The sequence below is a fragment of the Salipiger pentaromativorans genome, from assembly GCF_024721115.1.
GTDB classification, from domain to species: domain Bacteria; phylum Pseudomonadota; class Alphaproteobacteria; order Rhodobacterales; family Rhodobacteraceae; genus Salipiger; species Salipiger pentaromativorans.
Genome location: NZ_JAMDHK010000011.1, coordinates 112,361 through 169,305 on the forward strand (window position 1 = coordinate 112,361; position 56,945 = coordinate 169,305).

Here is a 56,945-nt window from a genome sequence, read left to right on the forward strand (position 1 = left end):
GGGGCAGTTCCACCGTTTTACCCGTGCCTTCGGCGAGGTGGCGCTGGGGTCGTTTGTGGCGAATCTGCTGGCGGTTTCGGTCGCGCTGTTTTCGCTTCAGGTCTATGACCGGGTGATCCCGCATCAGTCGGAAAGCACGCTTTGGGTGCTGGCCGCCGGCGCCTTCATGGCGCTGCTGCTCGAGGCTTTCCTGAAAGTCGCGCGGTCGCAACTGCTCGACGGGGCGGGGCGGCAGATCGAGATGACCGTGCAGGAGCTGCTGATGGCGCGGCTGCTGGGGATGCGCTCGGACACGCCGGGCCGCTCGCCCGCGCAGCTTTTCTCGTCGATGCGCGAATTCGGTTCGGTGCGCGAGTTCTTTACCGCCTCCACCGTGGGGGCGCTGGCGGATATTCCCTTCATCTTTGTCTTCCTGCTGCTGGTCTGGTCCATCGCCGGGCCCGTCGTCGGGGTACTGATCCTCGGCGGCGTGCTGATGGTGCTGCCGGGGGTCTTCATGCAGAAGCGCATGATCCGCCTGACGCGGGAGATGCAGGGCGCCTCGGCCAAGCAATCGCGGCTGTTGCAGGAAACCGTGGTCGAGCTGGACACGATCAAGTCGCAGCGCGCCGAAGACCGGTTCCGCCGGCTCTGGGAAGAGCTGACGGCGGTGCAGGCGCTGAAATCCTCCGAACAGCGCCGCCTTTCGGCGATCCTCACCTTCTGGAGCCAGGGCATCCAGCAGGCCACCTATGTCACTGCGGTGATCTCCGGCACCTATCTGGTCTTCGCGGGGGAATTCACCGTGGGCTCGATCATCGCCACCGGCATCCTGACCTCGCGCACGCTGGCTCCGCTGACGCAGCTTTCCGGCATCATGGCGCGCTGGGGCAATGTCAAAGGCGCGCTCGACGGGCTCGACGGCATCGCCCATGCGGCGCAGGACCGCTCGGCCAGTCGCAGCTATCTGCGCCGAGACCACCTGCGCGGCCAGTACGAGCTGCGCGACGTGACGTTCCGCTACGATCCCGAGGGGGCCTCGGTGGTCGATCTGCAAACGCTCGCGATCCAGCCGGGGCAGACGCTTGCCATCCTCGGGGCGAACGGGTCGGGAAAATCGACCCTGCTCAAGATGCTCACCGGGCTTTATGCGCCGGCATCGGGCAAGCTGCTCATCGACGGCACCGAAATGGCGCAGATCGAGCCGCGCGACCTGCGCCGCTGCATCGGCTATCTGGGGCAGGACGTGCGGCTGTTTCACGGCACGCTGCGCGACAACCTGAACCTCTCGCTGCTCGAGCGCGACGACGCGCGGCTTTACGAGGCGCTGGATTTCGCGGGGCTCGGGCAATATGTGAAGGCGCATCCCAAGGGGCTCGATCTCGACATCCGCGACGGCGGCGAGGGGTTGTCGGTGGGGCAGCGGCAAAGCATCGGCTGGGCGCGGCTCTGGTTGCAGGATCCCGACATCTGCCTGCTGGACGAGCCCACCGCCGCGCTTGACCAGACGTTGGAAAAGACACTGATCTCGCGGCTCGAGGGCTGGCTGAAGGGGCGCACCGCCGTCATCGCCACCCATCGCGTGCCGATCCTGGCGCTGGCCGACCGGACCATGGTGCTGGCCCATGGCCGCCTGGCCATCGACGGGCCGCGCGACCAGGTGCTCGGCCATCTGCGCAAGGGGGCCTGACGACCATGGCGACCAGTTCCACCACTCTGTCCGCCCAGCTCTTTCGCGATCTTCGCGGGCCCTCCCTGACGGTCTGGCTCTGTGCCATTTCGGTCTGGGCCTTCATCCTCTGGGCCGCCTATGCCTGGGTCGACGAGATCGTGCGCGCCGAGGGGCAGATCATCTCGTCCTCGCGGCCGCAGATCATCCAGAACCTCGAAGGCGGCATTCTGTCCGAGCTTCTGGTCAAGGAAGGCGACGAGGTGTTGCGCGGCGACGTGCTGGCGCGGCTGCACGGCACCAAGTTCCAGTCTTCCGTGGACGATCTTCAGGACCAGATCACCGCTCTCGAGATTCGCCGACTGCGGCTCGAGGCGGAACTGGCGGGGGTCTCGGCATTCGACGTTCCCGCAGCTTTGGCACGGCGCAGCCCGGACATGGTACAGTCGGAAGGCGCGCTTCTGGCGGCGCGGCAGGACGATTTCTCGACCCGGGCCACCGGTGCGAAACGGGTGCTGGACCAGGCGTTCAACGAGCTGAAGCTGCTTGAGGATCTGCTCGACAAGAAGGTCGTGGCGCTGATCGAGGTGACCCGCGCTCGCAAGGCCTATGCCGATGCCAAGATCCGCTACGAAGAGATCGTCACGCAGACCGAGCTGACGCGGGCGACGGAGTATTCCGACACGCTGAAGGAGCTGGCAACGCTGCGCCAGAACCTCAAGGCGTCGCAGGATCAGTTGACGCGGACGGTTCTGGTCTCGCCCATGCATGGCGTGGTGAACGGGCTGAACGTCACCACCATCGGCGGCGTGGTGCGTCCGGGCGAAGAGATCATGCAGATCATTCCGATGGACGAAGAGCTTTTCGTCGAGGCGCAGGTGGCGCCCGAGAACATCGCCAATATCCGCCGCGGGCAGGAGGCGACGATCAAGCTCACCGCCTATGATTACACGATCTACGGCACGCTCAAGGGCCGGGTCGATGTGATCTCGGCGGACACGTTCAAGGACGAGCGCCGCCCCGAGGCCGAGGCGCATTACAAGGTGACGGTGCGGGTCGACCGTGCCGCGCTGACCGACCGGCAGGCGGGGATCGAGATCCGCCCCGGGATGCAGGCGCAGGTCGAGCTGCACACCGGGGAAAAGACCGTGCTGCAATATCTTCTCAAGCCGCTCTACAAATCCCGCGAGGCGTTCCGCGAGCCCTGAGGGGTGCGCGGCTGCCCTTGCCAATCCGGGTATGAAGGCGCACATCGCGGCCATGGATGTCCGGCCCAACCCGCCTCTCGCCGCCGCGCTGACGCTGCTGGCCTCCGCCTTCGTGGCGGGGACGACGTTGCTGGCCAAGATGCTCGGCACCGAGACGCTGGGCCCGCCGCTGCACCCGTTGCAGGTCAGTCAGGGGCGGTTTCTCTTCGCGCTGATGGCGTTCTCGAGCGCGGCGCTGATCCTGCGGCCGCGCCTGACCCGGCCCGCCTGGGCGACCCACACGCTGCGGGTGGTGTTCGGCTGGGGCGGGGTAAGTTTCATGTTCGCCGCCGCCGCTTTCATTCCGCTGTCCGATGCCACCGCCATCAGCTTTCTGAACCCGGTCGTGGCGATGTTGCTGGCGATCCCGCTGCTTGGCGAAAAGGTCGGGCGCTGGCGCGTCTCGGCTGCCGTGATCGCGGTGGTGGGCGCAATGGTGCTGCTGCGCCCGACCCCGGAGGCCTTTCAGCCGGCGGCGCTTCTGGCGCTGGGCGCGGCGCTGTCTCTGGGCTGCGAACTGGTGGTCATCAAGCGGCTGACGCAGCGCGAGGGGGCGTTCCAGATCCTGCTGATCAACAATCTGATCGGGGCGCTCATCGCCAGTGCCGCCGCCCTGGCGGTCTGGCAGGCGCCGACGCCGGGGCAATGGGCGGCGCTGGCCGGGCTCGGCCTGCTCATGGCCGCGGCGCAGGTCTGTTTCGTCAACGCGATCCGCCGCGCCGACGCCAGCTTCGTCTCGCCCTTCTGGTATGCCACGCTGGTCTTTGCCGCGCTCTACGACTACCTGATCTTCGCCGAGGCGCCGGACGCGGTGTCGGGCCTGGGCGCGGCGATCATCGTCGCGGGGGCGGCGCTGCTGGCCTGGCGCGAGGCGCGGCTCAGGCCTTCAGGCGCCAGCCCGTCCGGAACAGGCCCCATGCCGCTAGCAGCACCGCCGCCGTCGCCGCCAGAGCCACCAGAAAGCCAAAGCCCGGGGCCGCGTCGCTGACCCCCAGCATGCCGTAGCGGGCGCCGTCGATCAGGTAGAAGACCGGATTGAAGTGGGTGATCTCGTACAGCACCGGCGGCAGCGCCTCGACCGAATAGAAGGTCCCCGAGAGGAAGGCGAGCGGCGTCACGAGGAAATTCGTGATCGCGGCCATCTGGTCGAACTTCATCGCCCAGAGCCCGGCCAGCATTCCCAGCGCCGACAGGAAGGCCGCGCCCAGCGTCACGAAGACCAGCAGGGTCAGGGGATGCGCCGGGGTCAGCCCGGTGGCGGCCCAGAGTCCCAGGGTGATCGCCAGCGCCACCAGCAGCCCGCGCGCCACGCCGCCGGCAAGATAGCCCAGCACCAGCTCGAACGGCGCCAGCGGCGGCATCAGCGTATCGACGATATTGCCCTGCACCTTCGAGATCACGATGGAGGAGGAGGTGTTGGCAAAGGCGTTCTGGATCACCGTCATCATCAGGATGCCCGGCGCGATGAAGCTGGTGAAGGGCACGCCCATCACATCGCCGCGCCGCGGCCCGATGGCGATGGTGAAGATCAGCAGAAACAGCCCGGCGGTCACCAGCGGCGCCAGCAGCGTCTGCGTCCAGACCGAGGTGAAGCGCAGCACCTCGCGCCGGCAGAGCGTGTAGAGCCCCAGCCAGTTGACGCGGCCAAAGCGGCGTTCGCCGGGTGTGGGGTGGGGAATATCGGTCATGCGGATGCCTTTCCTCTGCGGGCTTGGCTTGTAACTCGGATGGCGATGACTACAATAGGGCCACCCGCGGAATTTCCAGGCGGCCCCGCCGTGGGCCGCTTTTTCAATAAGGAACAGCCATGTCCTGGACCGATGAGCGCGTCGAGCTGCTGAAGAAGATGTGGGCGGAAGGCCAGTCCGCCAGCCAGATCGCCAAAGAGCTGGGCGGTGTCACGCGCAACGCCGTGATCGGCAAGGTCCATCGTCTGGGCCTGTCGAACCGCACCGGAGCGGCCGGTGGCGCCGCAGCGGCGGCCCCGGCGAAAGAGGTGAAGGCCCCGAAAGAGGCCAAGGCCAAGCCGGCTCCGAAGCCGGCCGAACCCGAGGTTGCCGCCAAGCCGCGCGAGCCCGCAGCGCCCGTGGCCGAAACGCGCCCGGCGACGCTGCCCGCGCGCAAGCAGATCATCCCGGCGGGCCAACCGCTGCCGCCGCAGCCCTCGGCCAACGAGATCAGCCCCGAGGCCTTGGCCAAGGTCAGCGAGATCGAGAAGAAGGCCAAGAAGCTGACGCTGATGGAGCTGACCGAGCGCACCTGCAAATGGCCGGTGGGCGACCCGGCGACCGAGGATTTCTGGTTCTGCGGGCTGCCGGTGCAGCAGGGCAAACCCTATTGCGAGGCGCATGTGGGCGTGGCCTTCCAGCCGATGTCCTCGCGCCGCGACCGGCGGCGGTGACGCAATCGCCCCTTGGGGAACGACGACAGCGGGGCGCCGGCGATGGCAGCCCCGCTTTGTTTTCCTGGGATCGGAGCAATGCAGCTTCGTGCTTACCAGCCCTGCATGTTGTGCCGTGGCAGGGGGGCTTGATCCGTGTGCTGCGGAAGCGCCATGTCGTGGCGCTCGGTCTCGGTGAGACGTGCCATCCTGCGCGTTTCGCGCCAGGCGCAATCACGCTGGATCAGCCAAGCCAGACCGCGCAGAGCGATGGCGACAGGGCCCGGTGACCACCGGGTGTTGGGGGGCGTGACGCTGGAAACGGTCTGGCGGGGCATCGTAAAGTCCTTTCGGGCTGAGGGGTGATCTGCCTTCCAGACTGACGTTCGAGCGCAAGAGATCCGCAAAATTCGGCGTCAAAGTCTCGGCAGGTTTCGCAAAACCTGCGCAATACTGCTAAGCTTTCTCCGTAAATTCTGGTTTGTCATTGTGAATGCACTGAAATCCGATGGTCATTTCCAACCGCGACCCATGCTGACGATCCATCTCACAGGCCCTTTCCGGCTCACAGGTGCCGGAGCTCCGGACCAGATTTCGCGCCGGGCACAGGCGATGCTGGCCTTTCTGGCGCAGCAGCCCGGCATGCGGGCCGAACGTGGGGTGCTGGCCGATCTGCTCTGGTCGGAGCGGGCGGAAGAGCAGGCACGGGCGTCGCTGCGGCAAGAGCTTTCGGTGTTGCGCAAGATGCTGCCCGAAGGTGTGTTGGATGCTGATCGCCAGCTTGTCCGGCTCGACCCCTCGCGAGTTGCGGTCGATCGTTCCGGTTTCGGAGACTTCCTGGAAGGGTTCGACCTTGCTTCGGAACGGTTTGAGGACTGGTTGCGCCAGGAGCGTTCCGCGCAAGGGGAGCAGGCGCGCGAACGGTCCATACCGGAGCTCCCGGCACGGGAAACCCGGCCCGGTCTGGCCGTGCTGCCGTTCGAGGCATTTGGAGCGGACGACAGAGATATGTTCGCCGACGGTGTCGTCGAGGACATCACCTCCGCGCTTTCCCGTGTTCGAGGGTTTCATGTCATCGCGCGCCAGTCAGCCTTTGCGCTGAAAGGCGAACGGCTTGATATTCCCGCCGCCGGCGCGCGGCTCGGGGTGAACTATGTCGTGGAGGGATCGGTGCGCCGGTCGGGCGACAGGGTGCGCATTGCGGTACAGCTTGTTGCGGCGCGTGATGGTCGAACGCTCTGGGCTGAACGGTTTGACGACCGTCTGGACGATCTTTTCGATCTACAGGATCGGATCGCGGCAAAGGTCGCCGGGCAGGTTGCCCCACATTTGCGGGCCGCCGAGATTGCGCGCGCCAACCGCCGGGTGCCCGAAGAACGCAGCGCCTACGAGATGACACTGACCGCGCTGCCGCATTTCTGGTCTCACCGGCGGGAAGAAACGCTCAAGGCCATCGGCTATCTGGATCAGGCGCTTGCGCATTCTCCCGACTATCTTCCCGCGCTGGCCTATAAGTCTTGGTGTCATGCGCATCAGTGCTGCTATCTCTGGAGTGCCGACGGACATTCCGACCGCGACACGGCGCTTTCGCTGCTGGCCCGTGCGCGTCCACTTGTGCAGGACGATGCCGCCGTTCTGGTCGCCCTTGGCGCGGTTTGCTCCATTGCAGGGAACGATTTCGAACAAGCCGAAGCCTTTGTGAACCGCGCCCTTCAGCTCGATCCGAACAATGCCTGGGGCTGGCTTCGCAAGGGTTGGAATGGGCTCTATCGCGGCAGGTTTCAGGAGGCGCTGGATGCGTTCGATCGCTGCGAACAGCTCAGCCCGCTTGACCCGTTTCACTTCAATGTCCTGTTCGGTCGCTCTGCCGTCATGCGCTCGCTGAACCGGTTCGATGAATCGATCGCCCTTGTCTATGAAGGGCTCCGGGCGGGGCCGGGAGTGACCTGGGCCTACCGCATGCTCTTCGCTACGCTCTGGATGGCTGGCCGCAAGGACGAGGCGTTGGAGGCGGGGCGGCTTTGGCGAAGCACCAATCCGGGGCTAACGCCCGAGCTAATGTCTACGCTCCTGCCCAAATGGACGCACGACCCGGAATATCTCGTTGCGCTCAAGCAGCTTTGGGAGCTCGAGGATTAGGGCGGGGCTTTTCCGGCGCCACGATCCCGCTTATATGCCGCCCATGCAGAATCCCCCCGACCTGCGCCCGGATCTCGCGCGCGCCCGTATCTCCGAGACGAAACGCGACGGCCAGCCGACCATCGGCATGGTCTCTCTCGGCTGTCCCAAGGCGCTGGTCGACAGCGAGCGCATCCTCACAAGGCTGCGCGCCGAGGGCTATGGCATCTCGCCCGATTACAGCGGCGCCGATGCGGTGATCGTCAATACCTGCGGCTTTCTCGACAGCGCCAAGGCGGAAAGCCTCGAGGCCATCGGCGAGGCGCTGAGCGAGAACGGCAAGGTGATCGTCACCGGCTGTCTGGGCGCCGAGCCCGAATATATCACCGGGGTGCATCCCAAGGTGCTGGCCGTCACCGGCCCGCATCAATACGAGCAGGTTCTGGACGCGGTGCATGGCGCCGTGCCGCCCTCGCCCGATCCCTTCGTGGATCTGCTGCCGGCGAGCGGGGTGAGCCTCACGCCGCGGCATTACAGCTATCTGAAGATCTCCGAGGGCTGCAACCACGCCTGCAAGTTCTGCATCATCCCCGACATGCGCGGCAAGCTCGTCTCGCGGCCCGCGAAGGCGGTGCTGCGCGAGGCGGAAAAGCTGGTCGAGGCGGGGGTGAAGGAGCTGCTGGTGATCAGCCAGGACACCAGCGCCTATGGCACCGACTGGAGGGACCGTGAGGAGAAATTCCCGATCCTGCCGCTGGTGCGCGATCTGGGCGGGCTCGGCGCCTGGGTGCGGCTGCATTACGTCTACCCCTATCCGCATGTGCGCGATCTGGTGCCGATGATGATCGGCGCGGCCGAGGCCGGCGCGGGCAAGGTGCTGCCCTATCTCGACATCCCGTTCCAGCACGCCCATCCCGACACGCTGCGGCGCATGGCGCGGCCTGCGGCGGCGGCCAGAACGCTGGACGAGATCGCCGCCTGGCGGGACATCTGCCCCGACATCGTGCTGCGTTCGACCTTCATCGTCGGCTACCCGGGCGAGACCGAGGCGGAGTTCCAGACCCTGCTCGACTGGATGGACGAGGCGCAGCTCGACCGGGTGGGCTGCTTTCAATACGAGGATGTGGCGGGGGCGCGGTCGAACGCGCTGCCCGATCATGTGGCGCCCGAGATCAAGCAGGAGCGCTGGGAGCGCTTCATGGAAAAGGCGCAGGAGATTTCGGAGGCCAAGCTGGCCGCCAAGGTCGGCAGGCGGATCGAGGTCATCGTCGATCTGGTCGAGGAGGATGCCGCCACCTGCCGGACCATGGCCGATGCGCCCGAGATCGACGGCAACCTCTTCATCGACGAGGGCCACGAGCGGCTGAGCGCCGGCGACATCGTCACCGTCGAGGTGGACGAGGCCGGGGAATACGACCTTTGGGGGCGGCTGGTCTGACGGACGCTCACGAAAGAGCGATTCGCCGGGAGGATTCTTTACCGTAAGGTAAAAATCGCCCATTTTTTTGGCGTCACCCCTGTCGATTCTGACAGTTTTTGATCCAGATCAAGTGAAAAAGCTGACGTTGCGTCGCTTTCGCAAAAGTTTGCCTTGGGACAAAATCCGCCGATTTGTGCTATGATCGGGATGTTCGGTCGGGTCAGCAGGGATGGACCAATCCGGTCTATTTGATCCGATCGCGTGGAGGGGACAGGGCCATTTCAGGCGTTGGTGTCACAGCCGCCTTTCCCACCATGCGTCCGTGATTGATCCTTTCGGGGGCAAGTGGTTTTGTATTTCTTTTCAGAGCGCTAGGAATGCTCCCGCATGTCGGGAGCATTCTTTTTGGGGGGGCGCTCCGATGGGGCGCAGCCATTGGCGGACGGGCGCGGCTACAGCACCACCGTGGGGCGCAGCACGGCGCCGCCTTCGTCCATCTCGACCAGGATCTGTGCCTCGGCGTCTCCGGGGCGGTTCAGCGGATCGGGCAGCACCCCCAGCGACATGGCCAGGGCCGCGAGCTCGGCGCGCGAGGTCATTCCGGTGTTCTGCGACAGGGCGCTCAGCCGCTGGCGCACCGCCGAGACCGAGACCCGCAGCCGGTCGGCGATCTGCTTGTCCTGTAGCCCCGCGCCGATCAGTTCGAGCAGTTCGAGCTGCTTGGGGGTGATGCGGTTGCGTTCGGGGAATTCGCGGCCGAAGTGATACATGTAGCGCTGAAAGCCGGTCAGCGCGGCGGTGGTCAGCGTCCAGCCATGGGCGTTGATGATGGTCAGCATGTCGCGGCGCGAGTGATCGCCGCCGAAGGTGATCAGTGCGGCCTGCGGCGGGGCGTTGTAGCGCAGCGGTACGGAATAGCCAGCCCGCATCCCGCGCCGCGCCGCATCCCGCAGCACCTCGACCCGGGCCTCGGGCAGCGGCTTGTATTCGTCGAGAAACTCGAGCCCCACCGCGATGGGGGTGAGGTGATCCATCGCGTGGCTGCGGAAATAGGACCAGCGCGCCAGCTCGGGGTCGCTGTTATGCGCGCTGAGCCAGGAGGCATCGTAGGAGGTGCGGATGAAGCGGGTCTTCTTCCAGTCGCGCCAGGAGCTTGCGGAAATGAGATCGACGAAGGGAAGCTGCAATTCGCGCCCGAGGGCCACGATCAGACGCCATACCTCGAGTGAGCTCTCCGCCGTTTCCAGCCTGAGCAGGAAGCGCTGGAGGAGGTCGGGAACGTGACGCTCTGCCGCGCAGGTTTCGCGGCTCGGAGGCGTGGCATCAGGCAGTTTCATCCTCCAGATGCAGTTTCATGTCGATCAGCACTTTCTGAATGGCGAGGGTTTCCTTCAGCAGACGCCGGGCCTCGTTGGCCGAAATCACGCCATCCTCGATCGACTGGTGATATTCCGCCATCAGCATGGCAAAACGCTGGCTAAGCACGACCACATCGCTGTTGATGCCGCCGCCTTCGCGCGGCGCGTTCCGGCGCTCGCTGTCGTAATGCAGCGCGATCCCCTTCAGCTCGGCCAGGGCCGAGGTGACATGCGGATAGGAGGCGGCCTCTTCGAGCGCGGCAACGGCGTCGATCGGCATGAAGCGGTCCTCATGCTCGGGGTAGTCGGAGTAATACCGCCCCAGCGTCGCCTTGGACTTCCCTGTGAGTTTGCACGCCGGTTCGATGCCGACATCCTTCACAAGGGCTTCGGTGTGTTTCTTGAGATAACGTCCGACACTCGACATCTGCAAAGCTCTCAGCCCCTTCTGCCCCACCGTAACCGTTGGGGAACTCTCAATATCATTTCCCATTAAACGAGCCGGAAGGAAATGTCATTCCGATACCTGCCGGTTCGCCGGCTGTACGAGTGGCCGATGCCCAACATCGGTGCAAGGGTAAGATGGCGGCGCCCGTTCCGTGAGGCCGGGGCGGTCTGCCGTCAGGAAAAGAACTGGCGCGGTGGAGGCCGGAGACCCCCGGGGGCATGCCCCCACGGCCTGCCCATCGCGCCGCTTTTTCCGTTGGCGAAAGGACGCAGCCTTTCCCGCTTGCGCGGCGGCGTGGGCTGCGGCATGGCTCTGCCCCATGGCCAAGCTCTATTTCAACTATTCCACCATGAACGCCGGCAAATCGACCCTGCTCTTGCAGGCGGCGCACAACTATGGCGAACGCGGGATGGAGGTCTATCTGCTGACCGCCCGGCTCGACACACGGGCAGGCGAGGGGCGGATCGGATCGCGCATCGGGCTGGGGCGCCCGGCGGATACCTTCACCCCGACGGACGATCTCTTTGCGCGGCTTGCGGCGCGTCAGGCCGAGGGGCCGGTCGCCTGCGTCTTCGTGGACGAGGCGCAGTTTCTGACCGAGGCACAGGTCTGGCAACTGGCGCGGGTGGCCGACGATCTGGGGATTCCGGTGATGGCCTACGGGCTGCGGGTGGATTTCCGCGGGCAGCTTTTTCCGGGCTCGGCGGTGCTGCTGGCGCTGGCCGACACGCTGCGCGAGGTGCGCACGATCTGCCATTGCGGGCGCAAGGCGACCATGGTGATCCGCCAGGATGCCGAGGGGACGCCGGTGATCGACGGCGATCAGGTGCAGATCGGCGGCAACGAGACCTATGTCTCGCTCTGCCGCAGGCATTGGCGCGAGGCGGTGGGCGACCGGGTGCCGGAGTAGGCGCGGGGCGGGCGGTGGGCAAGATTGCCCACCCTACGGTCAGGCGCGCCTTGGCAGGATCTGCTGCGCGATGCCGGCGAAGATCAGATAGAGCGAAGTGGCGACCAGCCCCCAATGCGCCCAGCTTTCGGGGTGGAAATCCACCCAGGCGGCCCAGCCGGCAAAGAAGGTCCAGGCCAGGGCCACCGGCAGCGACAGGCGCCGCCAGCGCTCTGTCCGGACGGGATGGATGAACTTCAGCGGCAGGAACATGGCCACGGCCAGCAGCGTGACCAGCGACAGGATCACCCAGAAATTCGGCTGGATCGCGAAGAGCACCAGCACAAGCATGTTCCAGCAGCCGGGGAAGCCGTGAAAGGAATTGTCCTCGGTCTTCATCCGGCTGTCGGCGAAATACAGCGCGCTGGCGAAGGTGATGACGATGATCGCCAGCCAGCCGGTCCAGCCCGGCAGCAGCCCGGAGTGGAACAGCGCGAAGGCCGGGATGAAAACGTAGGTCAGGTAGTCGATGATCAGATCCAGCAAGACGCCGTCGAAGCGCGGCGCGTTGGTCTTGACGTCGTATCTGCGCGCCAGCGGCCCGTCGAGCCCATCGACGAAGAACGCCACCACCAGCCACAGAAACATGACCGACCAGCGTTCCTGAGCGGCGGCCAGCAGGGCAAGCATCGCGAAGACGGCGCCGGTCGCGGTGAAGAGATGGACGAGCAGGGCCTGTGAGGTGCGTGACATGCGCGTGTCATGAAGCATCCGGGCCGCAATCGCAAACCAAGTTTGCGCGGGGAAGGCCCTTCCCGGCACCGATCCGGAGGGTTTTCCACCGTGCCCGGAGAGGCGCTCAGCTTTCCGGCGGGGTGCGCATGAGCTGCGCCAGCGCGGCGAGTTCCTGGCCGATACCGCCCTCGACCGCTTCGGCCGCGGCAAGGCGCCCGGGTTCGGGCTTGTTCTGGCCGAGCTTCCAGGTGCTATCGACCGTCTCGATCTCGAGCCGGAAGGGCAGGATCATGCGCAGCAGCTTGCGCTTGGCCTCGTCCGACATCTTGTCGAGCGTCCAGGGCGTCTTGGGCAGGCGGGTCTCGAAGCCGGCGGATTGCGCGGCGAGCATCGGCTCCAGCGTTTCGGTTGGCAGCGGGATCAGCCGCCCGGTCAGATGCACCGCCACATAATTCCAGGTCGGCACCTGCTCGGGGCCCAGGGCGTACCAGTCGGGTGAGACATAGCCGTCGGGGCCGTTGACGGCGAGTCGCGCGGGCAGCGCGTCCCCCATGGCGCGGCAGATGGGGTTGGAGCGCACGAGGTGAAGATCGGCATGCGTGCCATCGGCGGAGAGCAGGAAGGGCACATGGCTGAGCAGCGGCGCGCCCTGCGTCGACACCGCCAGCGTTCCGAAGGCCCGGTCGCGGACGAAGCTCAGGCTCTGCGCTTCGGGTGTGCCGCGGAAGGTCGGGTTGGGGTGCATCGGGGAAACCTCCTGAGGTCAGCCGGTGAAAAAGGCCGAACGGGCCGCGCAGGGCTCAGCCAGCGCGCCCAGCACATGGCGGGCATTCGTCTCGGGCGCTGCGGTGCCGTCCAGCGTGAGATCGTAGCGCAGGCCGGCATGGATGCGCGCCGCGTCCTCGGCGGCGCTGCCGATACGGCGGTCGCCACGCGCCCGCTCGCGGCGGGCCAGGAGATCGGTCGGGGTGAAAAGCCCGACAAACAGCACCTGGTGCGCGCAAAGCAGGGTTTGCAACCGCCGGCGCCAGCCGGGCGTGTCGAGGATATGTTCGACGATCAGATTGCAGCCGCTGTCGGCAAAGCCCGCAAGGCTGCGATGCAGCCCCTCGAAGACCGCGGCGCGGATTTGTGGCCAGTCGCGGCGGTCGGGCGGCGGCAGGGCGCCGCCATCGCGGTAGGTGTCGAAGGAGAGCCGCAGGAACGGCGCGGGGGCTTGGGCCTGGAGCGCTTTGGCGAGGGTGGTCTTCCCGCTGCTCGACGCGCCGTGCAGGAGGACGATCACGCTCATGCCACCAGCCGGTGGCCGTCCTGACCGGTGATCGTTGCGGTGACGATGGCCCCCTCGCTTTGCGGGCGGGTCAGCGTGACCTCGGTGAATTGCTCGGTGCGGCCCATGTCGGGGGCTTCCATCAGGATGCGATGGGTCCGGCCCTGTTGCGCGGCGAGATGCCGCGCGACCGCCGCGGCGCCCGCCGTGCGGAGCCGGGCCGCGCGTTCCTTGATCACCCGCCCGTCCACCTGCGGCATCCGGGCCGCCGGCGTGCCGGGGCGCGGCGAATAGGGGAAGACATGCAGCCAGGTCAGCGCGCAATCCTCGACCAGCTTCAGCGAGTTCTCGAAATGCGCGTCGGTCTCGGTCGGGAAGCCTGCGATGATGTCGGCGCCAAAGGTCATGTCCGGCCGCAGCTTGCGGGCCTCTTCGCTGAAGCGAATCGCGTCGTCGCGCAGATGCCGGCGCTTCATCCGCTTGAGGATCAGATCGTCGCCATGCTGTAGCGACAGGTGCAGATGCGGCATGAGGCGCGGTTCGCTGGCGATCGCCAGCATCAGGTTTTCGTCCGCCTCGATGCTGTCGATCGACGAGATGCGCAGCCGGGGCAGATCGGGCACCAGGCGCAGGATGCGCATCACGAGATCGCCCAGACGCGGTGTGCCCGGCAGATCGGCGCCCCAGCTCGTCAGATCGACGCCGGTCAGCACCACCTCGTTATAGCCAGATTGCACCAGCCGCTTGATCTGGTCCACCACGACGCCTGCGGGCACCGAGCGGGAATTGCCCCGGCCATAGGGGATGATGCAGAAGGTGCAGCGGTGGTCGCAGCCGTTCTGCACCTGAACATAGGCGCGGCTGCGGGTGCCGAACCCGTCGATCAGATGGCCGGCGGTTTCGGTCACCGACATGATGTCGTTGACCTGCACCTTCTCGGTGTCGCCGATGAAACTGCTGCTCAGGCCGGTCCAGGTCTCCGGCGCCATTTTTTCGGTGTTGCCGATGACCGCATCGACCTCGTCCATCCGGGCAAAGCTCTCGGGGTCGATCTGTGCCGCGCAGCCGGTGACGATGACCCGCGCCTGGGGATTCTCGCGCCGCAGGCGGCGAATCTCCTGACGGGCCTTGCGCACGGCCTCGGCGGTCACCGCGCAGGTGTTGATCACCACCGCGTCGCCCAGTCCGGCCTCTTCGGCCAGCGCCTTCATCGCCTCGGTCTCGTAGGCGTTCAGCCGGCAGCCCAGCGTGGTGAATTTCGGCGCGCTCATTGCGCCGCCTCCAGCCAGGCGCGGGTGAATTGCCCGTCGAAGACATGCGCTGTCGCGCCGGTCATCCAGACGCCATCCTCGCGCCAGTCGATCTCAAGCGGGCCGCCGTCCAGTTCGATGGTCACGCGGCGCCCCGTCAGCCCGCGCCGCGCGGCGGCCACAGCAGTGGCACAGGAGGACGAGCCCGAGGCCAGGGTGATGCCGACGCCACGTTCCCAGACGCGCATCCGCAGGCGGTCGGGGCCGATCAGGCTGGCCACCTGCACATTGGTGCGCTGGGGGTAGAGCGGGTGATGTTCATGCACCGGGCCGAAACGGTCGAGATCGACAGCTTCGGCATCGGCGACGAAGAAGGTGCAATGCGGGTTGCCCATGCCGGTGGCGGTGGGGCTGCCCTCGATGGGCAGCTCCAGCGTGTCCATTTCATGCGCAAGCGGGATCTCGTGCCAGTCGAGCTGCGGCGCCCCCATGTTCACCGAGGTCAGCCCGTTGCCGGCATCCTCGGCCAGCAGCGTGCCGCGTTCGGTGATCAGACGCAGCCGGGTCGCGCCGCTTTCGTCCATCAGGAACCGCGCGATGCAGCGCGTGGCGTTGCCGCAGGCGCCGGCGGTGGAGCCGTCGGCGTTGTAGAAGGTGAGTCGCGTATCGTCCTGTCCGGCCTCGATCAGCGCAAGCTGGTCGAAGCCGACGCCGCGATGGCGGTCGGCCACGGCGCGGGCGAGGGCCGGGGTGATCTCGATCTTTTGCGCACGCCCGTCGAGCACGACAAAGTCGTTTCCAAGCCCATGCATCTTCATGAAGGGTAGCGTATCGGGGGCGTGTTTCATGCGGGGGCATATACGCGCGTTGGGGGGGCCTTTCCAGAGGTCGCGCAACTTGATGCAAGAAAAGCGCGATTCAGGGGTTGACCCCGCTTCGTGCTCTTTCTAGATAGCCCGCCAGTGGGCCGTTAGCTCAGTTGGTAGAGCAACTGACTTTTAATCAGTGGGTCGCAGGTTCGAATCCTGCACGGCTCACCACTGAATCTCCAAAAAGATCAAAAAGATAAACTCCGCCGTATGCGGTGGAGGCTGGCACGCCGCCGGCGTTCGGCGCCGGTCTGGCCGGGCTACGGCTTCTGACGGCAGGCAGGCCATTTGCCGGGCGGGAGTATTTTCCCAGCGGGAGGCCTTCAACCTGATCGCGTCGGCAAAGCGCATCGCCTCCTTGCCTGAGTCGACGGTATGTCCGGGCGGCCATGACGATAGGTCGGAAAGGGCGGTCCGGCCCCTGTCGCGCGACAGCGCACACGCCGGGGTCGGACCGGGGCCGGCGCCCAACCGGGGGGAGCTGGATGGTCGGGGCCAGCCTCGCAGCGGTCGCTCCGGGATGGGGATGACCGACCGCGTCATCCGTGCCGAGCGCCTTTCGGGCGCGCGCAGGGCGGATTCAGAGCCGTCTGCGTCGGCGATTAGGCGGGAAGAGGCCCGCAAGGCGGTGCCGCCATCCCGTCGAAACCTGCGGGGGTCGCCGGAAGGCGTGTGACCGGCGTCACGCCGGTCCCGGACATCGGCTGGCCGTGATGGTCCGGCGGCGCGGCCTGGGCCCGGGCAGGCCCGCTGCCCAGCCCGAGGATGAGCGCACCTGCGGCGATGGTCACACCCGCGCCGAGAAACGCGCCGGCGATGGTCATGCCGATTGCGAGGACGCGATGTTTCAAAGTCATAATGGATCTCCTTCCCGTCGCCACGCAGGCGGGTTTCAAAGCGTTTTCCGTTGGCGGTTGGCCGTCTGTCCCGCACATCGCGCCGCTCGCCTGTGAATGGAGAGGGGATAGGATGGCGGGGATTTCGAGGTATTGATCGGGCCCGTCAGAATCTTGACGCCGCATGCCAAGGCAGAGATCACTGCTCGCGGCGGTGCGATCTGGCCTGACATGGCCGGTCCCGCAGGGGAGCGTGTGACCGGCATTTCGGCGATATTCGCGCGCAAGCTGGGGATGCGGCGCATCGCCTGCCGGACAGGGCCGCGCTTTGCGCCTCGGTCGCGCCGGTTTCTGCCGAGGACGATTCTTCCCTGCTCGAGACCATCGCGGCAAGCGCATGGCCGAACCCGCGCCTGCAAGCGATGGGAGGGGCCGCCCTCCGGCGCCTTCCGGCAGAGCGGCGCTCATCGGTCCGCGCCGGCTGAGGAGTCGCCACGGGCCGCCAGCGCAGCCTCCAGCGCCGCGATGCGGGCGTCGCGCTCGGCCAGAAGCGTTGCAACCCTGTCCAGACCGACGCGGCGGGGAATGTGCTGGGGGCAATTCACGTCCCAGGCGTCGATGTCGAACAGGATCGCGCGTTCCGGACGGCCCGTCGTCGTGTCGCCGGCAAGCCGGGCCAGCAGCGCGGGATCGTCTTCGATCACCCGGGCCCGGCCCCAGATCTTGATCCGGCGCGCGGCTTCGTAGTCGATCAGGAACAGGAACGCGCGGGTGTTCTCCGACAGGTTCCCGAGCGTCACATATTGCCGGTTGCCGGCGAAATCGGCAAAGCCGAGCCGCCGCGCGCCCAGCACCTTCAGAAAACCCTCGGGACCACCGCGATGCTGGATATAGGGGCGGCCCGCCGCGCTGGCGGTACCGAGGAAAAGGCTCGTCTGCCGGCTGGCGAAGGCCGCCAGCTCGGGGGTGACCCGGTCCGGCCAGGGACGCTGTGCCTCGAGCCGCGCATAGCCCTCGCGCGAACCCTTGGCGCTCTGGATCCCGCGCACCGCAGGGGTAAAGGCCACGTCCATCGTGCTGTGCCCGGCCATGGTCAGAGCCCCATGTCGCTGAGCGAAGGGTGATCGTCCGGGCGCCGGCCCTGGGGCCAGTGAAACAGACGCTCCGCCGCCGCGATGGGCTGGTCGTTGATGCTTGCATGGCGCAGGGCCATCAGCCCGGCATCGTCGAATTCCCAGTTCTCGTTGCCATGGGCGCGGAACCACTGCCCGTTTGTGTCGCACCATTCATAGGCGAAGCGGACGGCGATGCGGTTGCCGGCGCAGGCCCAGAGCTCCTTGACGAGCCGGTACTCGGTCTCCTTGCGCCATTTCTCCGTCAGGAAGGCCACGATCTCTGCGCGGCCGGTCAGGAATGTATCGCGATTGCGCCAGCGGCTGTCGGGGGTGTAGGCGCGCGAGACGGCCTCGGGGTCGCGGCTGTTCCAGGCGTCTTCGGCCAGCCGCACCTTATGCGCGGCGGTGTCCGGGGTGAACGGGGGAAGCGGGGGGCGGGTCATGTCGGGGTCTCCATCGGAAGGGCTGGCGACGGCCGCCGGGGCCGTCGCCAGGGCGGGGCGTCAGGCGGCGACGCCCTCGGCGACGGGGAAGTCGATCTCGGTCTTGGCGACCTCGTTGAGATAGTTGGTCCAGATGTTCAGCGCGACATGCTGCACGATCTCCACGATCTGGGCGTCGTCGTAGCCGGCGGCGCGCACGGCAGCGAGATCGGCGTCGGCCACATGCCCGCGCTGCTCGGCGACCTTGACCGCGAACACCACCGCTGCATCCGCCTTGGCGTCGGTCGAGCGGCCCTTGCGGTTGGCGGCGATTTCCTCGGGCGAGAGCTTGGCGAGATTCGCGCCCAGATAGCTATGCGCCGACAGGCAGTAGCCGCAGCCGTTGAACTGCGCGATGGCCAGCGCGATGCGCTCGCGGGTGGCGGCGGGCAGGCGGCCCTTGCCGAGCGCGCCGAAGAGCCCGAGATAGCCTTCCAGCGCGGCGGGGCTTTGGGCGGCGAGCCGGAACAGGTTCGGCGCGCTGCCGAGCTGTTTGCTCACCTGCTCGAGCAGCGGGCGCGAAGCCTCGGGCGCGGCGTCGATGGTGGCGGGAATGTCGATGCGGGACATGAGTGTCTCCTTTGCGGTTGCTGTTGCAGCGCCAACATAAGACTTCCGATTTTGATGGGGATTGCGTAAAATCTGGAAGTATCCTTCCAAAATTTGGAAGCCTTTCGGAGTATGCCGGCATGACCGACCGCCTCGAATCCATGACGATCCTCGTTGCCGCGGTGGAGGCGGGCAGCCTGTCGGCGGGCGCGCGCCGCCTCGGCCTGCCGCTGGCCACGGTCAGCCGGCGGGTGGCGGAGCTCGAGGAGCTTCTGGGCACGCAGCTTGTCCAGCGCTCGCCGCGCGGGCTGACGCCGACCGAACCGGGAGAGGCTTATCTCGCGGCCTGCCGCAGCATTCTGGAGCAGGTGGGAGAGGCCGAGCGCATGGCCGCGGGCGAGTTCCGCGAGCCGAAAGGGCTCTTGAGCCTGTCGGCGCCCATCGTGTTCGGGCGCCTGCATGTCCTGCCCGTGGTCGGGGATTTTCTCGAGCGTCACCCCGAGGTCGATGTCCGGCTGGAGCAGACCGACCGCCCGGTGAGTCTGACTGAGGAGCATTTCGACGCCGTCATCCGCATCGGCGATCTGGCCGACAGCGCCCTGCGCGCGCGCCGCATCGGCGAGGTGCGCAGGCTGATCTGCGCCAGCCCGGCCTACCTCGCGGCGCGGGGCCGTCCGCAAACGCCCGAGGATCTTGCCGGGCACGATTGCATCTCGTTCGACCGCCTGCTGCCCGCCGGCCGCTGGAGCTTTGGCGAGGGGACGGCAGAGCGTCAGGTCCGCAGCCGGGCGCGCATGTCGGTCAACACGGCGGAAGCCGCCATCGCCGCGGCGGAGGCGGGGCTCGGGATCACGCGGGTCCTGTCCTATCAGGTGGCGGAGTCGGTTGCGCAGGGGCGGTTGCGGATCGTGCTGGCAGAGGAAGAACCGGCCCCCTGGCCGGTTCACATCCTCTTTCGTGCGGGAATCGTCCCGCGCAAGCTGCGGGCCTTCGTGGATTTCGCGAGCCCCCGGCTGGCTGCGGCGTTGTCGGCGCACGGGGCGCGGCTCGCGGAGGCCCCGGTGTCCGGCACATAGCGGGGGCGGTGCTCGCTTTGCGCTGGCCGGGATCAGGCCATCGAAGGTGGGTCGCCCCTGCCGGATAGTGACAGGGCAGAGGCGCGTTTTTCCGCCACGCCAATGGGGGCCGTCCGGGGGCGGGCACCCGGTGTGACGGGGACGGGGTGGCGCTCAGCCCGCCGGTCTGGGCGCGGGCTCCGGCGTTTCTGGGCGTGTCCGCAGCCCGAGATCCATCAGCACGGCGATGACCGCCGGGGTCACGAAGAGCGCAAGGAAGGTGGCGGCGGAGAGACCGAAGGCAAGGCTTGCCACGATCGGGCGCAGGAACTGCGCCTGTGTGCTGGGTTCGAACAGCAGCGGGCCGAGACCGACCACGGTGGTGAGCGAGGTCAGGAAAATCGCCCGGAACCGGTCGCGGACGGCTTCGCGCCCGGCGTCGAGCACGTCCATCCCCTGTTTCAGCCGGTCGTCGATGAAATTCACCAGCAGGATCGAGTCGTTCACCACCACCCCGGCCAGGGTCGCGAGCCCGACAAGGCTGGGCAGCGAAATCTGTAGCCCCAGCAACATATGCCCCCACATCACCCCCACGAGGCTGAGCGGGATCGCCGCCAGCACGGCGACGGTGCGCACGAAACTCTGGAGGTAGAAGGCCAGCAGCAAAAACACGCCGCCTGCCCCCAGCACCATGTTGCGCGCCAGCGAACCGCCGGTGGTCGAGGTGTCTTCGGCCTCGCCCAGAATCTGCACCGAGATGTCCGGGCGTTTCGCCGCCAGTTCGGGCAGGTAATCGGCTTTCAGCGCGGCCATCAGCTCGCGGGCGTTGGCGATGGCGGGGTTGATGGTGCCCTGCACCCGGACGCTGCGCTGCCCGTCCACCCGGTTGATCGTGGCAAAGCCGCGCGATTGCGCCACCGTCGCCACCGCCGACAGCGGCACCAGCGCGCCGCCGGAGCTGCGGATGCGCAGGTCGAGGATGTTGGACAGCGCGACCCGGTCCGTTTCGGCAAAGCGCGCCACGACATCGAGCTCGCCCAGCTCGTCGGCGTAGCGCAGGGCGCTGTCGCCGCGGAAGGCGGCGCGCAGCTCGTTGGCGATGGTCTGCGGGGTTACCCCCAGAGTGTTGGCGGCGGCGGTATCGAGCCGGACCAGATATTCCGGCTTGCCCGGCATCAGGTCGAAGGTCACGTCGCGCACGCCGGCGAAATCGCGGAAGAAGCGGCGTAGTTCCCGCGCGGTCGTGGCGAGATCGTCGAGGTCGGGGCCTTGCACCAGAAGGTCGATGGGTTTGCCGCCGGCGCCGCGTTCCTTGTCGGTGATGCGGAAGGCGGCCATGTCGGGCAGCCGCCCGGTCAGCGACTTCCAGCGGTCGAGCACCTCGGTCACGTCGGTGCTGCGTACACCGGCGGGCAGCAGCTTGGCGCTGACCGTGGCCATATGGGGGCCGGTCCCGGAGGCGTCGGGATTGCTGCCGTAGGTGATGGTATAGCTTTGCACCAGCGGCTGGCCGTCGGGCTGCGCGGGCGTCAGCTCGTCGTTCATCGTCTCGAGCGCCGACACCACCTTGGTCACGCGCTTTTCCGTCAGGGCGAGCGGTGCACCCTCGGCCAGCAGCAGCCGTGCCTCGACCGTGTCGCTTTCGAGCTGCGGAAAGCTCTGGTACTTGATGAAGCCGCCCGAATACGGGGCGAGCGACAGCATCACGAGGAACACCGCGATTCCCAGCGTGGCGTAGCGAAAGCGCAGCGCAAGCGCCGCCAGCGGTACGATTGCCGCGTCGCGGAATCGCGCAAACCCGTCATTGACCGCCTGACTGATGCGGCTCGGGCCGCTGAGCTTGCCCAGCGAGTGGCGCATATGCGCGGGCAGGATGAGAAACGCCTCGACCAAACTGATCGCCAGCACGATCAGCAGGACGATGGGGATGTATTTCAGCACCGCGCCGATGCTGCCGGCCATGAAGCCCAGCGGGCCCACGATCATGGCCGTGGTCAGGAACGAGGCGAAGACGCCCGGTCCGACCTGCCGCACGCCGTTCACTGCTGCCTCGCGCGGGGATTCCCCCGCCTCGCGTCGGCGCACGATGTTCTCCGAGATCACGATGGCATCGTCCATCAGCAGACCCACGGCGATGAGCAGCGCCACCATCGTCATCATGTTGATCGTGTAGCCCAGCAGCTCCATGGCGAAGATCGCGCCAAGGAAGGATACCGGCAGCCCCATCGCCACCCAGAAGGACAGGCGGAAGCCGAAGAACAGCCACATCACCGCCAGCACGAGAATCAGACCCTGCGTGCCGTTCTCGGCGATGATGCGCAGGCGGTCGGTGATATTGCTGGTGGAGTCCTGCGAGATCGCAAGCTGGATATTGCCCGGCGCCTCGGCCTGGGCCCGCGCGAGCTGCCGGTCGAGCGCGGCCTTGACCCGCAGCGCGTCCTGCGTCGCGGTCTTGTTCACCGCGACGATGGCGGCGCGTTTGTTGTCGTAATAGGCGGCCTGCGCGGGATCGTCGAAGCCCGCGGTGATCCGGGCCACATCGCCCAGAAGCAGCCTGCCGCCGGTCTCGGAGCCGGCAATCGGAATCCGCGCCAACTCGGCCGGGGTGCGCTTTTCGCCCAGAAACCGGATTGCCGCGTCGCCATCGGGGCCTTGCAGCGTGCCCGCGGGCAGGTCGAGGCTGTGCTGGGCCAGGACAGTGCCGATCTGTGCGATGTTCAGCCCGTGGCTTTGCAGCGCGACCGCGTCGAATTCCACGGCGATCTCGCGATCCGAGAACCCGCCGATTTCCACATCCGAAATCTCGGGATCGGCGCGCAGGCGTTCGGCCAGCGCCGAGGCATAGGCGAACAGGACCTGCGGGTCCTCCGGGCCGGTCACCGCGACGGAAGAGACCGAGGCCACGCGCTCGACCACGCGCGTTACCGGGTCTTCGGCCTTGTCGGGAAAGCCGGTGACCCCGTCGATGGCGGCTTTCAGATCGTTGTGAAACCGCGTCATATCGGCGCCTTCGACGATCTCGGCGGTGATCACGGCGGTGTTCTCGCGCGACTGGCAGGTCAGGCGCGACAGGTTCTCGACGCTGCGCAGTGGGGTTTCCGCCATGACGCAGATGCCGCGTTCGACCTCGGCGGGCGTGGCCCCGGGATAGGCGATGCGGATCTCTACGTCCGAGGGGGCGACCAGCGGGAAGGTGTCGCGCTGTAGCTTGGGCAGGGCCGAGAGGCCAAGCGCCAGCAGCGCGATCATCAGGATGTTGGCCGCGGTCGGGTGAAGCGCGAAAAGGCGGATCATTTTTCGCCCTCTTGCGACTTGCCCTTACCTTGCCCCTGTCCGGACCCCGCAGGCGCCGCCTGACCCGTCGCCTCGGCCTTGAGCGCGGCCAGGCGGGCGCTGTCCTCGACCGGTTTCACCTGCATTCCCGGGACCGCAATGGTGGGCGAGGTGATCACCAGTTGATCGCCGGCCTCCAGCCCGCCGCCGATCACCGCGAGGTCGCCCATGGTGAAGGCAATGGAGACCTTGCGCTTTTCGAGAACATTGTCGCCGGTCACAACCAGCGCATTGCCGTCCCAGACCGCCTCTGCCGGAGCGGTGAGCAGCTCGGTCTCGGGGACCATCAGCAGCACTTCGACAAACATGTTGCGCCGCAGGGGCGGGCGCTCGCCGGCGGCGGCCTGGCCCAGCGGGTCCTCGACGCGCACGACGACGGTCGCGCTTTGGGTGTCGCTTTCGATGGCATCGCCGACACGCACCACCTGGGCTTTCCAGGTCACGTCGTGACCGGGCGCGGTCAGCCGCACGCGGGCCTTCAGATCCGTCACCGCAGCGCCGGGGCCCGCCAGCCGCAGCAGCGGCCCGACATGGCCCATGGGGAACTTGGCGGCGATCTCGGCCGCCTCGACGCCCTCACCCGAAAGCAGGGTCTGACCGGAGCTGACATATTGTCCCTCGGCCGCCGAAACCTCGGTGATCCGCAGATCGTAGGGAGCGCGGATCTCGGTGAATTCCAGAGACCGCGAGACCGAGGCTTTCTGCGACAGCACCACGTCGCGCTCGGCCTTCGCCAGCCGCCGCTCGTTTTCGATCGAGGTCACCTGCGCCCGCGCCGAAAGCTCTTGTCGCCGCGCCGTGTCGAGCCCCGCCCGGGTGGCGACCCCCTGCGCGGTCAGTTGTTCCTGGCGGTTCAGCTCGGCCTGCGCCAGCGCGAGGTCGGCCTTGCCGATCTCGAGACTCGCGGCGAGGGTCTGGTCCTTCACATCCGCCGCCGCAAGCTGCGCGTCCATCTGTGCCAGCGACAGCCGCAGATCGGCGTCGTCGATGCGGAAGAGCGGCGTGTCCGCCGGCACCAGCGCCCCGGGCGCCAGATCGTCGGCCCGTGCCGAGATGTCGCCAGCGATCCGCGCGACGGCACGCCATTCGCGCACCGGCGCGACGGTGCCGTAGCCCGAGATGCGTGGCACCACCGGCATCGGCGCCATGGTCAGCACCCGCACAGGCGTGGCGGGGCGCTTGATTTCGCTCTCCGCCGGCGGCTGCTTGAGCGTCTCGGCATAGACGAAGGCCGCCGTGCCGAAGGCTGCGGGGATGCCAAAGGCCAAAATGCGGCCGGCCCATCTGCCCAAACCTGCCATCGCTGCTCGCCTCCCGGTTACATTGCGACTGTTGAATGAGAGTAGAAAACAGCCTGGCTCCGGGAATGGCAATCACGTTGTTGCGATCTTTCGGCAGCGGCGCCGGTGCCGCATGCTGGGCGGGGTCAGCGGTTGCGGAACGCCGGCGGGCGTTTCTCGGCAAAGGCGGTCATGCCTTCCTTGCGGTCCTCGAGGGCAAAAGTCGCGTAAAGCAGCCGCCGCTCGACATAGAGCCCTTCCTGTAGATGGGTCTCGTAGGCTTTGCTGACCGCTTCCTTTGCCAGTTGCATCACCGGGCGCGAGCGTTTCGCCAGGGTCTTGGCCAGCGTCATGGCCTCTGTCACATGATCTCCCGCCGCGACCACGCGGCTGACCAGCCCCATGGCCAGCGCCTCTTCGGCCGACAGGGCGCGGCCGCTCATGATCATGTCCATGGCCACGGCTTTCCCGACGATTCTGGTCAGCCGCTGTGTGCCGCCGGCGCCGGGAATGATGCCGATGGCGGTTTCCGGCAGGGCAAAGCGCGCGGTTTCCGAGGCGATGACGATGTCGCACATGAGCGCCAGTTCGCAGCCGCCGCCAAGTGCGTGGCCCGAGACCGCCGCGAGGGTAGGCTTGCGCACCCGCGCCAGCCCTTCCCAGGTGGCGGTAATGAAATTCTCTTCATAGACTTCGGCAAAGCTCTTGTCGGCGATTTCCTTGATGTCGGCACCGGCGGCAAAGGCGCGGTCCGAGCCGGTGACGACCAGAGCGCCGATCGCGGGATCGGCATCGAAGGCTGCGGCAGCCGCCGAGATTTCGGCGGTGATCTGGCGGTTGAGCGCGTTCAGCGCCTCAGGGCGGTTCAGGGTGATCAGACCGACGGGGCCGTCGGTGGAGACAAGAATGCAGTTGTAGCTCATGGCGGCCTCAGGCGATGCGGATCAGGATCTTGCCCATGCGGGCAGGGGTTTCGAGATGGTCGAAGGCGTCGGGAACATCGGCGAGCGCGAAGGCCCGGTCGATGAGCGGTTCAAAGCCGCCGGTTTCCCAGGCCCGGATCAGGCGGCGGAATTCTTCCATCGAGCCCATGGTGGCGCCATGTACCGATAGCTGCCGGACAAAGAGCCGTTGCAGATCGGCAGAGGGATGCGCGCCGGTTGTGGCGCCGCAGGTCACCAGATGCCCGCCGCGCGCCAGACTGCGCAGGGAGGCGCCCCAGGTCGCTTCGCCGACATTGTCCACGACCAGATCGGCGCCTTCGCCGTCGGTCAGGGCGGCGATGGCCTCGGGCAGGTTCTGGGTGCGATAATCGATCGTCTCGATGCCGAGCGCGCGGAAATGCGCGCCTTTGTCGGTGCCGCTGGTGGTGGCAATGACCCGGGCGCCCGCCATCCGGGCCAGTTGTACGGCGGCATAGGCGACGCCACCGCCCGCGCCCTGGACCAGCACCACCGAACCGGGCCCCACGGGGGCCTTGCCGAAGACCATGCGCCAGGCGGTGAGATAGGCCACACCCAGCACCGCAGCCTGGTCCATGTCGGCCTCCGGCGCGAGGCGGATCAGCGATCTTGCCGGCAGGACGACCTCTTCGGCGAAACTGCCGTGGCGGTGTTCTCCGAGGATGCGGGCGGTCCGGCAAAGCGGCTGGTCGCCGGCCAGGCAGGCGCGGCAGGTGCCGCAGAACTCATAGGGGTACAGAATGACCTTGTCGCCAGGGGCGAGGTCGGGCCGTCCCGGGGCTGAAATCAGCTCTCCGGCGCCGTCTACCCCCATGATCAACGGCAGATCATGGGTGATGCCGGCGCCGCTGTCGCGCATGTAGAGATCGACGCGGTTGACCGAGGCGGCGCGCATCCGCACGCGCGCCCATCCGGGCGGGCATTCGGGCGAGGGCATCTCGCGCAGCGCGACGCCCGCCTTGCCCCGCTGGTGCAGAACGATGGCTTTCATGGTTGTCCTCCCAGGTAATAATGTAAATATATTGCCTTAATATGGCAAGACTCTACTATTCTTCGTGGGTCTAGATAGATTTTTAAGGTGAAAATTGAGATTGATCTTACTGAGTCCGGGATTTATAAGTAAATATATTGCTATAAAATGGGAGGGTTTTGTGGCGTTGGATTCCGACACGCTTGCGCAGCTTTGCGCAACCTTGCGTCGCTTTGTCGATGAGCAGCTGATCCCGGCCGAGGCCGAGGTTTCGGAAACGGATGCGATCCCGGATCGCCTCTTGATGCAGATGCGCGACCTGGGTCTGTTCGGCCTGACCGCGCCCGAAAGCTATGGCGGGCTGGGCCTGACCATGGAGGAAGAGGTCATGGCGGTGTTCGAGCTGGGGCGCGCGGCCCCGGCGTTCCGCTCGGTCTTTGCCACCAATGTGGGGATCGGGATGCAGGGCATCGCCATCGACGGGACCGACGCGCAGAAGGCAGCCTATCTTCCTCGGCTCGCCTCGGGCGAGTTGATCGGCTCCTTTGCGCTGACCGAGCCGGATGTCGGGTCGGATGCGGGCGCGGTGAAGGCCACGGCGCGCCGGGAGGGGGACAGCTATGTCCTGAACGGAACCAAGCGGTTCATCACCAATGCGCCCTATGCGGGGCTGTTCACCGTGATGGCGCGCACCGATCCCGACAGTCGGGGGGCGGCTGGCGTATCGGCCTTTGCGGTCGAGGCGGGGACGCCCGGCCTGTCCACCGGCAAGCCGGAGAAGAAGATGGGTCAGCAGGGCGCTCATGTCTGCGACGTGATCTTCGAGGAGTGCCGGGTGCCGGCCTCGGCCCTGATCGGCGGCGTCGAGGGGCAGGGCTTCAAGACGGCGATGAAGGTGCTCGACAAGGGCCGGCTGCATATCGCGGCGGCCTGCGTCGGGCTGTCGGAGCGGATCATCGACGACATGCTCGATTACGCGGTGACCCGCCGGCAGTTCGGCAAGAGCCTGGCGGAGTTTCAGCTTGTGCAGGCGATGTGTGCCGACTCGCGGGCCGAGGCCTACGCCGCGCGCTGCATGGTGCTGGACGCGGCGCGCAAGCGCGACGCCGGGCAGGACGTGAGTGTCGAGGCGTCCTGCGCCAAGATGTTCGCCTCGGAAGCGGTGGGGCGGATCGCCGACCGCAATGTGCAGGTGCATGGCGGCAACGGCTATATCCGCGAATATCGGGCCGAGCAGTTGTTCCGCGATGCGCGGCTGTTCCGGATCTATGAGGGCACCACGCAGATTCAGCAGATCATCATCGCCAAGGCCATGGTTGCCCAAACGCGGGTGCGTTTGGGGCTTTGATCGCTGCGGGCCGGGGGGTCCCGGCCTGCGGATCCTGGCGGCGGCTATTCGGCCGCCTTTTTCTCGGTGTGGTTCTCGGGGTCGATCGCCTTGAAGTTGCGCAGCATCTTGTCGAGGTAGTGGATCATGTGGATCCGGTCCTCGGTGGAAAAGCCGCGCAGTGCGTCGTCGTAATAATCCGAGATGACCGGGCGCATGTTCTCGTCCCAGAGGCTGCGGCCCTTTGCGGTCAATCGGATCAGCCGCGAGCGGTTGTCGTTCTGGTCCACCGCGCGCTCGATGTAGCTGAGGGTTTCCAGCCGGGTCAGCACGCCGGTCAGGTTCTGCCGGCTGACCAGCAGGAAGGTTGCGAGGTCGCCCACCGCCACGCCACTTTCGAACTCGGGCCGCGTGAGGGCTCCCAGTACCGCCCATTGCTGGGTGGTGATGCCGTAGTCGTCCAGCGCCCGCGTGCCCGTCTTGTGCAGCATGTTTGCGCATTGATAGAGGCGAAAGAAGAGCCGGTTGCTGAGCTGCGGCCCGAGATCCCCCCAATTTTCGCTCTCTTGCGTCATGCCCGGCACTTTGCGGCCAGCCCGGGAGAAGGTCAAGATGCGCTGCGCGTGCGAAATAAAGTAAATATATTGACATAAAATCCTCTCTCCATCATGTTTCGAGTCAGGGAGGCCGTCCAGAGAGTGGATAAGGCGATTCGACGAAAATATGGGTAAATTCCCATTTTTCGGCTGGATGCCTGCGGCCTTGGAACTGGAAAGGAGATGGCGTTGCGTGGCCTGAGTGGGAAAGTAGTTGTCGTAACTGGTGGCGGCGGGGGAATTGGCTCGGCGACCTGCCTGCGCTTTGCGGCCGAAGGGGCACGGGTGATCGTCGCCGATATCGGCGCGGAGGCGGCGGAAAAGATCGCCGCGCAGATCCGTGCAGAGGGCGGCGAGGCGCAGGCATTGCAGGTCGATCTGACCGACTATGAGGCAAGCTGCGCGGCCGTGGCACGCGCCGAGGCCGAGGTCGGCCCCATCGACATTCTGGTCAACAATGTGGGCTGGGATCTGTTCGTGCCCTTCCTGAAATCCGAGCCGGATTTCTGGAGCAAGATCATCGACATCAACCTGCGCGGCGTTCTCAACATCACCAAGCCGGTGCTGGCCTCGATGGTTGCGCGCAAGGCGGGCGGCCGCGTGGTCTCGATCGGTTCCGACGCCGGGCGTGGCGGGTCATCGGGCGAGTCGGTCTATGCCGCCTGCAAGGCGGGGGTGATCGCCTTCATGAAGACGCTGGCGCGCGAACATTCGCGTCAGGGCATCACCTTCAACACGGTCTGCCCCGGCGTCACCGAGACGGCGATGCTCGAGAGTTTCATGGAGGCTGCGGGGGACAAGGAAAAGCTGCGCACGGCCTTTACCCGCGCGGTGCCGATGGGGCGGATGGGCCGCCCCGACGATTTGCCCGGCGCGATCCTGTTCCTGTCGAGCGACGATGCCGCCTTTATCACCGGTCAGGTGATTTCGGTATCCGGCGGCCTGACCATGCACGGCTGAGGAAGGCCCGATGGATTATACCGATATTCTCTACGAACTGCGCGGCGGTGCCGCCTGGATCACCATCAACCGCGCGGACAAGTACAACGCCTTTCGCGGTCAAACGGTGGATGAGCTGATCGACGCGTTCCAGCGTGCCGGCTGGGACCGCGAGGTGGGCGTGATCGTGCTGACCGGCGCGGGGGACAAGGCGTTCTGCACCGGCGGCGATCAGTCGGCCCATGACGGGCAATACGACGGGCGCGGGGTGATCGGCCTGCCCATCGACGAGTTGCAATCGCTCATCCGCGATGTGCCGAAGCCGGTGATCGCGCGGGTGAACGGCTTTGCCATCGGCGGCGGCAACGTGCTGGCGACGATCTGCGATCTGACCATTGCCTCGGACAAGGCGCAGCTCGGTCAGGTTGGGCCCAAGGTCGGTTCGGTCGATCCGGGGTTTGGCACGGCCTATCTCGCGCGGATCGTTGGCGAAAAGCGTGCCCGCGAGATCTGGTACATGAACCGCCGCTACACCGCCGCCGAGGCGATGGAGATGGGGCTGGTCAATGTGGTGGTGCCGCATGACGAGCTGGATGCCGAGGTCGACCGCTGGGTGGCCGAGCTGATGGAGCGTTCGCCCACCGCCATCGCGCTGGCCAAGGTCTCGTTCAACGCCGACAGCGAGAACATCCGGGGCATCTCGGCCATGGGGATGCGGGCACTCAGCCTCTACTACGACACGGACGAGAGCAAGGAGGGCGGCATCGCTTTCCGCGAGAAGCGCAAGCCGGATTTCAGGAAATTCGGGAAGTGACGCGCTGACATTCCATCAAGCAAACTAGGGAGGAAGTTCATGCTTGAGAAGACACAGGGCCGCAGGACGGCCATCGCTGCCGCGTTTCTGGCGCTGACCCTTGGAGGAGGGGCAAGTGCCGAAGGCGCGGCCGTCAAGGTGGGCTTTGCCGCCGATCTGACCGGTGCCTGTGCGGCATTGGCCGAGGACGGGCTGAACGGGGCGACACTCGCGGCCGCAGAGCTGAACGATGCGGGCGGCATTCTGGGCCGCCCGGTCGAATTGATCGTGCGCGACACCCAGACCAAGCCCGACGAGGGTGCCAAGGTGGCACGCGAGCTGATCACCGACGAAGCGATCGACGTGCTGACCGGGGTCTGTTCCTCGGCGGTGATGCTGGCCGAAAGCGCCGTCTCCAAAGAGCTGAAGACGCCGTTCTATGCTGCCATCGGCTCGACCCAGCGTGCCAATATCGAGCTGTTCCAGCCCTATTTCTGGCAGGTGCAGGCCAACGCCACGATGGAGGCCTATGCCGCCGCCGAATATGTCGCCAAGAAAGCCGATTGGAAACGCATCTCGACCCTAGGGTCGGATTACGAATGGGGGCACACCTCGGTGGCGGCCTTCACCGAACGGCTGAAGGAACTGCACCCGGACGTGGAATTCGCCGATCCGATCTATGCCAAGGTCGGCGAGACCGCGATGGCGCCCTACATCACCGCCACGCTCGCGCAGCGCCCGGACGCGGTCTATGCGCCGCTCTTCGGCCCGTCGCTCAGCGCGGTTCTGAAACAGGGCCAGGGGTTCGGCTTTTTCCAGCGCAGCGCGCTGGTCACGCTGATGACCGTCGATACGCTGCAATCGCAGGGCGCCGCGATGCCCGACGACAATGTCTTCGGTATCGCGCGTGCACCCTTCTTCGCGCTCGAGCAGACGCCGGAGGTCACCGCCTTCATCGACAGCTACCGGGCGGCGTTCGGGGAATATCCCACCGACTGGGCGATCAGCGCCTATGACGGGCTGAAGTTCTATGCCGCCGCCGCGGAACATGCGGGCACGGTCGAGGCGGAGCCGCTCATCGCGGCGGTGGGCGAGATCACCTATGACGGGCTGCGCGAACGCGGGCTTCGGGTGCGCGCGCTCGACGGGCAGATGAACGCGCCGAGCTATGTCGGCAAGGCATCCCGCGTCGAGGGTTACGCCTTCCCGATCCTGACCGAAGTGGAAAAGTTCGACGGTGCGCCGCTGATGCCGGCCGAGGAGTTCATCCTCAAGGCCCGCGCTGCCGCGCAGTAACGGCAGGAGCCCCGGAGCGCGGTGCTCCGGGGCCAGCCACAGGAGTTTCCGGATGATCCTGATCCAGCTCGTCAACGGGCTCATGGAAGGCATGACGCTGTTCCTGATCGCCTCGGGCCTGACGCTGATCTTTGGTGTGACCCGCATCATCAACTTCGCGCATGGCTCGCTCTTCATGTTGGGCGCCTTCGTGACCTATGAACTGGTGCCGCTGATCGGCCCCGGCACGCTCTGGGGGTTCTTTGCCGCGGTGCTGCTGGCGGGGCTGGCGGTGTCGCTGCTGGGGATGCTGTTCGAGATGCTGGCGCTGCGGCGCATCTACGGCGCGGACGGGCTCATGCAGCTTATCGTCACCGTGGCGCTGGTGCTGATCCTGCGCGATGTGGTGCGGATGATCTGGGGGCCGAACAGCCTGAGCGTGCCGATGCCCGACCGGCTGATGGGCGCGCTTCAGATCGGCGACAGCTATTTCCCGCTCTTCCCCATCGCGGTGTTCCTGGCCGGGCTTGTGGTGGTGGTGGCGATGATCTGGGTGATCTATTTCACCCGCGCCGGCATCCTGCTGCGCGCCGGCACCGACGACCGCGGCATGGTCGCGCTATGCGGCGTGAACGAGCGTCTGATCTTTACCGCCGTCTTTGCCGCCGGCGCCTTTCTGGCGGGGCTCGCGGGCGGGCTCGCCGCACCCTATGGCGAGGTGAACCACCTGCTCGATACCACGGTGATCGTCTCGGCCTTTATCGTCTGCGTGATCGGCGGGCTGGGCAATCTTTATGGTGCATTGGCGGGCGCGCTGCTCGTCGGGCTCACCAAGGCCATTGGCGTGATGTATTTTCCGCGCCTCTCGATGGTGCTGATCTTTCTGATCATGGCGCTGATCCTGATCGCCCGCTCGATGGGCCGGCAGGGGGGGACCGCGCGATGACCGATCCGAAAACCCTTTGGGCAGCGGTCTCGCGCGCCGCGCTGAACTGGAAGCTGCTGGTCCCGCTGGCTGTTGCGCTCGAGCTTTTCAACCGGTTGTCGCCCGCTTCCAGCTCGACCCTGCTGACCGAGGTGGCGATTCTCGCGCTCTTCGCCACCTCGCTGAACCTGCTGATGAGCTTCGGCCATATGGTTTCGTTCGGGCATGCCGCCTATTTCGGGCTGGGGGCCTACGGGTTCACGCTGGCGGTGACGCGCGGCGGGCTGGCGCCCGAGATGGCGCTGCTGGTCGGGCCGCTGGCGGCCGCGCTGGGCGGGCTGGTATTCGGGGCGCTCTGTGTGCGCCTGACCGAGATCTATTTCGCCATGCTGACGCTCGCCTGCGCGCAGATCACTTATACGGTGCTGTTCCAGTGGTACGATGTCACCGGCGGCGACACCGGCATCACCGGCTTCATGATCCCGCGTCTGGGTCTGTCCGAAACCGGCTATGCCAGCCTGGTGCTCGGTCTGGTGGCGCTGGCGCTGCTGGCGCTCTGGATGATCGTCAAATCGCCCCTGGGGCTGATGATCCGCGCGGTGGGGCAAGACCGCGCCCGAGCCGAGGCTCTGGGCCTCGCGGCCCGCAGGGTGCAGCTTGTGGCCTTTGTCATCGCGGCGTTCTTCGCGGGGATTGCAGGCACGCTCTATGCGGTGCTGCACGGGTCCGCCTTTCCCGACTACGCGGGGCTCGGGCTGACGCTCGACGGGCTGATCATGGTGGTCCTGGGCGGGCTCAACAGTTTTGCCGGCGGCATCTGGGGCGCGGTGATCTACGAGATGCTGTCCAATTTCGTGCCGAAGTTCATCCACCAGTGGGAGCTGGTTCTGGGGCTGCTGCTGCTCGGCATCTGTCTGGCCATGCCGCACGGGTTTGCCGGGCTGCTCGCTCGGCTGGGCTGGCGCGGCGGCAAGGGGGAGAAATAGGATGGCGCCGATCCTCTCTGCAAGACACATCCGCAAGAGCTATGGCGCCTTCGTGGCCCTGCGCGACATCTCGCTCGACATTCCGCATGGCGAACGCCACGCGCTGATCGGGCCGAACGGTGCAGGAAAATCCACCTTCATCGCCTGTCTGGCGGGACAGCTTTCCGGCGTCGAGGGGCAGATGCTGTTCAAGGACGAGAACGTCGCCGCCCTGCCGCCAGCCGCGCTGGCGCGGCGTGGCATCGGGCGCACCTTCCAGATCAGCCGCGCCTTTCTACAGATGACGGTACTGGAAAACCTCATGGCCGCGCATGTCATCGCCTCGGGGCGCTGGGCGGCGCTGTCGCGGCGCATCTATGGCGAGCGCATCGACCGGGCGCATGAGATGCTGGTCACCGTGGGGCTGGCCGACCGCGCCCGCGACAGGGTGGCGGATCTGAGCCTGGGCGACCGCAAGCGGCTGGAATTCGGCATGGCGCTGGTCGGCGAGCCCGAGCTGCTGCTGCTCGACGAACCGACGGCGGGCATGTCGATCAAGGAGCGCCACGGGCTGATGGACATGGTGGCCGAGCGGCTCGCCTCCGAGGGGCGCACGCTGCTTTTCGTCGAGCACGACATCGACGTGGTGATGAAGATCGCGCAGCGCGTGACGGTGATGGTGCGCGGCGCGGTGCTGGCCGTCGGCACGCCCGAAGAGATCGCGGCCAATGACGAGGTGCAGGCGGTCTATCTGGGAGGGGGGCACTGATGCTGCGAATTTCCGGACTTCAGGCCGCCTATGGCAAGGCGGAGGTTCTGCACGGCATCGACCTCGAGGTCGCGCCGGGCGAGGTGGTTTGCCTGATCGGCCGCAACGGGGTCGGCAAGAGTTCGACCATGAAGTCGATCGTGCGCGACCAGATCGCGGTGACCGGCGGCGATATTCTGTTCGAGGGCCGGTCGCTGGCACGAATGCGCCCGCATGACGTGATCCGCCGCGGCGTGGGCTATGTGCCCGAGGACCGGCGCGTCTTTGCCTCGCTCTCGGTTCTGGAAAACCTGCGCGTGCCGCGCCCGGTGCGGGCGCAGGACCGCCGCCGCTGGACCGTCGAGGAGGTGTTTCAGCTTTTCCCGCAGCTTCACGATTACCGCAACCGCAAGGCCGGGGTGATGAGCGGCGGCGAGCAGCAGATGCTCTCGGTCGCGCGCGCCCTGCTGACCTGCCCCAAGCTGTTGCTGCTCGACGAGCCGCACGAAGGGCTGGCGCCCAAGATCGCCGAGGAGGTGGTGGATGCCATCGTCGAGCTGAAGCGCGAGGGCGTGTCGATGGTGGTGTCCGAGCAGGCGCTCAACACGATCCGGCGCTGTGCCGACCGGGTCTATGTGATCGACCGGGGGGTGACCGTGTGGAGCGGCACCGTCGAGGGCTTTTACGCCGACCCGGAGATCACCCGCAAATATCTGATGGTTCAATAGCGAAAGGCAGGCGATGTATCCGACCATTTTCGATACCGAGGAACTGACCGCCCTGCGCGATCTCGCGCGCAAATTTGCCAGCGAGAAACTCGCGCCCGGCTATCAGGACCGGGAGAGCAGCGGCGCTTTCGGGGCCGATCTGCTGCGTGAGATGGGCAGCCTAGGGCTGATCGCGCCCGAGCTGCCCGAAGAGTTCGGCGGCCTCGGTGCCGGTTCGATCTATTCGGGGGTGATCATCGAGGAAATCGGCCGTGCCGATTTCAACTTCGGCTATGTGAACATTCTCGCGTCGCTGAACGGTCAGATCCTGGCCAATTTCGCCAACCCCGAAATCAAGCGCCACTGGCTGCCGAAACTGATCGCCGGCGAGCTGATGGTTGCCATTGCGCTGACCGAGCCGCGTGGCGGCTCGGACGCGGCCAGCCTCGGGCTGCGCATGGAGCGCGACGGCGACCACTACGTGCTGAACGGCGAAAAGACCTCGATCTCCGCCGCCGATCAGGCGGCCGGCGCGGTGGTCTTTGCCCGCACCGGCAGACCCGAGGACAAGGCGCGCGGCATCTCGGCGATCTTCGTGCCGATGGACACGCCCGGCCTGTCGACCACGCGGTTCACCGATCTCGGCCAGCACGCCATCGGGCGCGGCTCGATCTTCTTCGACAATGTGCGCGTGCCCGCCGATCATCTGCTGGGCGACGAGGGCAAGGGCTTTGTGCAGGTCATGCAGGGCTTCGATTTCTCGCGCTCGCTGATCGGCCTGCAATGCCTCGGCACCGCGCGGCAGTCGCTGGACGAAACCTGGGCCTATATCGGCGAGCGCAAGGCCTTCGGCAAACCTTTGGGGGCCTTCCAGGGCATCAGCCATCAGCTTGCCGATTTCGACACCCGGGTCGAGGGCGCGCGGCTTTTGTCGCTCAATGCGCTCTGGCTCAAGGACAACGGTCTGCCACATGTGGCCGAGGCCGCCATGGCGAAATGGTGGCCGCCGCTGCTGGCCTATGAGGCGGTGCATGCCTGCCTGCTGATCCACGGCCATGCCGCCTATTCCAACGAGCTGCCCTTCGAGCAGCGGCTGCGCGACGTGCTTGGCCTACAGATCGGGGACGGCACCGCGCACATCATGAAAAACATCATCGCCCGGGAACGGGCCGGTCGCGCCGCCGTCGCCGGCTGAGCGCAAAACGGGAGGAGGACCCATGCAATTCGATGCCGTTCTGATCGAGCCGCGCCGCAAGCAGATGGAAGAGGCGGGTTTCTGGCCGGGCAAGACGCTGCTCGACTATTTCGAGGCCTGTCTGGCAAGCGAGCCCGATGCCCTAGCCCTGACCAGCTTTGTGGTGGCCAGCGGTGCACGCCGTGACCTGACCTGGGCCGAGATCGACGCCCTGTCCTGGCGCGCGGCCGAGGGGCTGCGCCACCTCGGGCTGGGCAAGGACGATGTACTGGCCTGCCAGCTTCCCAACAGTTGGGAATTCATCGTGCTTTACATCGCCTGCCGCAAGCTGGGGATCGTCTTCAACCCGGTGATGCCGATCTTCCGCGAGCACGAGCTGCTGTTCATGCTGCGGCATGGCGAGGCCAAGGCCTTTGTCGTGCCCAAACTGTTCCGCGGCTTCGATCACGAGGCGATGGCCGAGGCCATGCGCCCCGACCTGCCCGACCTCGCGCATGTCATCGTCGCCGGGGGCGAGGGGGCGAATGCCTTCGATACGCTGCTGCTCGATCCCGAATTCGAGCCGGGACTGGAACTGCACGAGCTGTCGCAGCATCTGCGCGGCGATGCCAATGACGTCTGCCAGTTGATCTATACCTCGGGCACCACGGGCGAGCCCAAGGGCGTGATGCACACCGCCAACACGATGTATTCCAACCTCGTGGCCTATGCCGACCGGTTGGGGCTCGGGGCGCAGGACATCGTGCTCATGGCCTCGCCGATGGCCCATCAGACGGGGTTCATGTACGGGTTTCTGATGCCGGTGATGCTGGGTGCCCGCATGGTCCTGATGGATAGCTGGGACAAGGATCTGGCCGCGCGGCTCATCGCCGAGGAGCGCATCAGCTTTACCATGGCCTCGACGCCCTTCCTGATGGATCTCTCCAACGCGGTGGCAGAGACGGGCGCCGACAGCTCCTCGCTGCGGATCTTCCTCTGCGCCGGCACCGCCATCCCCGGCCCGCTGGTGGAGCGGGGGCAGAGTGTGCTGGGGGCCAAGATCATCTCGGCCTGGGGCATGACGGAAAACGGTGCGGTGACCCTCGTTGCGCCGGAGGATCCCGACGAGCGTTCGGTGCACACCGACGGCTTCCCGCTGCCGGGAGTCGAGTTGCAGATCCGTGGCGCGGAGGGTGAGCTGCTGGGCCATGGTCAGGAGGGCGAGCTGTATGTGCGCGCCTGTTCGAATTTCGCGGGCTATCTCAAGCGTCCGCAGTGGAACAACACCGATGCGGAGGGCTGGTTCGACACCGGCGACATCGCGCGCATGGATGCGCAGGGCTATATCCGGATCTGCGGGCGCTCCAAGGATGTGATCATCCGGGGGGCCGAAAACATCCCCGTGGTCGAGGTCGAGGCGCTGCTCTACAAACATCCGGCGGTGCATCAGATTGCCATCGTCGCCTATCCCGACGACCGTCTGGGAGAACGGGCCTGCGCGTTTGTGGTGCCGAAGCCGGGGCAGCGCTTCGATTTCGACGCGATGGTGGCCTTTCTCGATACGCAGCATCTGGCGCGCCAATATTACCCCGAGCGGCTCGAGATCCGCGACAAGCTGCCTGCGACCGCCTCGGGCAAGATCCAGAAATTCGCGCTGCGCAACGAGCTCAAGGCGGAATACGAGGCGTTGCAGGCATGAGCACCGCCTGTCTCGCGACGCCCCGGGCCGTCGTCACCGGGGCGGGTGGCCCGATGGGGCACGCGGTCGCGCGGCGTCTGCTCGAGGCGGGCGCGCGCGGGGTGGCGCTGACCGACATCTCGGGCCGCCGGCTGGAGGGGACGGTCGCGGCCCTGCGTGGGCAGTTTCCGAAGGCGCAGATCGTGGCACAGCGTGGCGACGTGACCGATGCCGGTGAGGCCGGGGACTTTGCCGCGATGGCGCTCGAGGCGCTCGGCGGGATCGACGTTCTGGTGAATACGGTGGGCGGGCTGCGCTCGGACCGGCTTTATACGCCGCTGCTCGAGATGGACGAGGCGCAGTGGCGGGCGACCTTCGATCTGAACCTCATGGGGGCGTTCCACCTGATCCGCGCCTTCGCGCCGGGCATGCGGGCGCAGGGTGCCGGGCGGATCGTCAATTTTGCCACCATCGTCTTTGGGGGCGAATATGGCCAGGCCGATTATGCCGCCGCCAAGGCGGCGGTGGCGTCGCTCACCCGCTCGCTCGCTGCCGAGCTGGCGCCGCATGTCACCGTCAACGCGGTGGCGCCTGGGCTGACCCGCACCTCGGTCACCGAGACCATTCCCGCCGAAGAGGCCGCGCGCCTGACCGCGCTCGCCTTCAACCGCCGCATGGCCGAGCCCGAGGAGATCGCCGAGGCGGTCGCCTTCTTCGCCAGCGAGCCCGCCCGTTTCGTCACCGGCGAGATCATGGCGGTCTCGGGCGGCATTCATCCGCATCTCTAGAGGCTCCTCATGTCCGATCCGGTTCGTTTTTCTCTCGAGGGTACGGTGGCGCGGATCGTCATCGACAACCCGCCGGTCAATGTGCTGTCGCAAGCGGTGCGCAGGGGGCTGATGGCGGCATTCGACGCCGCCGAGACCTCGGGTGCCAAGCGGGTGGTGCTGAGCGGGGCAGAGCGCGCCTTTGTGGCCGGGTCCGACACGCGGGAGTTCGATCTCCCGCCGCAGCCGCCCTATCTGCCCGATATCTTCGCCCGGATCGAGGCGTTCCCGCTGCCCGTCGTCGCCGCGATCAATGGCGCGGCGCTGGGGGGCGGGCTGGAACTGGCGCTGGTCTGCGCCGCGAGGGTGGCGGTGCCCGGCGCGCAGTTGGGGATGCCCGAGGTGACGCTGGGCGTGGTGCCGGGGGCCGGCGGCACGCAGCGGTTGCCACGGCTGATCGGCTTTGGCGCGGCGCTGTCGCTGATCTCGGAGGGCCGGGTGATCGGCGCCACCGAGGCGCGGGAGCTGGGATTGGTCGATCTCCTTGCGGCGGATGCCGCAGACGAGGCGGCGCGGCTTGTCCTGCCGGACCGAGCCGCGACCGGGGCGATGCCTGCTCCGCCGCGCGATGCCGATGCGGTCGAGACCGCCCGTACCCGTGCGGCGCGGCGCGCCCGCGACCAGATCGCGCCGCAAAAGGCCATCGACCTGGTCGATGCGGCGACGCGCCTGCCCCTGAAGGAGGGGTTGGCGCTGGAGCGCGAGACCTTTCTCACCCTCAAGACCTCCGATCAGGCGGCGGCGCTGCGGCATGTGTTCTTTGCCGAGCGCGCGGCGATGGCGCGGGGCCGCAAGGGCGGCGCGGCCATCGAGACCGCCGTCGTGGTGGGCGGGGGCACGATGGGAAGTGCCATTTCCTATGCATTGGCGCAGGGCGGAACGACCGTCGCGCTGGTGGAAACCGATACGGCTGCGGTCGAGCGCGCGCGAACAGTGATCGCGGGGCTCTATGCCGAGGCCGTGGCGCGCGGCAAGCTCTCCTCTGGCGCGGCAGATGCCGCGTTAGCCGCGCGCCATTCTTTTCATGTGGGCTATGACGACCTGCCGCCGGCGCAGATTGCCATCGAGGCGGTGGTCGAGGATCTGACGGTCAAGCGGCAGGTCTTTGCCGCGCTCGACGCGGCGCTGCCGCCGGACACGATCCTGGCCACCAACACCTCCTATCTCGACCCGAACGCCATTGCCGAGGGGCTGCGCAACCCCGAGCGGTTTCTCGGCCTGCATTTCTTCTCGCCGGCGCATGTGATGAAGCTGGTCGAGGTGATCCGTGCCGGCGAGACGTCGCCGGAAACCCTGGCCACCGTGCTGCGGCTCGCAGGGCGGCTTCGCAAGATCCCGGTGCTGGCGGGGGTCTGCGACGGGTTCATCGGCAACCGCATCCTCACCGGCTACCGCCAGATCTGCGATGTGATGCTGCTCGAGGGCTGTCTGCCTGCGCAGGTCGATGCGGCGATGCGCGATTTCGGCATGGCGATGGGCCCATACGAGGTGCAGGACCTTTCCGGACTCGACATTGCCCATGCCAACCGCAAGCGGCTGGGCTGGGCAGAGCGGACGGATCTCCGCTATGTGCCCATCGCCGACCGGATCGTCGAGGAGACCGGCCGCCTCGGGCGCAAGACCGGTGCCGGCTGGTACGACTATGCCGGGGGCGAGGCGCAGCGCGCGCCGTTGATCGAGGCGATGGTCATCGAGGCGAGCGCGCGTGCCGGCCTGACGCGGCGCGCTTTCACGGATGCGGAGATTGCCGAGCGTGCCAGCGCCGCAATGATCGTGGAAGGGCTGCGCATTCTCGAGGAAGGGATCGCCGCAGACGCCGCAGACATCGACCTTGTGATGGTGCATGGCTATGGCTTTCCGCGCTGGCGGGGCGGGCCGATGCATCTGGCCGAACGCACTGGCCTGCCGGAGATCCTGGCCCGGATTGCGGGCTATGCCGCCGCCGACCCGCTGTCCTGGTCGGTGCCCGGAAATCTGCGCCGGGCGGTTGCCGGGGGGCAGGGGCTGGAGGCAGTGAGGACAGACTGATGACCGGGCGCCGCGTCCCGGTCGCGGATGTCGGGCGGGACCGCTGGCATTCGCGCCAAGCCGGCGTCAGAATAGGCGGGCTGCCCCGCGTCGAGGGCGGCGGCGGTTCGAGGCGACGCGAGGGAACCCATGGACGAGTATTTCGAGTGCACACGGCGGGTCGGCTTCGGCGACTGCGACCCGGCACAGATCGCCTATACCGGGCGCATCGCCAATTTTGCGCTCGATGCGCTGGATGCGTTCTGGGAGGATCTTCTGGGCGGCGAGGGCTGGTTTCAGATGAATGCCGAGGGCGGTTACGGGCTGCCCTTCGTGCGCATCGAATACGATTTCAAAAGCCCGATCGTTCCGGGGGCTCCGCTGTTCCTTCAGGTCTGGCCGGTTCGGCTGGGGACAAGCTCGGTGACCATGGCGGTGCGCGGCGTGCATCGCGGGGCGGTGTGTTTCGAGGCGCAATTCGTCTCGGTCTTCACCGACCGGGCGAGCTTTGCCAAGATCGCGGCGCCGGATCATGTCCGCGCCGCGCTGCTGCGGAGCTATCCGGCCATCGCCGACGCGGTGTCTCCCTAACGGGCAGGGCCGTGCCGGCGTATCATTCGAAACAGGCGGCCCGGCCGTCGCGGGCGATGGTGGCGGCGCCATCGCGGATCTGGGCCGCGCGGCGCTGCACAAAACCCGACGGGCGCGAGGCCGAGCGTCCCTTGGGGTCGGGCAGGATCGCCGCCAGGCGTGCGGCCTGTGTCGCCGAGAGCGCCTCGGGGCCGACACCGAAATAGTGCCGCGCGGCGGCTTCCACGCCAAAGACGCCCTCGTCGAATTCGGCGATGTTGAGATAGACCTCGAGGATGCGTCGTTTCGACCAGAGCGCCTCGACCGCCGGGGTGATCAGCGCCTCCAGCGCCTTGCGGATCCAGCTGCGTCCCTGCCAGAGATAGACGTTCTTGACGACCTGCTGGCTGATCGTCGAGGCGCCGCGATTGCCGCCCTCGGCGATGGCGGCGCGGATCGCGCGCATGTCGAACCCCCAATGGGTGCAGAAATTGGCATCCTCGGCGGCCACGACCGAGCGCAGCATGACCGGCGCGATCCCGGCGGCATCGACCCAGTGCTGATCCACCCGCTGACCCAGCCGCTGACCTTCGGACCACATGGTCCAGGTGGTGGGCGGGTTCAGGACCTTGTAGGTCAGCACGCAGAAGAGCAGCACCGCCACCGCCGCGAGGGTCAGCCGCAGTGCCTGCCGCGTCAGCCAGCGCATCGGCCGGAACCGCCGGCGCGGTGCCGCGACCGCCTCGCGCAGCTCCTTGGTCTTTGCCGGTTTCTTCGATGTTTTTGCTGCCCGCGCCATGGCACCAGACTTACACAGCGCAATCGCCGGGGGAAAGCGTTCGACATGCACAAGGCCCGGTTCGCCTGCGCGCGCCGGGCCTTGGCCGCCCCTGTGGAACGGGACGTTCCTCAGCACTTGCAACCGAACTCCACGTCTCGTTCGTACCAGACATTTTCGGAACAATTCCTTTATCGCCGCCAAATCGGGTCGTACCGCGCGCAGAATGTGGCGTGTTCATGATTTCTTGACCTTAACGTCAGCTTTGCCGCCGCGCCAAAAGCAAAACGCCCGGAGGAAGCTCCGGGCGTTCGCGTCCGTCGGGGACGGATCTTATTCGGCGGGCATCGCCAGGCTGGTGTCGATCCCAAGGGAATGCGGGAGCTTGTCCAGCATTTCCTTCGGGCAAACCTGCAGGAAGTGGACCTTCTCCAGCTCCCAGTGTTGCAGGATGTCCTGACCCTTGCGGCTCTTGGTCTCGGCCACATGGCGTTCGATCAGCTCCTTGAGCTCCGCTTCCCAGGCCTCGACGGTCACCGGGCAGGTCACCAGGCTTTCCATATTCATCATGTCCGCCGCTTCGCCCTTGGGGTCGTAGAGATAGGCCATGCCACCGGTCATGCCGGCGCCGAAGTTCGCGCCGATCGGGCCGAGGATCACCGCCACGCCGCCGGTCATGTATTCGCAGCCGTTCGAGCCGCAGCCCTCGACCACCACCTTGGCGCCCGAGTTCCGCACCGCAAAGCGCTCGCCCGCGCGGCCTGCGGCGAAGAGATAGCCATCGGTCGCGCCGTAAAGCACGGTGTTGCCGATGATCGTGTTCGCCTCGGCCTTGAGCGGCGACATCATCGGCGGACGGACCACGATCATCCCGCCCGAGAGCCCCTTGCCGACATAGTCGTTGGCATCGCCCGAGACCTCGATCTTCAGGCCCGGCGCCGCGAAGGCCCCCAGCGACTGGCCGGCGGAGCCGGTCAGCTTCACATGCAGGTGGTCGGGCTGGAGCGCGTTGCGCATGCCGAATTTCGACACGATATGCGACGAGGTCCGCGTGCCCACCGTCCGGTGCGTGTTCTGCACCGCGTAGGAAAGCTGCATCTTCTCGCCGTCCTCGAGGAAGCGGTGGCCGTCGCGCACGATTTCCGCATCGAGCGTATCGGGCACCGCGTTGCGGTCCTTGTTGCGGTCATAGACGATGTCGTCGGCCCCATCCACGCGGATCAGCAGCGGGTTGAGGTCGAGATCGTCGAGATGCTCGGCGCCCCGGCTGACCTGACGCAGCAGGTCGGCGCGGCCGATCACGTCGTTCAGGCTGCGCGCGCCGATGGAGGCGAGGATCTCGCGCACCTCGGTGGCGTAGAAGGTGATGAGATTCACCACCTTGTCGGCATTGCCGGTGAACTTGGCGCGCAGGCTTTCGTCCTGGGTGCAGACGCCCACCGGGCAGGTGTTCGACTGGCACTGACGCACCATGATGCAGCCCATGGCGATCAGCGCGGCAGTGCCGATGCCGAACTCCTCGGCGCCCATCATGGCGGCCATGACGATGTCGCGCCCGGTCCGCAGACCGCCATCGGTGCGCAGCGTCACCCGGTCGCGCAGCTTGTTCATCGCCAGAACCTGATGCGCCTCGGTCAGCCCCATCTCCCAGGGCAGGCCGGCGTATTTGATCGAGGTCGAGGGCGAGGCCCCGGTGCCGCCGTTATGGCCCGAGATCAGGATCACGTCGGCCTTGGCCTTGGCCACGCCCGCCGCGATGGTGCCGACGCCCGAGGACGCCACCAGCTTCACCGTCACCTTGCAGCGCGGGTTGATCTGCTTGAGGTCGTAGATGAGCTGGGCCAGATCCTCGATCGAGTAGATATCGTGGTGCGGCGGCGGCGAGATCAGCGTCACGCCCTTGGTCGAGTGCCGCAGACGCGCGATCAGATCGGTCACCTTCATGCCGGGAAGCTGGCCACCCTCGCCGGGCTTGGCGCCCTGGGCCACCTTGATCTCAAGCTCTTCGCAGTGGTTGAGGTATTCGGCGGTCACGCCGAAACGCCCCGAAGCCACCTGCTTGATCTTGGCCGACGGGTTGTCGCCATTGGGCTCGGGCACGAAATGTGCCGGATCCTCGCCACCCTCGCCGCTGTCGGACTTGGCGCCGATGCGGTTCATCGCGACGTTCAGCGTCTTGTGCGCCTCGGGCGACAGCGCGCCCAGCGACATGCCCGGCGTGACAAAGCGCTTGCGGATCGAGGTGATGCTTTCCACCTCCTCGATGGGGATGGCCTTGCCGATGGGCTTGATGTCGAGCAGGTCGCGCAGATGGATCGGCGGGTTCGCCCGCATCGCCTTGGAATAGGTCTTCCACAGCTCGTAGCTGGCCTTGTTGCAGGCCGCTTGCAGCAGGTGCATCGTCTGCGCGCCCCAGGCATGGGTCTCGCCCGATTTCCGCGCCTTGTAGAAGCCGCCGATGGGCAGCACGTCGCGCCCGCCGCCAAAGCCCAGCTTGTGGATCTCTTCCGTCTTCTGCTGGATGCCATGCACACCGATCCCCGAGATCCGGCTGAGCATGCCGGGGAAATACTCGGCCACCATGGCCCGGCTGAGGCCCACCGCCTCGAAGTTCAGGCCGCCGCGATAGGAGGAGATCACCGAGATGCCCATCTTGGACATGATCTTGAGCAGACCCTGGTCGATGGCCTCGCGATAGCGCGCCACGTTCTCGGTCAGCGAGCCGTCGAGCAGGCCGCGCTCGATGCGGTCCGCAAGGCTGTCCTCGGCGAGATAGGGGTTCACGATGGTTGCGCCGCAGCCCACCAGCACCGCGAAATAATGCGGGTCGATGCATTCGGCCGAGCGCACGCCCAGCGAACAGAAGGTCCGCAGGCCCTTCTTGGTCAGCCAGCTATGCACGGCGGAGGTGGCCAGGATCATCGGCATCGCCACCTTGTCCTCGGACTGGTGCTGATCGGTCAGCACCAGATGGCCGCCGCCCGAGCGCACCGCGTCCTCGGCTTCGGCGCGGATCCGGTTCAGCCCCTCGCGCAACGCGCCCTCGCCGCCATCGGCGGGGAAGGTGCAGTCGATTTCGACCAGACCGGCATTGAAATGCGTGATCAGCTCCGCGAACTGGGCATTGCCGACAAAGGGGCTGTCCAGCACCAGGATCTCGGTCTGTGCCGAGCTTTCGTCGAGCACGTTCTTGAGATTGCCGAAGCGCGTCTTCAGCGACATCACCCGGAACTCCCGCAGCGAGTCGATCGGCGGGTTGGTCACCTGAGAGAAGTTCTGCCGGAAGAAATGGCTCAGCGGGCGGTATTTCTTGGACAGAACCGCCGAGGGCGTGTCGTCGCCCATCGAGGCCAGCGCCTCCTTGCCGTCCTCGGCCATGGGCGAGAGGATCTGCTCCAGCTCCTCGATGGTGTAGCCCGCGGCGATCTGGCGCTTGCGCAGCTCGGCGCCCGAGAAGAGCGGCTTCTCGGTGATCCCGGCCAGCGCCTCGTCCAGATCGGTGATCTTGCCGACCCATTCGCCGAAGGGCTGGCTGGCGGCCAGACGGTCCTTGATCTCGGTGTCGTGGTAGAGCTTGCCCTCTTCCATATCCACCGCGATGATCTGGCCCGGTCCCAGCGCGCCTTTTTCCCGTACCGTGGCCTCATCGACCGGCACCATGCCCGCCTCCGAGCCCGCGATGAGCAGGTCGTCACCCGTCACCACATAGCGCATCGGGCGCAGACCGTTGCGGTCGAGCCCGCCGCAGACCCAGCGGCCATCGGTCATCGCCAGCGCGGCGGGGCCGTCCCACGGCTCCATCACCGAGTTCACATAGGAATACATGTCGCGCCAGGCCTGCGGCAGCTCCACCGCCTGTTTGGACCACGACTCGGGGATCAGCATGGTTTTCGCCATCGGCGCGTTACGCCCGGCGCGCACCAGCACCTCGAACACCGCGTCGAGCGCGGCGCTGTCAGACGCGCCGTTTGCGATGATCGGCTTGATGTCCTCGGCCATCTCTCCAAAGGTCGCCGAGGCCATGCGGATCTCGTGGCTCTTCATCCAGTTGGAGTTGCCCTTGATCGTGTTGATCTCGCCGTTATGCGCCAGCATGCGGAAGGGCTGCGCCAGCCACCATTGCGGGAAGGTGTTGGTCGAATAGCGCTGGTGATAGATCGCGAAGGCCGAGACGAAACGCTCGTCCTGCAGGTCGGGATAGAACTCCGACACCTGCTCGGCCAGCATCATGCCCTTGTAGATGATCGAGCGGCAGCTCAGCGAGGCGATATAGAGCTCGTTGATGCCGGCGGCCTGCGCCGCCTTCTCGATGCGGCGGCGGATGACGTAGAGCTCGCGTTCGAATGTCTCCTCATCGACGCCCTTGGCGTTCGAGATCAGGATCTGCTCGATCTCGGGGCGTGTCGCGTTGGCCTTCTCGCCCAGGCAATCGACGCTTACCGGCACATGGCGCCAGCCATAGATGTAGTGGCCCATCCGCAGGACTTCGGTTTCCACGATGGTCCGGCAGGTCTCCTGCGAGGTGAAGTTCGTGCGCGGCAGAAAGACCTGACCCACGGCCATCAGCTCGTCCTTGCGCGGCGCGTGGCCGGTGCGGTCGATCTGATCGTAGAAGAAGGCCACGGGGATCTGCACATGGATGCCCGCGCCGTCGCCGGTCTTGCCGTCGGCATCGACCGCGCCGCGGTGCCAGATCGCCTTGAGCGCGGTGATGCCCGCCTCGACCACCTTGCGCGACGGCTTGCCGTCGATGGAGACCACAAGGCCCACGCCGCAGGAGGAATGCTCATGCTCCTCGCGGAACATGCCGTTCTCTTCCATCCATTTGCGCTTGGCCTCTTCGGCGGCGACCCAGGCTTGATCATATTTGGTCATGGCATTGCACCTCCATGCGGGGCCGCATCGCGCGGCCGGTTGTTCAGGTCCGGCGCGTGGCGCCGGGAAAATCCGTCTCGGGTCAGGCGCCGTCCACCTGGACCCCGTATTTCGTCAGCGTCTCGGCGCGGGTCATGCGCGGGTGATCGCCGGTCAGCGCCCAGCAATCGGGCTTCTGATCGACAAAGATCTCGCGCTGCATCTCCAGCCCGTCGGCATTGTCGAGCGTGCCGATGGTCACCTCATAGTCGCCGCTGCCGTCCACGCCCTTGTCATAGCGATACCAGAGCACCGAGCCGCACTGGCCGCAGAATTCGCGGCTTGCCCATCCCGAGGAGCGGAAGGCGCGGATATGCTCCGCCCCCTCCAGCACCATGTCGGCGACCGGCACGGTCACCGCAAACAGCGCAGAGCCGGCCCAGCGCTGGCACTGCTCGCAATGGCACACACCGAAGCTGCCCAGCGATTTCGCGGTGTAGCGCACCGCGCCGCACAAACATCCGCCCGTTCGTTCCGTCATGGCATCCCGCTTTCCGGAAGGCGCGGCGCCCGCCACGCGCCTGCGCTTTCATCTTTCTTCAAATACTCACGGCACCGTGCTCGCCGCAGATGCGGCATTGGGCATGGGCGCCGTTCATTCCGCAGCGATCGCGGCCTGCTTGTCGAAGTCCTGGAGCACATGCTCGGCACAGTCGCGCCCGTCGCGGATCGCCCAGACCACAAGGCTGGCGCCGCGCACGATGTCGCCCACCGCATAGACGCCGGGCAGGCCGGTGCGGCCGCTGGTGAACTCGGCCTTCACGGTGCCCCAGCGGGTCACTTCCAGCTCGGGCGCGCCCCAGAGCGTCGGCAGCTCCTCGGGCTCGAAGCCAAGCGCCTTGATCACCAGATCGGCGGGTTCTTCGTAATCGCTGCCCTCGATGATCTCGGGCGACTGGCGGCCCGAAGCGTCGGGCAGGCCCAGACGCATCTTCTGCACCAGAACGGCGCTCACCGGTTCGCCCTTGAAGCCCTGCGGTGCGGTCAGCCATTCGAACTGCACGCCCTCTTCCTCGGCATTCTGCACCTCGCGCTGCGAGCCCGGCATGTTGGCGCGGTCGCGGCGGTAGAGGCACTTGACCGAGGTCGCGCCCTGACGGATCGCGGTGCGCAGGCAGTCCATGGCGGTGTCGCCGCCGCCGATCACCACGACGCGCTTGCCCTTGGCGTTCAGCTCGCCGCTGTCGAACTCGGGCACGGAATCGCCGAAATTGGCGGCGCGGTTGGAGGCGGTCAGATAGTCCAGAGCCTTGACGATCCCGGTCGCGCCCGAACCCGGGCCGCGCAGATCGCGGGATTTGTAGACGCCGGTGGCGATGATCACCGCATCGTGCTGGTCGCGGATCTCCTCAAAGGACATATCCACGCCGACATTGCAGTTCATCACAAAGCGCACGCCGCCGTCCTCGAGCTGCTTGATGCGGCGCATGACCACATCCTTCTCGAGCTTGAAGCCGGGGATGCCGTAGGTCAGCAGCCCGCCGCCGCGGTCGTAACGGTCATAGACCGTCACCTGCACACCGGCACGGCGCAGCATATCCGCCGCCGCCAGACCGCCGGGGCCCGCGCCGATGACGCCGACGCTTTCCTTGCGCTCCGTCTTGGGCGCGGCGGGGGTGACCCAGCCTTCTTCCCAGGCGGTGTCGGTGATGTATTTCTCGACCGAGCCGATGGTCACGGTGCCATGGCCCGATTGTTCGATCACGCAATTGCCTTCGCAGAGACGGTCCTGCGGACAGATGCGGCCGCAGATCTCGGGGAAGGTGTTGGTCGCCTGGCTGATCTCATAGGCTTCCTGAAGCCGGCCCGTCGCCGTCAGGCGCAGCCAGTCGGGAATGTTGTTGTGCAGCGGGCAATGGCTTTGACAATAGGGCACGCCGCATTGCGAGCAGCGGCTGGCTTGCTCGGTCGCCTTGGCGTCGGCAAATTCGGCATAGATCTCGTCAAAGTCCTTGTTGCGGACGGACGCGTCGCGCTTCTCGGGCATGTCCCGCGCGATCTTCACGAATTTGAGCATCGGCTGCTTCGCCATGTTCCTGGGTCTCCGAACAAGTCCTTGGGTCGCGCTTCCATACTGAAAGCGAAACTGAAATAAAAGTCAGAAAGAGTGACCTATATTCGCTTTATTTGCCACCGCCGCCGGTGTGAGCAGCATGTTTTTGCGAAAATTGGGTAACAATCCGGACCTATTTGCTGCTTTTCCCCAATAAAATAGAGCGTTATAGAGGTTCGGTGAGCCTAGCTGGAGGTTTGTGCCCATGCCAATGCTGCAATTGATCCTTTTGGCTCTGGTTCAAGGCATTACCGAGTTTTTGCCCATTTCTTCGTCAGGTCACCTGATTCTTTTACCGAATCTCACCGGAATGGCGGATCAGGGGCAGGCCATCGACGTGGCGGTGCATGTCGGTACGCTGGCTGCGGTGGTCTTGTATTTCTGGCGCGATGTGAAGGTGGCTGCGCTGGGCACGCTGGCGCTCCTGCGCCGCGATTACGCCGCGCCGGGCGCGCGGCTGGCGCTGGGGCTCGCCATCGCCACGGTGCCCGTGGTGATCTTCGGTCTCATCCTCAAGCTCACGGGGCTGGACGAGGCGCTGCGTTCGGTCGCGGTGATCGGCTGGACGATGCTGGGCTTCGGGATCGTGCTTTACTGGGCGGACCAGAAGGGTCCCGAGATCCGCAACGAAGAGGACTGGGGTCCGCTGGATGCGCTGAAGATGGGGCTTTGGCAGGCGGTGGCGCTGATCCCGGGCACGTCGCGCTCGGGCATCACCATCACCGGCGCGCGGGCGATGGGCTATAACCGGCACGACGCGGCCAAGATCTCGATGCTGATGTCGATCCCGACCATTTTCGCCTCGGGCGTGCTGCTCGGTGCCGAGGTGATCGCCGATGCCGACATGCAGCTTGCCCGGGATGCGGCGATCGGGGCGGTCTTTGCCTTTGCCGCGGCACTGGCGGCGCTGTCGCTGATGATGCGTCTGCTGCGGTCGGTAAGCTTCACCCCCTATGTGATCTATCGGATCGTCCTCGGGGTCGGCCTGCTCTGGTACGCCTATTCGTGAGAAAAGAAATGGCCCCGGAGTTGGGACCTCCGGGGCCAGGAACGCGCCAGTCCGGTTGCAGCCGGAAAAGGCTGTCGGGGACAGGGTGGACCGGCACGTCTGCGCGTGTCGTATAGGCAGCGCGACAGCGCGTCGGAATCGTGCTAAATCAAGGGGATCTGCCTTGGCAATGGCGCGGTGTTTCCGCTAGCGAAAACCCGCCGCAAGCCGCTGCCTGCCGGGCGGAATCCCGCCGAGTTTTCAGGCCCGGTGATAGGGCGCGCCGGCGAGGATCGAGGCGGCGCGATAGAGCTGTTCGGTCAGCATGACCCGCACCAGCATATGCGGCCAGACCATTTGCCCGAAGGACAGGGCCATATCCGCCTGGGCCCGCAGCGCCGGGTCGATCCCGTCGGCGCCGCCGATGACAAAGGCCATGTCCTGCGCACCGTCATCGCGCCAGCGCGCCAGGGTCTGGGCGAAATCGGGCGAGGGCATCTGCCGCCCGCGCTCGTCCATCACGCAAAGCCGGGCGCCCGCGGGCAGGGCGCGGCGCAGAAGGTCGGCCTCGGCCGCCATGCCGCCGCCCTTGCGGTCATCGACCTCGGTCACGCGCGCCGGGCCCAGCCCCAGCGCCCGCCCGGTCCGGTCGAAGCGTTTGAGATAATCGTCCACAAGTTCGCGCTCGGGGCCCGCCCGAAGGCGCCCCACGACGCAAAGATGTACCCGCATGAGACCGCGTCAGGTCGCGGTCTGCGCGGTCTTGCCCAGGGGCATCCACATCTTTTCGAGCTGGTAGAACTCGCGCACTTCCGGGCGGAAGACGTGGACGATCACATCGCCCGTGTCGATCAGCACCCAGTCGCCGGTTTCCTGGCCTTCGGATTTCGAAAGCACACCCAGCTCATGTTTCAGGTCCTCGACCAGTTTCTCGGCGATCGCCACCACCTGGCGCGACGAGCGGCCCGAGCAGATCACCATGTGATCGCAGACAGAGGTCTTGCCGCGCAGGTCGATCTGCACGACATCTTCGGCCTTGTTGTCATCGAGGCTTTTGAGGACAGTCGCGAGAATCATCTCGCTGGTGACCTCGGATTGGGGCAGGCCGGTCATCGGCGCCCCCGGCTCTGCGGCACCGGCCGCATTCGCAGTAAGTGACAGGACATCGTCCTCCTTCTAGACAAGCGCCGAATGCCACCCCGGCGCCGGGCGTGCTTAAAAGATAACACCGGAAGTGTGAAATCTCAATGATTGCGCCTGTCGCGGCGCCTCCCATACGGGCGGATTGCGGGCCTTTCGCCTGAATCCGAAGCAGAGTCAAAGCCTTCTTTGACGTGAGAAATGGTCGTTCTCCGACGGCTCCGGCGTTTTGAATCAGGCGCCGTAGGGAATCCACACCGTCTGGACCTCGGTCGCGGCCTCCAGGAAGTCGCGCCCCTCGCCCTCGGCGCCCATCCAGTCGCGGGCCAGGCCGTTGTTGACCCAGCTCCGTTTCAGGTTGCCCGCCGCGCCGCGTTCGATCACGGCGGAAAGGTCGGCGCCGGAGAAGCTCCAGACCGCGTCGATGTCCATGTGGCTGGCAAGCGTCGGTGCCAGCTCGGCATGGCTGCCGGTAAGGATATTGACCACGCCGCCCGGCACGTCCGAGGTGTCGAGCACCTGATAGAAATCGGTGGCGGTCAGCGGGAAGGGCTCGGAGGCGGCCAGCACCACGCGGTTGCCCATCGCAATAGCCGGCGCCATCAGCGAGACGAGGCCCAGCAGCGGCAGTGCGTCGGGGCAGAGCGCACCGATCACGCCGCAGGGCGCGCGCATCGCCAGCGCCGCGCCGCGCATCGGCACCGACGCCACGCGCCCGTCGAACTTGTCGGCCCAGGCCGCATAGGTGAAGAGCCGGTCGACCGAGGCCGCGACCTCCTTCGCGCCCGAGCGCCCGCCGGTCATCCGGTCGATACCGGCGGCGAACTCCTCCGCCCGCGCCGAGAGGTTCTCGCCGATGTAATAGATCACCTGCGCGCGATTGTGCGCCGTGGCCCCGGCCCAGCCCGCCGCGCCGCGCGCCGCCTCGACGGCGTTGCGGATGTCCTTGCGCCCGGCAATCGGGGCCTGACCGATGAGCTTGCCGCGCTTGTCATAGATAGTGCGGGCATAGCCGCCATCCGGGCGCGCCTGCTTGCCGCCGATATAGAGCTTGGCGGTGCGGTCCACCGGCTGCGGCTCGGTCTCGTCGCCGGCAAATGCGGCAACGGGTTTCAGCGGCTTCGGTTTCGCGGCGGGCCGGGTGTAGGCGCCGAGCCCCTCCCAGCCGCCCTCGCGCCCAAAGCCGCTTTCGCGCAGCCCGCCAAAGGGGGCGGCGGCGTCGAACATATTGCTGCCGTTGATCCAGACCACCCCGGCGGCCAGCTTGGGCGCGATGTCGAGCGCGGTGTTGATGTTCTCCGACCAGACGCTCGCGGCGAGCCCGTAGCGCGTGTTGTTGGCCATCTCCACCGCCTCGGAGGGCGTGCGGAAACTGGCGCTCACCAGCACCGGGCCAAAGATCTCGTCCTGCATCAGCGCCGAGGCGGGCGACAGGCCGGAAATCAGCGTCGGAGGGTAGAAGCAGCCCTCTGGGCAGGTGCCGGCGCGATAGGTCTCGCCCTCGTCGTTCGCCTCGACCATGGCGGTAATACGGGCCTTCTGCACCGGATCGACGATGGCGCCCACGTCGATGCATTTGTCGAGCGGATCGCCGACGCGCAGCTTGTCCATGCGGGCGCGCAGCTTGTCGTGAAAGCGCCCGGCGATGCCCTCCTGCACCAGCAGGCGCGAGCCCGCGCAGCAGACCTGTCCGCCGTTGAGCCAGATCGCATCCACCAGCCCCTCGACCGCGCTGTCGAGATCGGCATCCTCGAAGACGATATAGGGCGACTTGCCGCCCAGCTCGAGCGTCAGCGCCTTGCCGCTGCCCGCCGTCGCTTCGCGGATCCTGCGGCCCACCTCGGTCGAGCCGGTAAAGGCGATCTTGTCCACCTCCGAGTTGACGAGCATCTCGCCCACCGCACCGTCGCCGGTAACGATATTGACCACACCCTTGGGCAGCGCGGCCTGACGGCAGATGTCGGCAAAGAGCAGCGCGGTGAGCGAGGTCCATTCGGCGGGTTTCAGCACCACCGTGTTGCCCATGGCCAGCGCCGGGGCGATCTTCCACGCCAGCATCAGCAGCGGGAAGTTCCACGGCACGATCTGGCCGCAGACGCCCAGCGGCGCGCGGCCCGGCAGCGCGCTTTCCATCAGCTGGGCAAAGCCCGCGTGGTGGTAGAAATGCCGCGCCGCGAGGGGCAGGTCGATGTCGCGGCTTTCGCGGATCGGCTTGCCGTTGTCGAGCGTCTCCAGCACCGCGAAGAGGCGGGCGTGTTTCTGCAACAGCCGCGCCAGCGCGTAGAGATGGCGCGCCCGGCCCTTGCCGCCGAGCCGAGCCCACTTGCCCTGTGCCGCGCGGGCGGCGGCAACGGCGGCATCGACATCGGCCTGGGTTGCCTGGGTGAGCGTTGCCAGCACCTCGCCGGTGGCGGGGTTGCGGCTCTCGAAGCCTGCGCCGGGGGCGGTGAAGCTGCCGTCGATGAAATGGCCGAAACGGTCGCCCTGATCGACCAGCCAGGCCAGCGCCTCGGCGGCGCTTTCGGGGGCAGGGCCGTAATCCATGGTTTCGAAGATCTCTTTCACACTCATGGGACGGGCACTCCTCCGGGCACGGTTTGGCACATCTTAGAAGCCGCCCCGGCGCCCCGCAACAGCGGCCTTGAGCGCGCCGCCGGTCGTGCCGTCACGGAAGGTAGGGTGGGCAATTTGCCCACCGTGCGCGCGATTTCGTAGGGTGGGCAATCCTGCCCACCGCACGGGCCTCAGTTGCGCGGGCCGAGCAGGTCGCGCAGCACCTGCTGGATCAGGTTGTCGCGCCGTTGCCGCTCGGGATCGGCCTGCTCATGGCGCGGCTGTTCCTGTACCACCTGAGGCTCGGGGCGCGCCGGTGCGATCGCGGGTAGCGGGGTGATCGGCAGCCCGTCGTTCACCCGCGCCATGGTCTCGCGCCAGATGTCGGCGGGCAGCCCGCCACCGGTCACGCCCTTGAGCGGCGAGTTGTCGTCATTGCCCATCCAGACGCCGGTCACGTAATCGGCGGTGAAGCCGATGAACCAGCCGTCGCGGCTGTCCTGGCTGGTGCCGGTCTTGCCCGCCGCGGGGCGGCCGTCGGGAAGCTGCGCACGGCGCCCGGTGCCTTCGGAAATCACCTTTTCCAGCATCCAGGTAAGCTGCCCGGCCGCCTCGGGCTGGATCACCCGTTCGCGGATGCCGCCGCCGGTGCCCATCAGCGGCGTGTCGTCGCCCTTGAGGCGCAGCTCCTTGAGCCCGTAGGGCGTTACCGCCGAGCCGCCGTTGAGAAAGCCCGCATAGGCGCCCGTCATTTCCAGCAGCGAGGCTTCGGAGGTGCCGAGCGCCATGGCCGGGGTGTCGTTCAGCTCGGACTGGATGCCGAATTCATAGGCCACCTTGTGCACCAGATCGCGGCCCACGCTTTCCGAAATCTTGATCGCCGGAATGTTCAGCGAATTCTTCAGCGCGTCGGTCAGCGTGACCCGGCCCTTGAAATTGTTCGAATAGTTCTTGGGACACCACTGGCCGGAGCCGGGGATATTCATGCAGAAGGGCTCGTCCACCACCGTGTCATAGGGCGAATAGCCCAGTTCCAGCGCCGTGGCGTAGATGAAGGGCTTGAAGGACGAACCTGTCTGCCGCTTGGCCTGGGTGGCGCGGTTGAACACGCCCGAGACGCCGGTCTTCTTGCCGCCGACCATGGCGCGCACGGCGCCATCCGCCGACATCACCACGATGGCCGCCTGCACGACCGATCCGGGCTTCGTGACCTTTTCGGCATAGACCTTGTTCATCGCCGCTTCGGCGGCGCGCTGAAGCTTGGGGTCGAGCGTGGTCTGGATCACCACATCCTCGGTGGTGCCGCTGGTAAAGAACTCCGGGCCGGTCGACATCACCCAGTCGGCGAAATAGCCGCCCAGCCGCCGCTCGGCCTCTTCCGAGAGCGTGGCGGGGTTGGTCTGCGCGGTCTTTTCCTGCTCTGGCGTCAGGTAGCCCTGTTCGCGCATCAGCCGCAGCACCGTGGCGGCGCGCGCCTGCGAGCGTTCCAGATCGTTGGTCGGCGCCAGCGAGGAGGGTGCGGTCAGCAGCCCGGCGAGGATCGCTGCCTGCTGCGGGTTCAGCTCGCCCGCGTGTTTGCTGAAATAGCGCTGCGAGGCGGCCTCGGCGCCATAGGCGCCGGCGCCCATATAGGCGCGGTTGAGATAGATCGAGAGGATCTGGTCCTTGGTGTATTTCGCCTCCATCGCCATGGCGTAGAGCGCTTCCTTGCCCTTGCGCACGAGCGAGGACTGGCGGCAGTCGGAGACGTAATCCGCTTCGCTCTTCCAGGCCTTGGGGTCGTATTCGACGCCGAGGCAGAGCAGCTTGGCGGTCTGCTGCGTGATGGTCGAGCCGCCATGGCCCGAAAGCGGGCCTCGCCCTTCGGACAGGTTGATGCGGATAGCGCTGGCGACGCCGCGCGGGGAGACGCCGAAATGATAGTAGAAGCGCTTGTCCTCGGTGGCGATCACCGCGTTCTTCAGATGCGGGCTCACGCTGTCGGCGGTCACTGCACCGCCGAACTGGTCGCCGCGCCAGGCAAAGATCGCGCCGCTGCGGTCGAGCAGCGTGACCGAACCGCGCGCGCGCCCGTCGAGCAGGGCCTCGAACGGCGGCAGCGCGGTGTAGAAATAGCCGACACCCAGCGCCAGAAGCAGCGCAACCACCGCCGTGATGCGCCAGGTGATGCGCCAGATCAGGCCAAAGACCCAGCGGAACAGGCCCAGCACAAAGGCGACGACGGGGTTGCGGCGCGCCGCAGCCTTCCGGCGCGGAGCCGGTTTGGACGCCTGTTTCGGCTTTGATTTCTTGGGCTTCTGGGCGGTGGTCTTGGGGTAGCGGCGCTCTGCCACCAACCGGCCCTTGCCCCGGCCTGAATCACTCATATCGCTCTGCCCGGTATTCTTGTCTTTTGCCGCAGAATAACGGCTTTCGGCGTGGTTGTACAACTCTGCTTCACTGCGCCCATCTTTCTATGTTGTTGAAGAAAATAGGTTTTGCTGATCCGGATGCGATACCGCGGGGTGTTTGGGGNTACAACTCTGCTTCACTGCGCCCATCTTTCTATGTTGTTGAAGAAAATAGGTTTTGCTGATCCGGATGCGATACCGCGGGGTGTTTGGGGTTTTGCTGCGCCCGTTTCCTGAGTTGTTGTGCCGCTGTTTTTGACAGTTCCGCGCGCTCGAATACCCACGGCCCGTCGGCAAGCGGATGGTCCGCTTCGATTTCACCTGTTTCCACTGCCAACCGCAACGTTTTTGGGGCCACCCCGAGCAGCTTGGCCGCGCTGGATAGGTTGAGCCAGGGATCCAGACCACCGGGATCGGGCTTGAATACCGGAATTTTGCGGTAGGACCGGAGCGCTGTGATCCGCTCCCTGGTCCAGCGGTTGCCGTTTCCGGTGGCAAGGCCGTTCCGGTTCAGAACGCCTGCGATGACATCGTCGCTGGCGATCCGCGCAAGCTGGCGGACAGCCTCGACAATATCCGGCGGTGTTGCGTTGCGCTGTCCGCGGCGGCGCTTTGGCAGGCGGATTTCCGTATGGGCGCCGCCGGCCCAATGAACCAGCAAAACGATCTCGGAGGCATCATCATCAAGATCTGCCACCACTTCCTGGATCACCGTGCGGACGATACGCTTCTTAAGCTTGGCATCGGTGACCGGCGCGAACCAAACGCGTTCAAGATCGGCCCCCAAGGCGGCCAGGTCTTCCGCCGGCAATGCCGTTCCGTCCGGGCTGGCCGTGTCGTGGTGCGCGAGCTTGTGCTCGATCTCCTGAGCCCTCTGAAGCGCCCGGTTCCACCGGGTTTCCAGCTCCGCGGTCACGAGGCGGTTCTCCGGGTCGGACGCATCATACTGCCGGAAGGCCCGGTCAGCTATGTATTGAGCCGCCTCCAGGTCACGGCAAAGTGCGCCGCGAACCTGGTCCCGCTGGCTCACTGCTTGCCTGGCGGCTGCCTCTGCGGCGGCGATGGCGCCGGGGCTGACCACCTGCAGGAGCGCGTGTTCAATGGCATCATCGACCCGCAAGCCGCCGAAGGAGATGCAGCGCGCTTCGCCGTTGTCCAGGAGACCACGCCAGCAGGAGTAGCGCGGGATGTCGTGCTTCTTGCCGGTGTAGCGAACCGTCAGCTTGCGGCCGCAGCGCCGACAGCGCAGCAGCCCGGCAAGAAGGGCAGAGCCGTGTTTGGCTGCACCATGATGCCGGCTCTGAGGGACGTTGTTGCTGACCATTTTACGGATCGCCTCTGCCCGTTCCCAACTCACATAGCCTTCATGCGCGCCTGGCTTCAA

The 56,945-nt window shown here is 66.5% G+C and carries 48 protein-coding genes and 1 tRNA gene (2 of these 49 running past the window's edge); 23 read left to right on the top strand and 26 right to left on the bottom strand.

The features are described from left to right. The 3 genes in view from M4578_RS16310 to M4578_RS16320 are tightly spaced (at most 31 nt apart) and all read left to right on the top strand, a layout consistent with a single transcriptional unit that may run on beyond the window. Positions 1-1,669, top strand: partial view of an ATP-binding cassette domain-containing protein gene (locus M4578_RS16310; protein ID WP_258094426.1) — the 3' portion only. It extends 518 nt beyond the left edge of the window; the window shows 1,669 of its 2,187 coding nt (coding positions 519-2,187); its start codon lies off the left edge, out of view; its stop codon occupies positions 1,667-1,669. Between the two features lie 5 nt (positions 1,670-1,674). Further along, positions 1,675-2,856, top strand: coding sequence for an HlyD family type I secretion periplasmic adaptor subunit (locus M4578_RS16315; protein ID WP_258094353.1), 1,182 nt, complete (start codon positions 1,675-1,677; stop codon positions 2,854-2,856). A gap of 31 nt (positions 2,857-2,887) precedes the next feature. Then, a complete protein-coding gene (locus M4578_RS16320) occupies positions 2,888-3,883 on the top strand; it encodes a DMT family transporter (RefSeq protein WP_258094354.1) in 996 nt (331 codons plus the stop codon). On the opposite strand, the gene M4578_RS16325 is transcribed toward M4578_RS16320, so the two are convergent. Next, a complete protein-coding gene (locus M4578_RS16325) occupies positions 3,774-4,583 on the bottom strand; it encodes an ABC transporter permease (RefSeq protein WP_258094355.1) in 810 nt (269 codons plus the stop codon). The two genes, M4578_RS16320 and M4578_RS16325, sit on opposite strands and share 110 nt — an antisense overlap. A 119-nt stretch (positions 4,584-4,702) precedes the next feature. On the opposite strand from M4578_RS16325, the gene M4578_RS16330 reads away from it, so the two are divergent. From M4578_RS16330 to rimO, 3 genes are all read left to right on the top strand, one after another. After that, a complete protein-coding gene (locus M4578_RS16330; protein ID WP_258094356.1) occupies positions 4,703-5,296 on the top strand; it encodes a GcrA family cell cycle regulator in 594 nt (197 codons plus the stop codon). 639 nt (positions 5,297-5,935) lie between these two features. Continuing rightward, positions 5,936-7,414 (top strand): hypothetical protein, encoded by a 1,479-nt coding sequence (locus M4578_RS16335; protein ID WP_258094357.1) that lies wholly within the window; start codon positions 5,936-5,938, stop codon positions 7,412-7,414. A 34-nt stretch (positions 7,415-7,448) separates the two neighbouring features. Beyond that, positions 7,449-8,831, top strand: coding sequence for a 30S ribosomal protein S12 methylthiotransferase RimO (rimO, locus tag M4578_RS16340; protein ID WP_258094358.1), 1,383 nt, complete (start codon positions 7,449-7,451; stop codon positions 8,829-8,831). A 434-nt stretch (positions 8,832-9,265) separates the two neighbouring features. Here rimO and M4578_RS16345 read toward each other — a convergent pair whose 3' ends face one another. After that, positions 9,266-10,150: a helix-turn-helix transcriptional regulator gene (locus M4578_RS16345; protein ID WP_258094359.1), complete on the bottom strand. Its 885-nt coding sequence runs from the start codon at positions 10,148-10,150 to the stop codon at positions 9,266-9,268. Continuing rightward, positions 10,137-10,598, bottom strand: coding sequence for a hypothetical protein (locus M4578_RS16350; RefSeq protein WP_258094360.1), 462 nt, complete (start codon positions 10,596-10,598; stop codon positions 10,137-10,139). Before M4578_RS16350 ends, M4578_RS16345 begins: the two co-directional genes overlap by 14 nt. 340 nt (positions 10,599-10,938) lie before the next feature. On the opposite strand from M4578_RS16350, the gene M4578_RS16355 reads away from it, so the two are divergent. Beyond that, entirely contained in the window at positions 10,939-11,529 is a 591-nt protein-coding gene (locus M4578_RS16355) for a thymidine kinase (RefSeq protein ID WP_258094361.1), read from the top strand. Between the two features lie 39 nt (positions 11,530-11,568). Here the strand turns inward: M4578_RS16355 and M4578_RS16360 are convergent, their stop codons facing one another. The 5 genes from M4578_RS16360 to dapF form a co-directional block, all read right to left on the bottom strand. After that, positions 11,569-12,261: a CDP-alcohol phosphatidyltransferase family protein gene (locus tag M4578_RS16360; RefSeq protein ID WP_258094362.1), complete on the bottom strand. Its 693-nt coding sequence runs from the start codon at positions 12,259-12,261 to the stop codon at positions 11,569-11,571. A 106-nt stretch (positions 12,262-12,367) separates the two neighbouring features. Beyond that, positions 12,368-12,988: an FMN-binding negative transcriptional regulator gene (locus tag M4578_RS16365; RefSeq protein WP_258094363.1), complete on the bottom strand. Its 621-nt coding sequence runs from the start codon at positions 12,986-12,988 to the stop codon at positions 12,368-12,370. 18 nt (positions 12,989-13,006) lie between these two features. Continuing rightward, positions 13,007-13,534 (bottom strand): chloramphenicol phosphotransferase CPT family protein, encoded by a 528-nt coding sequence (locus M4578_RS16370; RefSeq protein ID WP_258094364.1) that lies wholly within the window; start codon positions 13,532-13,534, stop codon positions 13,007-13,009. After that, entirely contained in the window at positions 13,531-14,784 is a 1,254-nt protein-coding gene (gene mtaB, locus M4578_RS16375) for a tRNA (N(6)-L-threonylcarbamoyladenosine(37)-C(2))-methylthiotransferase MtaB (protein WP_258094365.1), read from the bottom strand. Before mtaB ends, M4578_RS16370 begins: the two co-directional genes overlap by 4 nt. Further along, the gene (gene dapF, locus M4578_RS16380; protein ID WP_258094366.1) at positions 14,781-15,611 is read right to left on the bottom strand and encodes a diaminopimelate epimerase; all 831 of its coding nucleotides are present in this window, start codon (positions 15,609-15,611) and stop codon (positions 14,781-14,783) included. The genes mtaB and dapF overlap by 4 nt, the downstream gene beginning before the upstream one ends. A gap of 116 nt (positions 15,612-15,727) precedes the next feature. Between dapF and M4578_RS16385 the strand changes: the two genes are divergently transcribed. Continuing rightward, positions 15,728-15,803 (top strand) — tRNA-Lys (locus tag M4578_RS16385). Positions 15,804-16,234: 431 nt separating this feature from the next. On the opposite strand, the gene M4578_RS16390 is transcribed toward M4578_RS16385, so the two are convergent. The 4 genes from M4578_RS16390 to M4578_RS16405 all read right to left on the bottom strand — a co-directional run bounded on the left by M4578_RS16390 (position 16,235) and on the right by M4578_RS16405 (position 18,635). Further along, positions 16,235-16,489 (bottom strand): hypothetical protein, encoded by a 255-nt coding sequence (locus tag M4578_RS16390; protein WP_258094367.1) that lies wholly within the window; start codon positions 16,487-16,489, stop codon positions 16,235-16,237. A 443-nt stretch (positions 16,490-16,932) separates the two neighbouring features. Then, positions 16,933-17,559, bottom strand: a complete 627-nt coding sequence (locus M4578_RS16395; RefSeq protein WP_258094368.1) for a pyridoxamine 5'-phosphate oxidase family protein — start codon at positions 17,557-17,559, stop codon at positions 16,933-16,935. 2 nt (positions 17,560-17,561) lie between these two features. Then, positions 17,562-18,026, bottom strand: a complete 465-nt coding sequence (locus M4578_RS16400) for a nuclear transport factor 2 family protein (protein WP_258094369.1) — start codon at positions 18,024-18,026, stop codon at positions 17,562-17,564. Positions 18,027-18,086: 60 nt separating this feature from the next. Continuing rightward, positions 18,087-18,635, bottom strand: a complete 549-nt coding sequence (locus tag M4578_RS16405; protein WP_258094370.1) for a carboxymuconolactone decarboxylase family protein — start codon at positions 18,633-18,635, stop codon at positions 18,087-18,089. A 119-nt stretch (positions 18,636-18,754) separates the two neighbouring features. Here M4578_RS16405 and M4578_RS16410 point away from each other — a divergent pair, with 119 nt between their 5' ends. Then, positions 18,755-19,690 carry a LysR family transcriptional regulator gene (locus tag M4578_RS16410; RefSeq protein ID WP_258094371.1) on the top strand — a complete coding sequence of 312 codons (936 nt, stop codon included), beginning with the start codon at positions 18,755-18,757 and terminating at the stop codon, positions 19,688-19,690. 153 nt (positions 19,691-19,843) lie between these two features. Here the strand turns inward: M4578_RS16410 and M4578_RS16415 are convergent, their stop codons facing one another. The 4 genes from M4578_RS16415 to M4578_RS16430 all read right to left on the bottom strand — a co-directional run bounded on the left by M4578_RS16415 (position 19,844) and on the right by M4578_RS16430 (position 26,235). After that, complete coding sequence (locus M4578_RS16415; RefSeq protein ID WP_258094372.1) at positions 19,844-22,963, bottom strand: efflux RND transporter permease subunit; 3,120 nt, start codon at positions 22,961-22,963, stop codon at positions 19,844-19,846. After that, complete coding sequence (locus M4578_RS16420; protein ID WP_258094373.1) at positions 22,960-24,303, bottom strand: efflux RND transporter periplasmic adaptor subunit; 1,344 nt, start codon at positions 24,301-24,303, stop codon at positions 22,960-22,962. The genes M4578_RS16415 and M4578_RS16420 overlap by 4 nt, the downstream gene beginning before the upstream one ends. A 125-nt stretch (positions 24,304-24,428) precedes the next feature. Next, a complete protein-coding gene (locus M4578_RS16425; RefSeq protein ID WP_258094374.1) occupies positions 24,429-25,205 on the bottom strand; it encodes an enoyl-CoA hydratase-related protein in 777 nt (258 codons plus the stop codon). Positions 25,206-25,212: 7 nt separating this feature from the next. Beyond that, positions 25,213-26,235, bottom strand: a complete 1,023-nt coding sequence (locus M4578_RS16430) for a zinc-binding dehydrogenase (RefSeq protein WP_258094375.1) — start codon at positions 26,233-26,235, stop codon at positions 25,213-25,215. Between the two features lie 160 nt (positions 26,236-26,395). Here M4578_RS16430 and M4578_RS16435 point away from each other — a divergent pair, with 160 nt between their 5' ends. Next, the gene (locus tag M4578_RS16435; RefSeq protein ID WP_258094376.1) at positions 26,396-27,562 is read left to right on the top strand and encodes an acyl-CoA dehydrogenase family protein; all 1,167 of its coding nucleotides are present in this window, start codon (positions 26,396-26,398) and stop codon (positions 27,560-27,562) included. Between the two features lie 44 nt (positions 27,563-27,606). Here the strand turns inward: M4578_RS16435 and M4578_RS16440 are convergent, their stop codons facing one another. Beyond that, the gene (locus M4578_RS16440) at positions 27,607-28,116 is read right to left on the bottom strand and encodes a MarR family winged helix-turn-helix transcriptional regulator (protein WP_258094377.1); all 510 of its coding nucleotides are present in this window, start codon (positions 28,114-28,116) and stop codon (positions 27,607-27,609) included. 204 nt (positions 28,117-28,320) lie between these two features. Between M4578_RS16440 and M4578_RS16445 the strand changes: the two genes are divergently transcribed. The 12 genes from M4578_RS16445 to M4578_RS16500 all read left to right on the top strand — a co-directional run bounded on the left by M4578_RS16445 (position 28,321) and on the right by M4578_RS16500 (position 40,766). Beyond that, a complete protein-coding gene (locus M4578_RS16445) occupies positions 28,321-29,097 on the top strand; it encodes an SDR family NAD(P)-dependent oxidoreductase (RefSeq protein ID WP_338054567.1) in 777 nt (258 codons plus the stop codon). Between the two features lie 10 nt (positions 29,098-29,107). Then, the gene (badI, locus tag M4578_RS16450; protein WP_258094379.1) at positions 29,108-29,890 is read left to right on the top strand and encodes a 2-ketocyclohexanecarboxyl-CoA hydrolase; all 783 of its coding nucleotides are present in this window, start codon (positions 29,108-29,110) and stop codon (positions 29,888-29,890) included. A 39-nt stretch (positions 29,891-29,929) separates the two neighbouring features. Further along, the gene (locus M4578_RS16455) at positions 29,930-31,165 is read left to right on the top strand and encodes an ABC transporter substrate-binding protein (RefSeq protein WP_258094380.1); all 1,236 of its coding nucleotides are present in this window, start codon (positions 29,930-29,932) and stop codon (positions 31,163-31,165) included. 52 nt (positions 31,166-31,217) lie between these two features. Further along, entirely contained in the window at positions 31,218-32,090 is an 873-nt protein-coding gene (locus tag M4578_RS16460; protein ID WP_258094381.1) for a branched-chain amino acid ABC transporter permease, read from the top strand. Then, complete coding sequence (locus M4578_RS16465; protein WP_258094382.1) at positions 32,087-33,055, top strand: branched-chain amino acid ABC transporter permease; 969 nt, start codon at positions 32,087-32,089, stop codon at positions 33,053-33,055. The genes M4578_RS16460 and M4578_RS16465 overlap by 4 nt, the downstream gene beginning before the upstream one ends. A gap of 1 nt (position 33,056) precedes the next feature. Then, a complete protein-coding gene (locus tag M4578_RS16470) occupies positions 33,057-33,803 on the top strand; it encodes an ABC transporter ATP-binding protein (protein ID WP_258094383.1) in 747 nt (248 codons plus the stop codon). Next, a complete protein-coding gene (locus M4578_RS16475) occupies positions 33,803-34,510 on the top strand; it encodes an ABC transporter ATP-binding protein (RefSeq protein ID WP_258094384.1) in 708 nt (235 codons plus the stop codon). Before M4578_RS16470 ends, M4578_RS16475 begins: the two co-directional genes overlap by 1 nt. A gap of 13 nt (positions 34,511-34,523) precedes the next feature. Beyond that, the gene (gene aliB, locus M4578_RS16480; RefSeq protein ID WP_258094385.1) at positions 34,524-35,684 is read left to right on the top strand and encodes a cyclohexanecarboxyl-CoA dehydrogenase; all 1,161 of its coding nucleotides are present in this window, start codon (positions 34,524-34,526) and stop codon (positions 35,682-35,684) included. A gap of 22 nt (positions 35,685-35,706) precedes the next feature. Continuing rightward, positions 35,707-37,362 carry a cyclohexanecarboxylate-CoA ligase gene (aliA, locus tag M4578_RS16485; protein WP_258094386.1) on the top strand — a complete coding sequence of 552 codons (1,656 nt, stop codon included), beginning with the start codon at positions 35,707-35,709 and terminating at the stop codon, positions 37,360-37,362. Beyond that, positions 37,359-38,129, top strand: a complete 771-nt coding sequence (locus M4578_RS16490; RefSeq protein ID WP_258094387.1) for an SDR family NAD(P)-dependent oxidoreductase — start codon at positions 37,359-37,361, stop codon at positions 38,127-38,129. The genes aliA and M4578_RS16490 overlap by 4 nt, the downstream gene beginning before the upstream one ends. 9 nt (positions 38,130-38,138) lie before the next feature. Continuing rightward, positions 38,139-40,196, top strand: coding sequence for a 3-hydroxyacyl-CoA dehydrogenase NAD-binding domain-containing protein (locus M4578_RS16495; protein WP_258094388.1), 2,058 nt, complete (start codon positions 38,139-38,141; stop codon positions 40,194-40,196). Between the two features lie 129 nt (positions 40,197-40,325). Further along, complete coding sequence (locus M4578_RS16500; protein ID WP_258094389.1) at positions 40,326-40,766, top strand: acyl-CoA thioesterase; 441 nt, start codon at positions 40,326-40,328, stop codon at positions 40,764-40,766. Between the two features lie 22 nt (positions 40,767-40,788). Here M4578_RS16500 and mtgA read toward each other — a convergent pair whose 3' ends face one another. From mtgA to M4578_RS16520, 4 genes are all read right to left on the bottom strand, one after another. Continuing rightward, on the bottom strand, positions 40,789-41,544 hold the full coding sequence (mtgA, locus tag M4578_RS16505) for a monofunctional biosynthetic peptidoglycan transglycosylase (protein ID WP_258094390.1): 756 nt from the start codon (positions 41,542-41,544) through the stop codon (positions 40,789-40,791). A 312-nt stretch (positions 41,545-41,856) separates the two neighbouring features. Then, positions 41,857-46,398, bottom strand: coding sequence for a glutamate synthase large subunit (gltB, locus tag M4578_RS16510; RefSeq protein WP_258094391.1), 4,542 nt, complete (start codon positions 46,396-46,398; stop codon positions 41,857-41,859). Between the two features lie 82 nt (positions 46,399-46,480). Then, entirely contained in the window at positions 46,481-46,918 is a 438-nt protein-coding gene (locus M4578_RS16515) for a GFA family protein (RefSeq protein ID WP_258094392.1), read from the bottom strand. A gap of 114 nt (positions 46,919-47,032) precedes the next feature. Beyond that, a complete protein-coding gene (locus tag M4578_RS16520) occupies positions 47,033-48,469 on the bottom strand; it encodes an NAD(P)-dependent oxidoreductase (RefSeq protein ID WP_258094393.1) in 1,437 nt (478 codons plus the stop codon). A gap of 226 nt (positions 48,470-48,695) precedes the next feature. Here M4578_RS16520 and M4578_RS16525 point away from each other — a divergent pair, with 226 nt between their 5' ends. Then, the gene (locus M4578_RS16525; protein ID WP_258094394.1) at positions 48,696-49,499 is read left to right on the top strand and encodes an undecaprenyl-diphosphate phosphatase; all 804 of its coding nucleotides are present in this window, start codon (positions 48,696-48,698) and stop codon (positions 49,497-49,499) included. 240 nt (positions 49,500-49,739) lie between these two features. On the opposite strand, the gene rlmH is transcribed toward M4578_RS16525, so the two are convergent. From rlmH to M4578_RS16550, 5 genes are all read right to left on the bottom strand, one after another. Next, the gene (rlmH, locus tag M4578_RS16530; RefSeq protein WP_258094395.1) at positions 49,740-50,210 is read right to left on the bottom strand and encodes a 23S rRNA (pseudouridine(1915)-N(3))-methyltransferase RlmH; all 471 of its coding nucleotides are present in this window, start codon (positions 50,208-50,210) and stop codon (positions 49,740-49,742) included. Between the two features lie 9 nt (positions 50,211-50,219). Beyond that, positions 50,220-50,591, bottom strand: coding sequence for a ribosome silencing factor (gene rsfS / locus M4578_RS16535; protein WP_258094396.1), 372 nt, complete (start codon positions 50,589-50,591; stop codon positions 50,220-50,222). Between the two features lie 261 nt (positions 50,592-50,852). Continuing rightward, positions 50,853-53,189 (bottom strand): aldehyde dehydrogenase family protein, encoded by a 2,337-nt coding sequence (locus M4578_RS16540; RefSeq protein WP_258094397.1) that lies wholly within the window; start codon positions 53,187-53,189, stop codon positions 50,853-50,855. 173 nt (positions 53,190-53,362) lie between these two features. Beyond that, the gene (locus M4578_RS16545; RefSeq protein WP_258094398.1) at positions 53,363-55,537 is read right to left on the bottom strand and encodes a transglycosylase domain-containing protein; all 2,175 of its coding nucleotides are present in this window, start codon (positions 55,535-55,537) and stop codon (positions 53,363-53,365) included. Between the two features lie 178 nt (positions 55,538-55,715). After that, positions 55,716-56,945 carry the 3' portion of a recombinase family protein gene (locus M4578_RS16550; RefSeq protein WP_258094399.1) on the bottom strand. Its footprint extends 831 nt past the window's final position, so the window shows 1,230 of its 2,061 coding nt (coding positions 832-2,061); the start codon falls outside the window, past its right edge; it ends in the stop codon at positions 55,716-55,718.

Bases quoted from the DNA above. Each gene is read 5' to 3' on its own strand.
- M4578_RS16525 (WP_258094394.1), top strand. From the start codon at position 48,696: ATGCCAATGCTGCAATTGATCCTTTTGGCTCTGGTTCAAGGCATTACC.
- M4578_RS16350 (WP_258094360.1), bottom strand. From the start codon at position 10,598: ATGTCGAGTGTCGGACGTTATCTCAAGAAACACACCGAAGCCCTTGTG.
- M4578_RS16495 (WP_258094388.1), top strand. From the start codon at position 38,139: ATGTCCGATCCGGTTCGTTTTTCTCTCGAGGGTACGGTGGCGCGGATC.
- M4578_RS16360 (WP_258094362.1), bottom strand. From the start codon at position 12,261: ATGTCACGCACCTCACAGGCCCTGCTCGTCCATCTCTTCACCGCGACC.
- M4578_RS16430 (WP_258094375.1), bottom strand. From the start codon at position 26,235: ATGAAAGCCATCGTTCTGCACCAGCGGGGCAAGGCGGGCGTCGCGCTG.
- M4578_RS16325 (WP_258094355.1), bottom strand. From the start codon at position 4,583: ATGACCGATATTCCCCACCCCACACCCGGCGAACGCCGCTTTGGCCGC.
- M4578_RS16445 (WP_338054567.1), top strand. From the start codon at position 28,321: ATGGCGTTGCGTGGCCTGAGTGGGAAAGTAGTTGTCGTAACTGGTGGC.
- M4578_RS16355 (WP_258094361.1), top strand. From the start codon at position 10,939: ATGGCCAAGCTCTATTTCAACTATTCCACCATGAACGCCGGCAAATCG.
- rlmH (WP_258094395.1), bottom strand. From the start codon at position 50,210: ATGCGGGTACATCTTTGCGTCGTGGGGCGCCTTCGGGCGGGCCCCGAG.
- M4578_RS16515 (WP_258094392.1), bottom strand. From the start codon at position 46,918: ATGACGGAACGAACGGGCGGATGTTTGTGCGGCGCGGTGCGCTACACC.
- M4578_RS16455 (WP_258094380.1), top strand. From the start codon at position 29,930: ATGCTTGAGAAGACACAGGGCCGCAGGACGGCCATCGCTGCCGCGTTT.
- M4578_RS16490 (WP_258094387.1), top strand. From the start codon at position 37,359: ATGAGCACCGCCTGTCTCGCGACGCCCCGGGCCGTCGTCACCGGGGCG.
- M4578_RS16370 (WP_258094364.1), bottom strand. From the start codon at position 13,534: ATGAGCGTGATCGTCCTCCTGCACGGCGCGTCGAGCAGCGGGAAGACC.
- M4578_RS16390 (WP_258094367.1), bottom strand. From the start codon at position 16,489: ATGACTTTGAAACATCGCGTCCTCGCAATCGGCATGACCATCGCCGGC.
- M4578_RS16460 (WP_258094381.1), top strand. From the start codon at position 31,218: ATGATCCTGATCCAGCTCGTCAACGGGCTCATGGAAGGCATGACGCTG.
- M4578_RS16545 (WP_258094398.1), bottom strand. From the start codon at position 55,537: ATGAGTGATTCAGGCCGGGGCAAGGGCCGGTTGGTGGCAGAGCGCCGC.
- mtaB (WP_258094365.1), bottom strand. From the start codon at position 14,784: ATGAGCGCGCCGAAATTCACCACGCTGGGCTGCCGGCTGAACGCCTAC.
- M4578_RS16330 (WP_258094356.1), top strand. From the start codon at position 4,703: ATGTCCTGGACCGATGAGCGCGTCGAGCTGCTGAAGAAGATGTGGGCG.
- gltB (WP_258094391.1), bottom strand. From the start codon at position 46,398: ATGACCAAATATGATCAAGCCTGGGTCGCCGCCGAAGAGGCCAAGCGC.
- rimO (WP_258094358.1), top strand. From the start codon at position 7,449: ATGCCGCCCATGCAGAATCCCCCCGACCTGCGCCCGGATCTCGCGCGC.
- M4578_RS16365 (WP_258094363.1), bottom strand. From the start codon at position 12,988: ATGCACCCCAACCCGACCTTCCGCGGCACACCCGAAGCGCAGAGCCTG.
- M4578_RS16465 (WP_258094382.1), top strand. From the start codon at position 32,087: ATGACCGATCCGAAAACCCTTTGGGCAGCGGTCTCGCGCGCCGCGCTG.
- M4578_RS16315 (WP_258094353.1), top strand. From the start codon at position 1,675: ATGGCGACCAGTTCCACCACTCTGTCCGCCCAGCTCTTTCGCGATCTT.
- M4578_RS16420 (WP_258094373.1), bottom strand. From the start codon at position 24,303: ATGGCAGGTTTGGGCAGATGGGCCGGCCGCATTTTGGCCTTTGGCATC.
- M4578_RS16415 (WP_258094372.1), bottom strand. From the start codon at position 22,963: ATGATCCGCCTTTTCGCGCTTCACCCGACCGCGGCCAACATCCTGATG.
- aliB (WP_258094385.1), top strand. From the start codon at position 34,524: ATGTATCCGACCATTTTCGATACCGAGGAACTGACCGCCCTGCGCGAT.
- M4578_RS16520 (WP_258094393.1), bottom strand. From the start codon at position 48,469: ATGGCGAAGCAGCCGATGCTCAAATTCGTGAAGATCGCGCGGGACATG.
- M4578_RS16395 (WP_258094368.1), bottom strand. From the start codon at position 17,559: ATGGCCGGGCACAGCACGATGGACGTGGCCTTTACCCCTGCGGTGCGC.
- M4578_RS16475 (WP_258094384.1), top strand. From the start codon at position 33,803: ATGCTGCGAATTTCCGGACTTCAGGCCGCCTATGGCAAGGCGGAGGTT.
- M4578_RS16540 (WP_258094397.1), bottom strand. From the start codon at position 53,189: ATGAGTGTGAAAGAGATCTTCGAAACCATGGATTACGGCCCTGCCCCC.
- M4578_RS16500 (WP_258094389.1), top strand. From the start codon at position 40,326: ATGGACGAGTATTTCGAGTGCACACGGCGGGTCGGCTTCGGCGACTGC.
- aliA (WP_258094386.1), top strand. From the start codon at position 35,707: ATGCAATTCGATGCCGTTCTGATCGAGCCGCGCCGCAAGCAGATGGAA.
- dapF (WP_258094366.1), bottom strand. From the start codon at position 15,611: ATGAAACACGCCCCCGATACGCTACCCTTCATGAAGATGCATGGGCTT.
- M4578_RS16320 (WP_258094354.1), top strand. From the start codon at position 2,888: ATGAAGGCGCACATCGCGGCCATGGATGTCCGGCCCAACCCGCCTCTC.
- badI (WP_258094379.1), top strand. From the start codon at position 29,108: ATGGATTATACCGATATTCTCTACGAACTGCGCGGCGGTGCCGCCTGG.
- rsfS (WP_258094396.1), bottom strand. From the start codon at position 50,591: ATGACCGGCCTGCCCCAATCCGAGGTCACCAGCGAGATGATTCTCGCG.
- M4578_RS16400 (WP_258094369.1), bottom strand. From the start codon at position 18,026: ATGACCCGCCCCCCGCTTCCCCCGTTCACCCCGGACACCGCCGCGCAT.
- M4578_RS16405 (WP_258094370.1), bottom strand. From the start codon at position 18,635: ATGTCCCGCATCGACATTCCCGCCACCATCGACGCCGCGCCCGAGGCT.
- M4578_RS16440 (WP_258094377.1), bottom strand. From the start codon at position 28,116: ATGACGCAAGAGAGCGAAAATTGGGGGGATCTCGGGCCGCAGCTCAGC.
- mtgA (WP_258094390.1), bottom strand. From the start codon at position 41,544: ATGGCGCGGGCAGCAAAAACATCGAAGAAACCGGCAAAGACCAAGGAG.
- M4578_RS16425 (WP_258094374.1), bottom strand. From the start codon at position 25,205: ATGAGCTACAACTGCATTCTTGTCTCCACCGACGGCCCCGTCGGTCTG.
- M4578_RS16410 (WP_258094371.1), top strand. From the start codon at position 18,755: ATGACCGACCGCCTCGAATCCATGACGATCCTCGTTGCCGCGGTGGAG.
- M4578_RS16345 (WP_258094359.1), bottom strand. From the start codon at position 10,150: ATGAAACTGCCTGATGCCACGCCTCCGAGCCGCGAAACCTGCGCGGCA.
- M4578_RS16470 (WP_258094383.1), top strand. From the start codon at position 33,057: ATGGCGCCGATCCTCTCTGCAAGACACATCCGCAAGAGCTATGGCGCC.